The organism is Streptomyces sp. NPDC055140 (assembly GCF_053607285.1).
Window position 1 is genome coordinate 222,701 of record NZ_JBSGTG010000001.1, and the last position, 56,104, is coordinate 278,804.

Sequence of the window (56,104 nt, forward strand, 5' to 3'; positions counted from 1 at the left end):
TCGGTCTGGTCGTGCACGCGCTCCTCGTGCGGGGGCGTCGAGGTCCGGCCGGTCGCGGGGTGGCGCCGGCGCCGGTGAAACAACAACGGTGACGCTACAACGGCGAACGCAGTAAGGGGCGGAGCCCATTGGCTCCGCCCCTTACCTGAACTACGGCCTACCCGAACTACGGCCCGAACTACGGCCAGCCGCAGGCTAGTGCGCCGCGGACTCCCAGTCCGGGCCCACGCCCACCGACACGTCCAGCGGCGCCCGCAGATGCACGGCCCCGGCCATCTCGCGCCGGACCAGCTCCTCCGCCGCCGCGGCCTCGCCCGGGGCGATCTCCAGGACGATTTCGTCATGGACCTGGAGCAGCAGCCGGGACTTGAGCTTCGCGTCCTTGAGCGCCTTGTCCACGTTCAGCATGGCGATCTTGACGATGTCGGCGGCCGTGCCCTGGATGGGCGCGTTGAGCGCCATGCGCTCGGCCATCTCACGCCGCTGGCGGTTGTCGCTGTTGAGGTCCGGCAGATACCGGCGGCGGCCGAGCATCGTCTCGGTGTAGCCCGTGGCGCGGGCCTCGTCGACGACGCGGCGCAGATAGTCGCGCACGCCGCCGAACCGCTCGAAGTACGTGTCCATGAGGACCCGCGCCTCGCCCGGCTCGATGTTCAGCTGCCCGGACAGGCCGAACGCGGACAGGCCGTAGGCGAGCCCGTACGACATGGCCTTGATCTTGCGGCGCATCTCCGCGTCGACGGCGGACCGCTCGACGCCGAAGACCTGCGCGCCGACCGTGGTGTGCAGGTCCTCGCCGGAGGTGAACGCCTCGAGGAGGCCCTCGTCCTCGGAGAGGTGCGCCATGACGCGCAGCTCGATCTGGCTGTAGTCCGCGGTCATGAGCGACTCGAAGCCCTCGCCGAGGACGAAGCCGCGGCGGATGGCGCGGCCCTCGTCGGTGCGGACCGGGATGTTCTGCAGGTTCGGGTCGGTCGAGGAGAGCCGGCCCGTCGCGGCGACGGTCTGGTTGAACGTCGTGTGGATGCGGCCGTCCGCGGCGATCGTCTTGATGAGGCCCTCGACGGTGACCCGAAGCTTGGCCTGCTCGCGGTGGCGCAGCATGATCACGGGGAGTTCGTGGTCGGTCTGCGTGGCCAGCCAGGCGAGCGCGTCCGCGTCCGTCGTGTACCCGGTCTTCGTCTTCTTCGTCTTGGGCAGGTCTAGCTCGCCGAAGAAGACTTCCTGGAGCTGCTTGGGCGAGCCGAGGTTGAACTCGTGGCCCACGGAGGCGTGCGCCTCCTTCACGGCCTGCTGGACGGCGCCCGCGAACATCTGCTCCATGGCCTCCAGGTGGGCGCGGTCGGCGGCGATGCCGTGCCGCTCCATGCGCGCGAGGAGCGTGGACGTGGGCAGCTCGACGTCCTTGAGGAGGTCGGCCGCGCCGACTTCCCGGAGCTTCCCGCCGAAGGCCTCGCCGAGGTCGAGGATCGCGCGGGCGTGCACCATGAGCGCGTCGGCCTCGGCCTGGTCGTCGTCCTCCGCACCGAAGGCGAGCTGTCCGTCGGCCGCCGCCGGGGCGAGCTCACGGCCCAGGTACTCCAGGGTCAGCGCGTCGAGCGCGAAGGAGCGGCGGCCGGGCTTGACCAGGTACGCGGCGAGCGCCGTGTCCATCGTGACGCCGTCGACGGTCCAGCCGTGCTCGGCGAAGACCCGCATGACGTTCTTCGCGTTGTGCAGGACCTTGGGCTTCGCGGCGTCGGCGAGCCACGTCGCGAACGCGTTCTCGTCGGCCTCGTCGAGCTGGGTGGGGTCGAACCAGGCGGCGGCTCCCCCGGCGCCGGCGAGCGCCACCTCGGTGACGGATCCCGCACCGAGCGTCCAGGTGTCGACCGTGGCGAGGCCCAGGGCGGCGTCGCCGTGCTCGGCGAGCCATGGGGCCACCTCGCCCGCGCCGAGCACCGAGCCGTCGACGTCGACGCCGGGCTCGGCAGGCGTCTGCTCGGCCTCCTCGGCGCCCGGGTCGACGGCGAGGAGCCGCTCGCGCAGTGACGGGTTACGGATCTCCAGGGTGTCGAGGACCATCGCGACGGCCGTGCGGTCGTACGCGGCGCGCTCCAGGTCTTCGACCGTCTTGGGGAGCTCGACGTCACGCACCATCTCGGTGAGCCGGCGGTTCAGCTTGACGGCTTCGATGTGGTCGCGGAAATTCTGCCCGGCCTTGCCCTTGACCTCTTCGGCGCGCAGCACGAGCTCGGCGAACGAACCGAACTGGTTGATCCACTTCGCGGCGGTCTTCTCGCCGACGCCGGGGATGCCCGGCAGGTTGTCCGACGGGTCGCCACGCAGGGCCGCGAAGTCGGGGTACTGGGCCGGCGTGAGCCCGTACTTCTCCTCGACCTTCTCCGGCGTGAACCGCGTCAGCTCCGAGACGCCCTTCGTCGGGTAGAGCACCGTGACGTGGTCGCTGACGAGCTGGAAGGAGTCCCGGTCGCCGGTGACGACCAGGACGTCGAACCCGGCGGCCTCGGCCTGGGTCGCGAGCGTGGCGATGATGTCGTCCGCCTCGAACCCGTCGACCGCGAAGCGCGGGGTGTGCATCGCGTCGAGGAGCTCGCCGATCAGCTCGACCTGCCCCTTGAACTCGTCCGGGGTCTTCGAACGATTCGCCTTGTACTCCGTGAACTCCTCGGAGCGCCACGTCTTGCGCGAGACGTCGAACGCCACCGCGAAATGCGTGGGCGCCTCGTCGCGCAGCGTGTTCGCCAGCATCGAGGCGAAGCCGTAGATCGCGTTCGTCGGCTGTCCGGTCGCGGTCGTGAAATTCTCCGCGGGCAGCGCGAAGAACGCGCGGTACGCCAGCGAATGCCCGTCCATGAGCATCAGCCGCGGCCGGCTGCCTGAGGTCTTCTTCTCGGTCTTCTTCGCTGCTGTCTCTGCCACGCCCCCGATCCTGCCACGCCCCACTGACAGTCCGGTCCGTCACGGGCCTCCGACGAGGGCTGTCAGTCGTGCGTGCGAGGATCGGCGACGTACCTCACACGTGTGCTCGAAGGGGAACAGACGATGGCAACGAAGCCGCCCACGGGAGATCCGGTCCAGGACGCGCCGCAGGTGGACGCGCCGCTGCGCGCCGCCGCCGGACTGCCCGCCGTCGCCCATTCCCTCAAGATCGCCCAGCAGCAGATGGGCGTGCGCCGCACCGCGCTCACCCTTCTCCGCGTCAATCAGAAAGACGGCTTCGACTGCCCGGGCTGCGCCTGGCCCGAGCCCGACCACCGGCACAAGGCGGAGTTCTGCGAGAACGGCGCGAAGGCGGTCGCCGAGGAGGCCACCCTGCGCAGGGTCACGCCGGACTTCTTCACCGCGCACCCGGTCGCCGACCTCGCGACCCGCTCCGGGTACTGGCTGGGCCAGCAAGGCCGCCTCACGCACCCCATGTATCTCGCGGACGGCGCCGATCGCTACGAGCCGGTGTCCTGGGAGCGCGCCTTCGACATCATCGCCGAGGAGCTGGCCGCCCTGGCCTCCCCCGACGAGGCCGTGTTCTACACCTCGGGCCGCACGAGCAACGAGGCGGCGTTCCTCTACCAGCTGTTCGCCCGCGAGTTCGGCACGAACAACCTGCCCGACTGCTCGAACATGTGCCATGAGTCGTCCGGTTCCGCGCTCACGGAGACCATCGGCATCGGCAAGGGCAGCGTCTCCCTGGAGGACCTCTACAAGTCCGACCTGATCATCGTGGCCGGGCAGAACCCGGGCACGAACCACCCGCGCATGCTCTCCGCCCTGGAGAAGGCGAAGGCGAACGGCGCGAAGATCATCACGATCAACCCCCTGCCCGAGGCCGGACTCGAACGTTTCAAGAACCCGCAGACCCCGCAGGGCATGTTCAAGGGCGCCACCCTGACCGACCTGTTCCTCCAGATCCGCCTCGGCGGGGACCAGGCCCTCTTCCGCCTCCTGAACAAGCTGATCCTCGAGACGGAAGGCGCCGTCGACGACGCCTTCATAGAGGAACACACCCACGGCTACGAGGAGTTCACCGAGGCCGCCCGCGCCGCCGACTGGGACGCGACGCTGACGGCGACGGGCCTGGAGCGTGCCGAGATCGAGGAAGCCCTCGCCCTGGTACTCGCCTCCGAGCGCACCGTCGTGTGCTGGGCGATGGGCCTCACCCAGCACAAGCACTCGGTGCCCACGATCCGCGAGGTCGTCAACTTCCTGCTCCTGCGCGGGAACATCGGCCGCCCAGGCGCGGGCGTGTGCCCGGTGCGCGGCCACTCCAACGTGCAGGGCGACCGCACCATGGGCGTCTTCGAGCGCCCCGCGCCGGCCTTCCTGAACGCCCTGGAGAAGGAGTTCGGCTTCGCACCGCCCCGCGAGCACGGCTTCGACGTCGTACGGGCCATCGAGGCACTGCGCGACGGCGAGGCGAAGGTGTTCTTCGCGATGGGCGGCAACTTCGTGGCGGCCTCCCCCGACACCGACGTCACGGAGGCCGCGATGCGCCGCGCCGCCCTGACGGTGCACGTGTCGACGAAGCTCAACCGCTCCCACGCGGTCACCGGCGCGCGCGCCCTGATCCTGCCGACCCTCGGCCGCACCGAGCGGGACCTTCAGGGCAGCGGCGAACAGTTCGTGACCGTCGAGGACTCCATGAGCATGGTCCACGCCTCACGCGGCCGCCTCGCGCCCGCGAGCAAGCACCTCCTGTCGGAGCCGGCGATCGTGGCCCGCCTCGCGCGCCGCGTCCTCGGCGAGGCGTCACGCACGCCGTGGGAGGAGTTCGAGAAGGACTACGCCACGATCCGCGACCGCATCGCGAACGTCATCCCGGGCTTCGAGGACTTCAACGCGCGCGTGACCGGTTCCGCCGGCCGCCCTGGCGGCTTCACGCTGCCGCACGGCCCGCGCGACGAGCGGCGCTTCCCCACCACCACCGGCAAGGCGAACTTCACGGCCGCGCCCGTCGAGTACCCGAAGCTCCCCGAGGGCCGGCTGCTGCTGCAGACCCTGCGCTCGCACGACCAGTACAACACCACGATCTACGGCCTCGACGACCGCTACCGCGGCATCAGGAACGGCCGCCGGGTCGTCCTCGTCAGCCCCCACGACGCCCAGGCCCTGGGCCTCGCGGACGGCTCCTACGTCGACCTGGTCAGCGAGTGGACGGACAGCGTGGAGCGCCGCGCCCCCGGCTTCCGCGTCGTCCACTACCCGACGGCCCGGGGCTGCGCGGCCGCGTACTACCCGGAGACCAACGTCCTGATCCCGCTGGACGCCACCGCTGACACCAGCAACACCCCCACCAGCAAGTCCGTCGTCGTCCGCCTGGAACAATCGGCGACCGACTGAGCGTTTGCTCAGGCAGCCGACCAGGCAGAACAGCACCCCACAGCACGAACACCGACAGACGACGAACGGAGCCGGGCACCATGGGCGAGCACAGCAGCGTGAAGTTCCCGCAAGAGATCATCGACGAGTACGCGGCGCTCGGCGTCGACCTGCCCGCCCTGTTCTCCGCAGGTGACCTCGGCACCCGCATGGGCGTCCAGATCAAGGAAGCGTCCCCCGAGCGCGTCGTCGGCACCATGCCCGTCGAGGGCAACACCCAGCCCTACGGCCTCCTGCACGGCGGCGCCTCCGCGGTCCTCGCCGAGACCCTCGGCTCCGTCGGTTCGATGCTCCACGGCGGCAGCTCCAAGATCGCCGTCGGCGTCGACCTGAACTGCACGCACCACCGCGGCGCCCGCTCCGGCCTCGTCACCGGCGTCGCCACCCCCGTACACCGCGGCCGCTCCACGGCCACGTACGAGATCGTGATCACCGACGAGCAGGACCGGCGGGTCTGCTCGGCCCGCCTGACCTGCCTCCTCAAGGACATGCCCAAGAGCTGAGGCCTCTCGCCCGCCACAGGGCTCGTCCGTGACAGGGCTGGTCCGGTCCTGACCGGGCTGGTCCGTCACAGGGCGCCACAACGATCACCACGCTTCACGCCGCTGTTCCCGGCGCGGACCGCCACCGCCGCCGCGCCGGGCAGCGCAGACGCCCCCCACGGGACGGGAGCCGGCCGGCACGCCACCCGGCCGCCGCCGACGCGAGTTCGACCCACGCACAGACAGGCCTCACCGCCCCACCGGACGCCACAGCACAGACGTTCACCAAGACGCGACCCACCACTCAACTGCCCGATGCAGAAACGCATTTGGGCCCGCCGCCCACATTGGCGGACCCTCCCCCTGCGCACCGGCGTGGAGCATGGCCGACATCGGACCCGTCGAGCCCGAACCCCCTCCGGCGACGGCGCCCCGCACACCCACACCCGAGCCCACGCAGACACCCTGTGGACCGGCTCCCCCAACTCCCTCCGTTCCCAGGAGCATTGGGCCGCACTTCCGTCACGCCGGCGCCGCACCCCGCAAGCCCTGCTCGTCGCCGCAGCCGTCGCGGGCACCTACGCGTACACCGCCCTCACCACCACCCGGCCGCACCCTCCCCCACCCCCTGGCCCCCCAGGTCACCTTCCTGCACTACGAGGGAAGCGCCCCCCGGACCCGCACCACCCGCGCGCCGCCACCTTCCGCTTCACCGCCTCCGTACGCGACGCCCATCCCGTGATCATCCGTCAAGTAAGAACCGGAATCACGGAATTGAGTACCCACGCCACGCCCGCACTGCCACTGACAGTGAAGGGCGGCGCCGCGAAACCCCCCACTGTGCACATCTCCGTACACAAGTGCGCCACCCTCCCGCGCGGCTTCCCCCTGCCGCACCTCGCCCTCGGTCCACGGAACCGTCAGGCACAGCAGCAGCACAGCTACCTCTTCGGCGGCGCCTGCCCCCGCGATCTCGCCACCTCTCCGCACGCCACCCGTGGACCGCGCAAAGGGCTCTCCGGGCCGCCCCGCGGACCGGGAACGGATCTCACATGGAAGTAACACTCGGTTACCTCTGCCGCAACAGAGCAATGCGGAGCGCGAGCCACCGCCCCCGAAGCACCCGGCATCCGCCTCCCCGGCGGCACACTCCCACCCGTAAGAACCAAGATCACCCCAAGTTCCTTAGCGGAACAGCATGTTCTCTCCATGCGAGCGCCGGCGCCCTCTGACCAAAAGTCCCAATCGCCCCCACTGCACCCACCGACGAGCACCGCGTCATAACAAGAGCGTCACATCCTTCCCTCCTCAGCTCCCCACCCCACCCACCTGCGCTTATAGTCACGGCCAGTCACCGCGCCGCCGGGCGCGTCTGCTGCACGGCCCTGTACCACCCCAGTACGGCCCGGCGAGACACACGGCCCCCAACCACGGGAGCCGCGCCAGGGAGAGGATTGATCGTGCGACACCGTTCCTTGCTCATCATGACCACCGTGCTCACCACCGGAGCACTCACGCTCACCGCCTGCGGATCGCGCGACGACAACAAGGGCAGCGACAGCAGCAAGAAGACCACCGTCGTCATCGGCGTCGACGCCCCGCTCACCGGCCAGAACTCGGCCACCGGCCTCGGTATCCAGGGCGGCGTCCAGATCGCCGTGAACGACGCCAACAAGAACAACACCGTTCCCGGCGTGACCTTCAAGGTCCAGGCGCTCGACGACAAGGCGATCCCGGCCCAGGGCCAGTCCAACGCCACCCAGCTCGTCCAGAACGACAAGGTCCTCGGCGTCGTCGGCCCGCTGAACTCCGGTGTCGCCACCCAGATGCAGCAGGTCTTCGCCACCGCCAACCTGGTCGAGGTCTCTCCGTCCAACACGGCCCCCGAGCTCACCCAGGGCAAGAACTGGCAGACCTCCAAGTCCCGCCCGTTCAAGACCTACTTCCGCACCGCCACCACCGACGCCCTGCAGGGCGGCTTCGCGGCCGACTACGCCTACAACACGCTGAAGAAGCGCAAGGTGTTCGTGGTCGACGACAAGCAGACCTACGGTGCCGGCCTCGCCAAGCTCTTCAAGGCCGGCTTCGTCAAGTCCGGCGGCAAGGTCACGGGCGAGGACCACGTCAACACCGGCGACACGGACTTCTCCGCCCTCGTCACCAAGATCAAGAACTCCAAGGCCGACCTCGTCTACTACGGCGGCCAGTACGACGAGTCCGAGAAGCTCACCAAGCAGCTCAAGGACGGCGGAGCCAAGGTCCCGCTGTTCGGCGGTGACGGCATGTTCAGCGACACCTACATCCAGACCGCCGGCAAGACCTCCGAGGGCGACCTCTCCACCTCGGTCGGCCAGCCCGTCGACTCCCTGCCCTCCGCCGCCGACTTCATCAAGAAGTACAAGGCCTCCGGCCTCAAGGGCGACTACGGCACCTACGGCGGCTACTCCTACGACGCCGCCACCGCCATCATCAAGGCGATCGGCAACGTCGTGAAGGACGGCAAGGTCCCCTCCGACGCCCGCGCCAAGATCGTCGGCGAGGTCCAGAAGACCAAGTTCGACGGCATCGCCGGACCTGTCTCCTTCGACGAGTACGGCGACACCACCAACAAGCAGCTCACCGTCTACCAGGTCGTCGACGGCAAGTGGAAGGCCGTCAAGAGCGGCACGTTCAACGGCTGATCCGAACCACCCCGGGCCACCAGGCGGTTCGGTCACCGAGGGCCGCAGCCCGACCGAACCGCCGACCCCGGTGGAAACCACCGGGACAGGCCCTCAGCACCACCTCTGGGCCGCGCGGCCATGACCACCCGTCACCGCGCGGCCCGCTTCATACGCCCTGCTCAACCTCTCCCCACCACATGGAGGCCATGCGGTGAACACCCTGCCGCAGCAGCTGGCCAACGGGCTGTTCCTCGGCTCGATGTACGGGCTGATCGCCATCGGCTACACGATGGTGTACGGCATCGTCCAGCTCATCAACTTCGCCCATGGCGAGATCTTCATGACCGGCGGCTTCGGCGCACTCACGGTCTACCTCTACGTTCTGCCCAACGGCACATCCATGTGGATAGCCCTCCCCGCGATGCTGATAGGCGGCGGAATCGTCTCCGTCCTCATCGCCATCGGGGCCGAACGCTTCGCCTACCGACCACTGCGCGGAGCACCACGCCTCGCCCCGCTCATCACCGCCATCGGTCTGTCGCTCGCCCTCCAGCAGGTCGTCTTCAACTGGTACCCGAACGCCAAGAACGACCTCAAGTTCCCCCAACTGCCCTTCGAAACCGTCCACATCGGCTCCGTCAGCATCCAGAGCGGCAGCGTCTTCGTCATCATCGCCGCCCCCCTCTGCATGGCGGCCCTCGCCCTGTTCGTCAGCCTCTCCCGCACCGGCCGCGCCATGCAGGCCACCGCGCAGGACCCTGACACCGCGCAGCTCATGGGCATCGACACCAACCGCATCATCGTCATCGCCTTCGCCATCGGCGGCTTCTTCGCCGCCGTCGCAGCCGTCTCCTACGGACTGCGCTACGGCACCGTCAAGTACGACATGGGCTTCCAGATGGGCCTCAAGGCCTTCACCGCGGCCGTCCTCGGCGGCATCGGCAACATCTACGGCGCCATGATCGGCGGCCTCGTCCTCGGCCTCGCCGAGACCATGGCCACCAGCTACATCGACGGCATCCCCGGCATGCAGCAGCTCGGCGGCGGCGGCTGGTCCGCAGTCTGGGCCTTCGTACTCCTCATCCTCGTACTGCTGTTCAGGCCACAAGGCCTCATCGGCGAACGCGTCGCGGACAGGGCGTGAGCACCATGGCAACCACAGACACCAACACCCCCGCCCGCGGTCTCATCGCGCTCCCCCAGACCGCGGCCCGCCCGCTCATCGCCGTCGGCGCCGTCGCCACCATCGCCAGCGCCTTCATGTCCTGGACCTACACGTCCGACTTCCCCGGGGACCTCACCTACTACGGCTCCCCGGCCGGACTCCAGATCCTCGACCTCGTCGCCGGCGTCCTGACGCTGCTGTTCGCGCTCACCCTCTTCGGTGTCCGCGGCCTCGGCTGGCTCAACCCGGCGACGGCCATCCAGCCCGTCCTCCTCGCCGCCGCGTCCGCGTTCGCCGTCAGCTGGTTCAGCGCCATCGCCATCGCCATCGACCTCAAGGGCCTCGTCGCCCTCGACCCCGGCGCCTACATCGCCGCCGTCGGCTCCGCCATCGCCCTGGTCGGGGCCCTCGCGCTCCCCAAGCCCGGTGACACCTTCAAGGACTACGTCACCAAGCCCGACAACATCCCCCCGGCCGCGAAACTCCCCGCCTGGGGCCAACGCCTCGTCATCACCGCCGCCACCGCCCTCGCACTGATCGTCTTCGCCTACGGCGTCGGCGTCGACCCCGACGCGAGCGAAACGTTCCTGGGCTACATCCTCCTGGTCGTCTTCGGCACCTGGTCCCTGTTCGCCGCAGGACTCTTCGACCGCTTCGCCCAGCTCAACGCCGGCCACAAGGGATTCGCCACCTCCATGGCCTTCCTCGCGGCAGCGCTCTTCCCCTTCGTCGAGAACAACGAGCACAACTCCAACCTCGGCGTGAACATCCTCGTCGTCGCCACCGTCGCCCTCGGCCTCAACATCGTCGTCGGCCTCACCGGACTCCTCGACCTCGGATACGTCGCCTTCCTCGGCGTCGGCGCCTACGCGGCCGCCCTCGTCTCCGGCTCCGAGTTCTCCCGCTTCTCCGGCGTCCAGTTCCCCTTCTGGGCCGCCATGCTCACCGGCATGCTCGCGTCGCTGGTCTTCGGCGTCCTCATCGGCGCCCCCACCCTGCGCCTGCGCGGCGACTACCTCGCCATCGTGACCCTGGGCTTCGGAGAGATCTTCCGCATCACCGTCAACAACCTCGACGGCACCTCCGGCCCCAACCTCACCAACGGCCCCAACGGCATCTCCATGATCCCGGACCTCAACATCTTCGGGTTCAACTTCGGAAGCAACCACGACATCGCCGGATTCTCCCTCGGCCGCTTCGCGAACTACTTCCTGCTGATGCTGCTCATCACCGCGATCGTCGTCCTCGTCTTCACCCGCGCCGCGGACTCCCGCATCGGCCGCTCCTGGATCGCCATCCGCGAGGACGAGACCGCCGCCACCGCCATGGGCATCAACGGCTTCCGCGTCAAGCTCATCGCCTTCGCACTCGGCGCCTCCCTCGCCGGCCTCGCCGGCACCGTCAGCGCCCACGTCGGCTACAGCGTCAACCCGGCCCCGTACCAGTTCGCCGGCTCCGTGCCCCCGAACTCCGCGTTCCTCCTCGCCGCCGTAGTTCTCGGCGGCATGGGCACCGTCAACGGACCCATCCTCGGCGCCACCCTGCTCTACATGCTCCCCGAGAAGCTCAGCTTCCTGAAGGAGTACCAGCTCCTCGCCTTCGGCGTCGCACTCGTCCTCCTCATGCGGTTCCGCCCCGAAGGCATCATCGCCAACCGCCGCCGCCAACTCGAGTTCCACGAGAGCGACGACACCGTCCACATCCCCGAACAAGGCCTGCCCGACTCCACCGTCGGCGTCACCAAGGCAGGGGCGTAACCACCATGACCACCACCACAGCCCTCAGCCCCGTCCTCGAAGCCACCGGCGTCACCATGCGCTTCGGCGGCCTCACCGCCGTACGCAACGTCGACCTCACCGTCAACGCCGGAGAGATCGTCGGCCTCATCGGCCCCAACGGCGCGGGCAAGACCACCTTCTTCAACTGCCTCACCGGCCTCTACGTCCCCACCGAGGGCAAAGTCGCCTACAAAGGCACCGTCCTGCCCCCCAAGCCGCACCTGGTCACCAGCGCCGGCATCGCCCGCACCTTCCAGAACATCCGGCTCTTCGCCAACATGACCGTCCTGGAAAACGTCCTCGTCGGCCGCCACACCCGCACCAAGGAAGGCCTCTGGTCCGCCATCCTCCGCGGCCCCGGCTTCCGCAAGGCAGAAGCAGCCTCCCGCGAACACGCCATGGAACTGCTGGAGTTCATCGGCCTCGCCCACAAGGCCGACCACCTCTCCCGCAACCTCCCCTATGGCGAACAGCGCAAGCTCGAAATCGCCCGCGCCATGGCCAGCGAGCCCGGCCTGCTCCTCCTCGACGAGCCCACCGCCGGCATGAACCCGCAGGAGACCCGCGCCACCGAAGACCTCGTCTTCGCCATCCGCGACCGCGGCATCGCCGTCCTCGTCATCGAGCACGACATGCGCTTCATCTTCAACCTCAGCGACCGCGTCGCCTGCCTCGTCCAAGGCGAAAAGCTCGTCGAAGGCACCTCCCAAGTCGTCCAGGGCGACGAACGCGTCATCGCCGCCTACCTCGGCGAACCCTTCGAAGGCGCCCCCGAAGACACCGCCGCAGCCGCAGTCGAAGCCGCGGAAGCACACGCCACGGAAGGAGACGACCAGTGAGCGCACTCCTCGAAGTAGAAGACCTCAAGGTCGCCTACGGCAAGATCGAAGCCGTCAAGGGAATCTCCTTCAGCGTCCAGCAAGGCGAAGTCGTCACCCTCATCGGCACCAACGGCGCCGGCAAAACCACCACCCTGCGCACCCTGTCCGGGCTCCTCAAGCCCGTCAGCGGCAAAATCACCTTCGACGGGAAACCCCTCACCGGCGTCCCCGCACACAAGATCGTCGCCATGGGCCTCGCCCACTCCCCCGAAGGCCGACGCATCTTCCCCCGGCTCTCCATCGCCGAGAACCTCCAGCTCGGAGCGTTCCTCCGCTCCGACAAGGCAGGTATCGAGAAGGACATCCAGCGCGCCTACGACCTCTTCCCGATCCTCGGCGAACGCCGCAAGCAAGCCGCGGGAACCCTCTCGGGCGGCGAACAGCAAATGCTCGCCATGGGCCGCGCCCTCATGTCCCAGCCCAAACTGCTCATGCTCGACGAACCCTCCATGGGCCTCTCCCCGATCATGATGCAGAAGATCATGGCGACCATCACCGAACTCAAGTCCCAGGGCACGACCATCCTCCTGGTCGAGCAGAACGCCCAGGCCGCACTCTCCCTCGCCGACCACGGCCACGTCATGGAAGTCGGCACCGTCGTCCTCTCCGGAACCGGACAGGACCTCCTCCACGACGAATCCGTCCGCAAGGCGTACCTCGGCGAGGACTGAGTCCCGCGTATGGCTGAGGCCCGTACCCCCCAGGGGGTACGGGCCTCAGCCATACGACGTATGCGGGGGAACTCAGTCCTTCGCCGCCTTCTTCTCCTCGGCGTCCTGAATAACCGCCTCAGCAACCTGCTGCATCGACAGCCGACGATCCATCGACGTCTTCTGAATCCAACGGAACGCCGCCGGCTCCGTCAGGCCGTACTCCGTCTGCAACACCGACTTCGCCCGGTCCACCAGCTTCCGCGTCTCCAGCCGCTGCGTCAGATCCGCGACCTCGTTCTCCAGCGTCCGCAGCTCCTGGAAGCGCGACACCGCCATCTCGATGGCCGGAACGACATCACTCTTGCTGAACGGCTTCACCAGGTACGCCATCGCACCCGCGTCCCGCGCCCGCTCCACCAGATCGCGCTGCGAGAACGCCGTCAGCATCAGCACCGGAGCGATCGACTCCTCCGCGATCTTCTCCGCCGCCGAGATGCCGTCCATCTTCGGCATCTTCACGTCAAGGATCACCAGATCGGGCTTGTGCTCGCGAGCCAGCTCGACCGCCTGCTCGCCGTCACCGGCCTCACCGACGACGCTGTAGCCCTCTTCCTCGAGCATCTCTTTGAGGTCGAGGCGGATCAGAGCCTCGTCCTCGGCGATGACGACACGGGTCGTCAGCGGCGGGACGTGCGACTTGTCGTCGTCGGGCGCGTCTACGGGCTGGGGCGACTCGGGGGCGGTCACGGGGGCGCTCCTTGTTCCAGACAGGGGGTGCTACTCCCCTAGAGACTACCTAGCTGCAGCTCATCACAGTGAACCGGTACACTTCCCGGCAGGCCGAGCCGGGTTGGTGGAACGGTATACACGGAGGTCTCAAACACCTCTGCCTGAAAGGGCTTGCGGGTTCGAATCCCGCACCCGGCACCCCGAAAGCGGATGTTCACATTCTGGTGAGCATCCGCTTTTTGCTACGTGCTGAAGCTTGACGCTACGCAGAGTAGTCGCATGAACTTTCACGGTACTGAAGTACGACAGAGGGCACTGACCCTGCTCAGGGGCGGGGCGAGGAACGCAGACGTGGCCCGCACCTTGAACGTGCCGCTCGGCACGATCTCGTACTGGCTGCATATGGACCGGTCCAAACGCGGCGAGTGTCCCGGCTCGCACAACCCGTCGTGCCCTCGCTGCGATGACAGCCCTCTCGACAAGAGCGCGTACTCGTATCTGCTCGGCCAGTATCTGGGCGATGGCCACGTAAGCCACTACTCGGGCCACCGCGTACCGAACCTCATGATCACGTGCGCCGACTCATGGCCCGGCATCGCTGCGGAGACTCATGCTGCGATGCAGGCCGTCTTCCCTGAAAACGGAGTCTGCCGAGTTCAACGCATCGGATGCCACAACATCAAGGTCTACTCGAAGCACCTTCCGTGCCTCTTCCCTCAGCACGGCCCTGGCAAGAAGCACGAGCGCAGGATCGCCCTCGAACCATGGCAAAACGAGATCGTCGACGCTCACCCGTGGGAATTCATCCGGGGACTCATCCACTCCGACGGATGCCGGATCACCAACTGGACGACTCGGCTCGTCGGTGGCGAGCGAAAGCGCTACGAGTACCCCCGGTACTTCTTCGCCAACAAGTCCGACGACATCCGCAAGCTGTTCACTGACACCCTCGACAAGGTCCACATCCAATGGACGAGCCTGGCCAGGGGCAGCGACCCCTTCAACATCTCCATCGCCCGCAAAGCCTCCGTCGCCCTCATGGACGCCCACGTAGGCCCCAAATACTGATCTCGCGCCTACTTGGGCGAGTCGTCCTCGCCGATGTGGTGGACGCGGACCAGGTTGGTGGAGCCGGAGACTCCGGGCGGGGAGCCGGCCGTGATGACGACGATGTCGCCCTTGCGGCAGCGGCCGTACTGGAGGAGGAGTTCGTCGACCTGGTCGACCATCGCGTCGGTGGAGTCGACGTGAGGGCCGAGGAAGGTCTCCACTCCCCAGGTGAGGTTGAGCTGGGAGCGGGTGGACGGGGTCGGGGTGAAGGCCAGAAGCGGGATGGGTGAGCGGTAGCGGGAGAGGCGGCGGACCGTGTCGCCGGACTGGGTGAAGGCCACCAGGAACTTCGCTCCGAGGAAGTCGCCCATTTCGGCTGCGGCGCGGGCGACGGCTCCGCCTTGGGTGCGGGGTTTGTTGCGTTCGGTGAGGGGCGGGAGCCCCTTGGCGAGGATGTCTTCCTCTGCGGCTTCGATGATGCGGCCCATGGTGCGGACCGTTTCGACGGGGTATTTGCCGACGCTGGTCTCGCCGGAGAGCATGACGGCGTCGGTGCCGTCGATGACGGCGTTGGCGACGTCGCTCGCCTCGGCGCGGGTGGGGCGCGAGTTGTCGATCATCGAGTCGAGCATCTGGGTCGCGACGATGACGGGCTTGGCGTTGCGCTTGGCGAGTTTGATGGCGCGCTTTTGGACGATGGGGACTTGTTCGAGGGGCATTTCGACGCCGAGGTCTCCGCGGGCGACCATGATTCCGTCGAAGGCGGCGACGATGTCGTCGATGTTGTCGACGGCCTGGGGCTTTTCGACTTTGGCGATGACGGGGAGGCGGCGGTCTTCCTCGTCCATGATGCGGTGGACGTCTTCGATGTCGTGGCCGCTGCGGACGAAGGAGAGGGCGATGACGTCGGCGCCGGTGCGCAGGGCCCAGCGGAGGTCTTCCTGGTCCTTGTCGCTGAGTGCGGGGACGGAGACGGCTACGCCGGGGAGGTTGAGGCCTTTGTGGTCGGAGACCATGCCGCCTTCGATGACGAGGGTGTGGACGCGGGGGCCGTCGACGCCGGTGACTTCGAGGGTGACTTTGCCGTCGTCGACGAGGATGCGTTCGCCGGTGGTGACGTCGGTGGCGAGGCCGTCGTAGGTGGTTCCGCAGGTCTGGCGGTCGCCTTGGATGTCGGGTTCGACGGTGATGGTGAATTCGTCGCCGCGTTCAAGGAGTACGGGGCCTTCGCGGAAGCGTCCGAGTCTGATCTTCGGGCCTTGAAGGTCGGCGAGGATTCCGACGCTGCGGCCGGTTTCGTCGGAGGCCTTTCGGACGTGGTGGTAGCGCTCCTCGTGTTCGGCGTAGGTGCCGTGGCTGAGGTTGAAGCGGGCTACGTCCATTCCGGCTTCGACGAGGGCCTTGATCTGCTCGTACGAGTCGGTGGCGGGGCCCAGGGTGCAGACGATCTTTGCTCGGCGCATGGTCCGAGCCTAGGGCTTACCGGTGGGTAGCGAATTGGTTGTGCGTGACTACCCAACCACCTTTGGGTGAAGGGCTATTGACAAGTGTTGAATTGTGCATGGGGGTGCTCCGATGAGCATCTATTTCGGTGCGGTTGTTCGGAGGGCGGGGTTATCACAGCTCGGGCGGGTGCATGGTGAATCGGGCGTTGACGTTGGCGTAGACGGTTTGGCGCTGGGGTTCGAGGTCGAGGGGTGCGGGGGTGTCGTCGGGGGCGCCGGAGTAGGCGGCCATGCGCATGTGGGGTGCGCCGGGGACGGGTCCGTAGCGGTCGGGGGCCTCGGCTCCGGTGTCGGCGAGTTCGATGAGGGCCGCGAGGCGGGTGCCGAGGGCTTCGGCGTATTCGCGGGCGCGCTGGACGGCTTCGTGGACGGCTTGTTGGCGGGCGGTGCGGTGGACGGGTGAGTCGGGGCGCAGGGACCACCAGGGGCCGTCGATGCGGGTGAGGTCCTGGTCGGCGAGGCGGGTGGTGAGTTCGCCGAGTGCGGTGAAGTCGGTGAGTTCGGCGGTGATGAGGACGCGGCCGTGGTAGGCGCGGATGCGTTCGGTGCGGCCGTGGCGGGTGAGTTCGGGGGTGATGGAGAAGGCGCCGGTCTCGAGTTTTTCGATGGCTTCTCCGTAGCTTTTGATGAGGTCGAGGGTGGCGGTGTTGCGGCGGGTGAGGTCGGTGAGGGCTTCGCGGCGGTCGGTGCCGCGGGCGCTGAGGGTGATGCCGATGCGGGCGAGGTCGGGGTCGGTTTCGATGCGGGCTTCGCCGCGGACGGCGATGCGGGGGGCTTGGGGGGTGCCGTAGGGGGTGGGGGTGGGTTGTCCGTCGGGGGGCGTTTCGTCGGGGGTCATGGGGTCACTTTGGCAGCAGCGCATCGGACAGTCATCGGATTGAAACCTCGTGGGTCTGTTGCGTGTTGGGCTGAGGGGCCAGAATCTACGCGCGTCGCAACTGTCGATGAGTGGTGCCGGAGGGGATCTGAGATGCCGTTGAATCGCCGGAAGTTTCTGGGCAAGTCCGCTGCTACGGGTGCGGCCGTGGCGTTGACCGGGGCGGTGTCGGCTCCGGCCGCGCAGGCGCACGGGGGCCGGCCGAAGGGGCACAAGCGGTATTCGTTCACCGTCATGGGGACGACGGACCTGCATGGTCATGTCTTCAACTGGGACTACTACAAGGACGCCGATTACACGGACACGGCGGGCAACGCGCAGGGGCTGTCGCGGATCTCGACGCTGGTGAAGCAGGTGCGCGAGGAGAAGGGCCGTGGCAACACGCTCCTGATCGACGCGGGTGACACGATCCAGGGCACGCCGCTGACGTACTACTACGCGCGCGTGGAGCCGATCACCGCGGCGGACGGTCCGGTGCATCCGATGGCGCAGGCGATGAACGCGATCGGTTATGACGCGGCGGCGCTCGGCAATCACGAGTTCAACTACGGCATCGACACGCTGCGCAAGTTCGAGTCGCAGTTGAAGTTCCCGCTGCTCGGTGCGAACGCCGTGGACGCGAAGACGGAGAAGCCGGCGTTCAGGCCGTACGTCATCAAGAAGTTGCGTACGCCGCACGGCAAGGACGTGAAGGTGGCGATCCTGGGGCTGACGAATCCGGGGATCGCGATCTGGGACAAGGCGTATGTGCAGGGCGTGTTGAAGTTCCCCGGCATCGAGGAGCAGGCCGCGCTGTGGGTGCCGAAGCTGCGCTCGATGGGTGCGGACGTGGTGATCGTGTCGGCGCACACGGGCGCTTCGGGCTCGTCGTCGTGGGGCGATCAGCTGCCGTACGTGGAGAACGCGGCGGCGAATGTGGCGAGGACCGTGCCGGGGATCGACGCGATTCTCGTCGGGCACGCGCATGTGGAGATCGAGCAGCAGCTGGTGACGAACGAGGAGACCGGGAAGTCGGTCGTTCTGTCGGAGCCGCTGTGCTACGCGGAGCGGTTGGCGCTCTTCGACTTCGAGTTGGAGTGGGAGAGGGGCTGCTGGACGGTGGCGTCGGTGTCGTCGAAGCTGCTGAACTCGAATGCGGTGGCGGACGACCCGAAGATCACGAAGTTGCTCGAGGACGAGCACGCGCTGGTCGTGAAGTATGTGAACCAGGTCGTGGGTCAGGCGACGACGACGCTGACGACGGTGGACGCGCGGTACAAGGACGCGCCGATCATCGATCTGATCAACAAGGTGCAGGCCGATGTGGTGACGGAGGCCCTGAAGTCGACGGAGTACGCGTCGCTGCCGGTCCTTTCGCAGGCTTCGCCGTTCTCGCGTACGTCGTCGATTCCGGCGGGTGAGGTGACGATCCGGGATCTGTCGGGTCTGTATGTGTACGACAACACGCTGGTCGCGAAGTTGATGACGGGTGCGCAGGTGCGGGCGTACCTGGAGTTCTCGGCGGAGTATTTCGTGCAGACGGCGGCGGGTGCGGTCGTGGACGTGGACAAGCTGACGAACGCGAACAACCGGCCGGACTACAACTACGACTATGTGTCGGGGCTTTCGTACGACATCGACGTGGCGCAGGCGGCGGGTTCGCGGATCAGGAATCTGACGTATCAGGGTGCGGCGCTGGACGACGCGCAGAAGTTCGTGTTCGCGGTGAACAACTACCGGGCGAACGGTGGTGGGGCGTTCCCGCATGTGGCGTCGGCGCCGGAGCTGTGGTCGGAGTCGACGGAGATCCGTACGCGGATCGCCGAGTGGGTGACCGCGAAGGGCACCCTGAACCCGGCGGAGTTCGCTTCGGTGGACTGGCGGCTGACGCGGGACGGTACGCCCGTGTTCTAGGGCCTCTCGTTCGGAAACGAAAGAGCCTAGTTCTTGAGTTCGATCAGATGGGTGTTGCCGCGTTCTCCGGACTGGGTCCGGGGGGCGCGGTTTTCGTTGGGGGTGAGGCCGAAGGTGGTGAAGGCGGTGCGCTGCGGGAGGGGGTAGGGGGCTTTGTCCGTCAGGTTGTTGAGGATGGTGGCGCTGCGCCAGGCGGCGAGGCCGAGGTCGGGGGCGCCGACTCCGTGGGTGTGGCGTTCGGCGTTCTGTACGTAGATGTTGCTGCCGGTGTCGGTGACGGTGGGGTCGAGGACGAGGCGGAACTGTTCGTCGATGCGGGGGCGTTCGGCGTTGTCGCGGCGGAGGTGGGGGTCCAGGCCGGTGAGGATCTGGTCGAGGGGGCGTTCGCGGTAGCCGGTGGCGAGGACGACGGCGTCGGTGGTGAGGCGGGAGCGGGTGTTCTGCCGGCGGTGTTCGAGGTGGAGTTCGACTTTGGCGGCGGCGACGCGGCCGGCGGTGCGGACGGAGACGCCGGGGGTGAGGGTGGCGTCGGGCCAGCCGCCGTGGAGGGTGCGCTGGTAGAGCTCGTCGTGGATGGCGGCGATGGTTTCGGCGTCGATGCCTTTGTGGAGCTGCCATTGGGCGGGGACGAGTCCGTCGCGTACGTCTTCGGGGAGGTGGTGGAAGTAGCGGGTGTAGTCGGGGGTGAAGTGTTCGAGGCCGAGTTTGGAGTACTCCATGGGGGCGAAGGCTTCGCTGCGGGCGAGCCAGTGGAGTTTTTCGCGGCCTTGGGGGCGGTTCTTGAGGAGGTCGAGGAAGATCTCGGCGCCGGACTGGCCTGATCCGATGACGGTGATGTGGTCGGCGGTGAGGAGTTCGGTGCGGTGGGTGAGGTAGTCGGCGGAGTGGATGACGGGGACGGTGGGAGCTTCGGCGAGGGGGCGCAGCGGTTCGGGGATGTAGGGGGCGGTGCCGACGCCGAGTACGACGTTCTTGGTGTAGGTGCGGCCGAGTGCTTCGGCTTCGCCTTCGGTGTCGAGTTGGGTGAAGTCGACTTCGAAGAGGCGGCGTTCGGGGTTCCAGCGGACGGCGTCGACCTGGTGGCCGAAGTGGAGTCCGGGGAGGCTTTCGCTGACCCAGCGGCAGTAGGCGTCGTATTCGGCGCGCTGGATGTGGAAACGCTCGGCGAAGTAGAAGGGGAAGAGGCGTTCGCGGGTCTTGAGGTAGTTGAGGAAGGTCCAGTGGCTTGCGGGGTCGGCGAGGGTGACGAGGTCGGCGAGGAAGGGGACTTGGAGGGTGGCGCCGTCGATGAGGAGGCCGGGGTGCCAGTGGAAGGCGGGGCGTTGTTCGTAGAAGGCGGTGTCGAGTTCGGTGAGGGGGTGCGCGAGGGCGGCGAGGGAGAGGTTGAAGGGGCCGATGCCGATGCCGACGAGGTCGCGGGGTGCTTCGGGGTGCGGGGGCCTGGGGGTGGGCGCGGTGGTCATCGGGCTGTGTTTCCTTCCACCAGTTTCAGCAGCTGGGCCAGGTCGCCCGGCTGGGTGTGCGGGTTGAGCAGGGTGGCTTTGAGCCAGAGCCGGCCGTCCATGCGGGCGCGGCCGAGTACGGCGCGGCCTTGGGTGAGGAGGGTGCGGCGGATGTGGGCGATGCGCTCGTCGGGTGCGTCGTGGGGGCGGAAGAGGACGGTGCTGAGAGTGGGGGTGTCGTAGAGGTCGAAGCCGGGGTGGGCGTTCAGGGTGGCGGCGAACTCCTGTGCCTGGTCGCAGACTTGGTCGACGAGGGCGCCGAGTCCGGTGCGGCCGAGGGCTTTGAGGGTGACGGCGATCTTGAGGATGTCGGGGCGCCGGGTGGTACGCAGGGAACGGCCGAGGAGGTCGGGCAGGCCGGCTTCGGTGTCGTCGTCTGCGTTGAGGTAGTCGGCGTGGTGGGTGAGGGGCGCGAGGTCGGCGGGGTCGCGTACGGCGAGGAGGCCGGCGGCGACGGGCTGCCAGCCGAGTTTGTGCAGGTCAAGGGCGACGGTGGCGGCGCGGTCGAGGCCGGTGAGCTGGGTGCGGCGGGTGGGGCTGAAGAGGAGTCCGGCGCCGTACGCGGCGTCGACGTGGAGGCGGGCGCCGTGGGCTTCGCAGACGTCGGCGATCTCCGGGAGGGGGTCGATGAGTCCTGCGTCGGTGGTGCCGGCGGTGGCGACGACCAGTTTGGGTCCTGGCAGGTCGGTGAGGGCTTCGTCGAGGGCGGCCGGGTCGAGGGTGCCGGTGGGGGCGGGCACGGAGACGGGGTCGGGGAGGCCGAGGAGCCAGGCGGCGCGGGGCAGGGAGTGGTGCGCGTTGGCGCCGGTGATGAGCTGGAGGGGGCCCTCTGAGGCATGGGCTTCGCGGGCGAGGAGGACGGCGAGCTGGTTGGCCTCGGTGCCGCCGGTGGTGACCAGGGCCTGCGGGTGACCGGGCCGAACAGGCCGGCCTGACTGACCTGACTGACCTGACTGACCTGACTGACCTGACTGACCTGACTGACCTGACTGACCAGGGTGGCCAGGCTGGCCGGCGTGGCCCGTGTCGCCGTAGACCTCATGGGCGAGTGCGTCGGTGACGAGGGTTTCGAGGGCGGAGGCCGCGGGGGCCTGGTCCCAGGAGTCCATGGAGGGGTTGAGGGCCGAAGCGGCGAGGTCGGCTGCCGTGGCGAGGGCGAGGGGTGGGCAGTGGAGGTGGGCCGCGCACAGGGGGTCGGCGGGGTCGGCGGCGCCTTCGGCGAGGGCCTGTACGAGGGTGCGCAGCGCGGTGGCGGCGTCGATGCCGTGGTGGGGCAGGGGGTCGCCGGCGAGTTCGCGCAGCCGGGCGGTGACGGTGTGGGGGCCGCCGGCGGGGAGGGGGCCGCCTCGGGCGGTGGCTCCGTCGTGGAGTGCGTCGAGGACGGTGTCGAGCAACGGCCGCAGGGCTTGGGGGCCTAGGGGGCCTCCGGCGAGGGGCGGCGGGTTGCTCATGGCGGCGTCCTTCGGGTGCGCGGGTGGGGCCTCCAGCCTGTCTGCGGTGGCGGTGGCGTGCCCGGTGATCACAACGATCGGAACCCGAAAGTGGTACTGCCGTACGGGGATTGGGTGGGGGCGGGGTGGTTGGTGGTACGGGGTCCGGTGCGGCCGGACCCCGTACCTGCCGGACCCTAGTTGGCTGCGGTGGCTGTCCTGATCTTCAAGGCGCGGGCGAGGTCGTCGAGTTGGTCGGCGAGTCGGCGGCGCAGGGCGGGGATGGGGTCGTCTTTCTCGATGCAGCTTTCGCCGAGGGTGAGGGTGTGGGCGTCGATGGCGTGGGCGGGGAAGGCGTGGCGTCCTGCGGCGTCGGCGATGGCGGGGCCGCGGCGATGGGCGACGGCCACGGCGTCGGGGAAGTAGCGGGCGACGTAGGGGTGCAGGAGGTCGTTCTGTTCCGGCTGCCAGAAGCCCTGGGCGGTGGCGGTGAAGAGGTAGTTGGAGAGCTCGTCGGTGGTGAACATGGCGTCCCAGGCGGCGCGTTTGGCCTCGGGGTCGGGCAGGGCGGCCCGGCAGTGGGCGGCGCCCTGCCGGCCGGTGGCGCTGGGGTCCTGGGTGAGTTCGGCCTCGATCACCGCGTCGTCGACGGCGCCGAGTACGCAGAGGCGGCCGAGGATGCGCCAGCGCAGTTCGGGGTCGAGTTCGGGGCCGCCGGGGACGCTGCCGCTGTCGTACCAGTCGCGGATGGTGTCGGCGTGTGCGGCGCTGTCGATGAGGGTGCGCACGGCGGTGAGGCGCAGGCCCGGGTTGCTGCCGTCCTCGGTGCGGCGGATGAGGTCGGCGCACAGGTCGGTGAGGAGGGCGAGGGCGTCGGGGCGTTCGGTGGGGGTGGTGTAGCGGTCGGCGATCTGGGTGCGGGCGAAGGCGAGGACGCCCTGGACGTTGGCGAGTTCGCGTTCGCCGGGGAGGTGGGCGCGGGCGGCTTCGAGGTAGGTGAGGGGTTCGAGTTCGCCGTCGCGGACCATGTCGCGCAGGCAGTTCCACAGGACGGCGCGGGTGAGGGGGTCGGGGACGCGGGAGAGGCCGCGCAGGGCGGTTTCCTCGGAGTGGGGGTCGAGGCGGATCTTGGCGTAGGTGAGGTCCTGGTCGTTGGGGACGACGAGGGCGGGGCGAGGGCCGGGGAGGCTGTGTGCGCCGTCGGCGGGGATGTCGGAAGTGTCTGGAATATCGAGGGAGGTCAGTTCGCGGCGGACAAGGGTGGCGCCGTCGATGAGGTCACGGTCGTAGATGCCGACGGTGATGCGGTGGGGGCGGCTGCCGTCGCGGGTGAGGGTGAGCGCCGTCCGTCCGGGGTGTTCGGTGACGGTGGCGGTGAGGGTGTCGACGCCGGTGGTGCGCAGCCAGGTGTCGGCCCAGGCGTGGACGTCGCGGTCGGTGTGGTGGGCGAGGGAGGCGATGAAGTCGGCGAGGGTGGCGTTGGCGAACTTGTGGCGCTGGAAGTGGGTGTTGATGCCGGCGAGGAAGTCCTTCTCTCCGAGCCAGGCGACGAGTTGGCGCAGTGCGGAGGCGCCCTTGGCGTAGGAGATGCCGTCGAAGTTGAGCAGGGCGGACGCGGTGTCGGGGACGGCGTCGGCGTCGGGGGCGACGGGGTGGGTGGAGGGGCGCTGGTCGGCGTCGTATCCCCAGGCTTTGCGGGCCACTCCGAAGTCGACCCAGGTGCCGGTGAAGCGGGTTGCTTCGGTGAGGGTCTGGTAGCCCATGTATTCGGCGAAGGACTCGTTGAGCCAGATGTCGTCCCACCATTGGAGGGTGACGAGGTCGCCGAACCACATGTGGGCCATTTCGTGGGCGATGACCATGGCGCGGGTCTGGCGTTCGGTGTCGGTGACGGCGGAGCGGTGGATGAACTCGTCGCGGAAGGTGACGAGTCCGGGGTTCTCCATGGCGCCGGCGTTGAATTCGGGGACGAACGCCTGATCGTAGGAGTCGAAGGGGTAGGGCTCCTCGAACTTCTCGTGGTAGCGGTCGTAGCAGGCGCGGGTGATGTCGAGGATTTCTTCGGCGTCGGCGTCGAGGTAGGGGGCCAGGGAGCGGCGGCAGTGGATACCGAAGGGCAGTCCGGCGTGTTCGGTGCGGACGGAGTGCCAGGGGCCCGCTGCGACGGCGACGAGGTAGGTGGACAGGAGGGGGGTGGTGGCCGCCCGCCATGTTCCGTCGCCGAGGTGTTCGGTGACGCCGTTGGCGAGGACGGTCCAGCCGTCGGGGGCGGTGACGGTGAGGTCGAAGACGGCCTTGAGGTCGGGCTGGTCGAAGGCGGCGAAGACGCGCTGGACGTCATCCATGAACACCTGCGTGTACGTGTACGTCTCGCCGTCGGTGGGGTCGGTGAAGCGGTGCATGCCTTCGCCGGTGTGCGAGTAGGCCATGGCGGCTTCGACGCGCAGTTCGTGGGGGCCGGGGGTGAGGCCGGTGAGGAGGAGCCGGTTGTCGTCGAGTTCGGCGGGGTCCAGGGGGTGTCCGTCGAGGGTGACGGATCGCAGGGCGGCGGGCCTGACCTCGACGAAGGTGTCTCCGGCCGTGCGGGTGGTGAAGCCGATGACGGTCGTGGAGTCGAAGGTGGCGGCTCCGCGGGTGAGATCGAGGTCGATCGTGTACCGCTGGACGTCGATGAGCTGGGCTCGGGTCTGCGCTTCGTCGCGCGTCAGTACGGACATGGGGACATGCTGCCTGATGGGCGCGGGGCGGGACAGGGGCCGCCCGCCGCGCCGGGTGGTGGGGCTGTGGGCCTCGTATCAGGTGGTGGCTGTCCTCGTGACGCCGGCCTCGTCGGCGATCTGTTCGTGGTGGCGGATCACTTCGCTGATGATGAAGTTGAGGAGCTTCTCGGCGAAGGCGGGGTCGAGTTTGGCGCTCTCGGCGAGCTGGCGCAGGCGGGTGATCTGGCTGGCCTCGCGGGCGGGGTCGGCCGGGGGCAGGGCGTGTTCGGCCTTGAGGTGGCCGACCTGCTGGGTGCATTTGAAGCGTTCGGCGAGCATGTGGACGACGGCGGCGTCGATGTTGTCGATGCTGTCGCGCAGGCGGGCGAGTTCGGCGCGGACGGCGGGGTCCACGGCGTCGCGGGCGTTGCTGTTGGTCATGGGAGGAAACCCTACGTGGCGCGGGGGCGCTCGATCGTGGCGCCCGGGGAGCGCAGCATCGGGGGGTCGTCGGGGTCGGGGACGGTGTTCGACCAGCCGCCGGGGACGGTGCGGCCCTGTTGTTCGCGGAAGCGGACGGGTGCGGTGCCGACGCGGCGGGTGAACAGGCGGGAGAAGTAGGCGGGGTCGTCGTAGCCGACGCGGCGGGCGACGGCGGCGACGGGGAGTTCGGTGGCGGCGAGGAGTTCCTTGGCGCGGCCGAGGCGGATGCCGAGGAGGTAGTCCTTGGGACTGCAGCCCGCGCCGCGGCGGACGGCGGTGCGCAGTTCGGCGGGGGTCATGCCGTGGCGGGCGGCGTGTTCGGCGACGGACAGGGGCTGGAAGGCGTCGCGGGCGAGGGACTGGAGGACGGGGTCGCCGTCGGGGGCCATGTCGGCGCGGGCGCGGCGCAGGGCTACGAGGAGTTCGTGGACGGCAGCGGCGGTCTCGACCTCGAGTAGGGGGTTGCCGCGGCGGGCGGCGCGGGCGATGCGGCCGACGGCGGTGCGGGCGTGGGCGGCGTCGGAGAGGGGGACGACGGGGCGCTCGGGTTCTATGTAGCCGAGTTCGGTGTAGGTGGTGGCGGCGGGGCCGGTGAAGTCGACGAAGCATTCGTCCCAGCCGGTGTCGGGGTCGGGCCCGTAGTGGTGGGGGATGCCGGGGGTGACCCAGATGAGGGCGGGTGCGGTGACGGTGGTGCGGCGGCCGTCGGGGGCCTGGTACCAGCCGCGTCCGGCGGTGATGACGACGGCGACGTGGTGGTCGAGGGTGCGGGGGCCGACGGTGGGCAGGGCGCCGTACTGGAGGCCGACGCCGAGGCAGACGAGGCCGAGTCGGTGGTGGGCCGGGCTGGGGGTGAAATACCGCATCCAGGTGTGGTACATCCGCTTGTGTCCCTTCCTGGGCGGGTGTGGTGCCGGTGGTGCGCGCGTTGCGTCCAAACAGGGCTGATCTTTGTCCATGGACCCTGCCGCCCGCCAGAGGTGATCGTGGCGGGCAGTAAGAGCCTGTCTTTGCACTGCGTGCCAGACGCCCCGCGCCCGCCCGGAGTGCAAAGACAGGCTCTCGGTGAACGAGAGGGACATGATGGCCGGGTTCAGAGTGGGCGAGGACGACTTCGAGGTCGACGGGCGGCCGGTGCGGCTCCTGTCGGGGGCGCTGCACTACTTCCGGGTGCACGAGGAGCAGTGGGGGCACCGTCTCGCGACGCTGCGGGCGATGGGCCTGAACTGTGTGGAGACGTATGTCCCGTGGAATCTGCACGAGCCGCGCCCCGGCGAGCTGCGTGATGTGGGGGCTCTGGGCCGGTTCCTGGACGCGGTGCGCGAGGCGGGTCTGTGGGCGATCGTGCGTCCGGGGCCTTATATCTGTGCCGAGTGGGAGAACGGCGGGCTGCCGCACTGGCTGACGGGTCCGCTGGGCTCGCGGGTGCGGACCAGGGACGGGGAGTTCCTGGCGGCGGTGGACCGCTGGTTCGCGGCGCTGCTCCCCCAGGTCGTGGAGCGGCAGTACGACCGGGGTGGCCCGGTGATCATGGTGCAGGTGGAGAACGAGTACGGCTCGTACGGATCGGACCAGGTGTATCTGGCCCATCTCGCGGACGGTCTGCGCGGGCTCGGGGTGACGGCGGCGCTGTTCACGTCCGACGGTCCGGACGACCACATGCTGACGGGTGGCTCGGTGCCGGGTGTCCTCGCGACGGCGAACTTCGGGTCGAACGCGCGGAAGGGTTTCGAGACGCTGCGCCGGCACCGGCCCAAGGGTCCGCTGATGTGCATGGAGTTCTGGTGCGGCTGGTTCGACCACTGGGGTGCGGACCATGTCGTGCGGGACGCCGAGGAGGCGGCGGCGGCTTTGCGGGAGATCCTGGAGTGCGGGGCGTCGGTCAATCTGTACATGGCGCACGGCGGGACGAGTTTCGGGGGCTGGGCGGGGGCGAACCGGGCGGGGCAGTTGCACGAGGGGCGGCTCCAGCCCGATGTGACGTCGTACGACTACGACGCGCCCGTCGACGAGCACGGGCGGCCGACGGAGAAGTTCTGGCGCTTCCGTGAGGTGTTCGCCGAGTACGCGGACGGGCCGCTGCCGGACGTTCCCGAGCAGCCGGCGGCGCTGGCCGGCGCGGTGACGGCGGAGCTGACGTCGTACGTGCCGCTGGACGCGGTCCTGGACGGGCTCGGTTCGACGGAGGGCGAGTACGCGGTGCCGCCGACTTTCGAGGAGCTCGATGTGGACCGGGGGCTGGTCCGCTACAGCGTGGACGTGCCGGGGCCGCGCAGGGCGTATCCGCTGCGGGCGGCGGGGCTGCGGGACCGTGCCGTGGTGTACGTGGACGGGGTGCGGGCCGGGGTGCTCACGGAGGACGAGCCGGTCCTGGCGGAGCCTGTCGCGGGGCCCGCCCGCGTCGAGCTGTGGGTGGAGTCGCTCGGCCGGGTCAACTACGGGCCGCGCACGGGTGAGTCGAAGGGCGTCACGGGCGGGGTGCTGCACGAGCGGCAGTATCTGCACGGGGTGCGGGCGCGGGCGCTGCGCCTGGACGCGTTCGACGACGCGGACGCGGTGCGGGGCCTTGCGCCGGTGGACGGTTCCGCGGGGGCCGCGGGCCTGTACCGCGGCACGTTCGAGGTGAGCGGCGCGGGGGACGCGGAGCTCGAACTGCCGGGCTGGACACGGGGGTTCGTGTGGGTGAACGGCTTCAACCTGGGCCGTTACTGGTCGGTGGGGCCGCAGCACTCGCTGTACGTTCCGGGTCCCGTGCTGCGCGAGGGGCGTAACGAGGTGTGGGTGCTCGAGACGGAGGCGGCGGGCGAGCCGCGTGTGACGTTGTCGTAGGCGCCGCCGGGCAGACGTACGGGGCCGGTTCCGGATCACGGAACCGGCCCCTCTTTACGCGCGACTGGGTGCCGGCCGCTCTCCGTGGGAGCCGGCGGGCACGGTCCTCGCTGCGCTCATGGTGGGGCGCGGTGATCACGATGCTGCGGGCGGGGCCTGCGGGCCCATGGACAAAGGAGGGGAAGGTCTTGGACTAATCGCGCCCGGTAGGCCTGTCCCATCCCGCCGTACAGTGGAGTTCCGGTGTCCGGGCGGTGGTGCCCGGCGGCCCCAGGGGGTGCGGGCGTGGCGAACGGCGGACCGGTGGAGCACGGCTTTCCGCATCTGGAGACGGTGCGCGCGGCGGTGACCGCGCTGTACAAGCGGCTCTCGTACGACACCGTGCACGCCTTCGAGACGAGCGTCGCCCCGGTCGACGTGGCGTTCTGCGACCAGGACGACCTGTATCTGGGGGCGCAGCGGGTGGCGCGTGAGCTGGTGCGGCACTACCGGCTGCCGGAGGCGCGGATGATCGTCAGCTTCCGCGAGATGACGCATGCGGCGAGTGTCGAGCTGGCGGCGGGTCCGGAGTACTTCATCGAGCTGAACGACCGGTTCCGTACGCACCGGCGGGACATCGGGGCCGCTCTCGCCCACGAGGTCATGCACGTCTATCTGCACCGGCTCGGTCTCGCGTTCCCGGGGACACGGGACAACGAGATCCTCACGGACACGGCCACCACCTATCTGGGGGCGGGCTGGCTGCTGCTCGACGCGTACCGGGAGGACGCGGCGTCGTCGCAGAAGCTCGGCTATCTCACGCCGGAGGAGTTCGGCTACGTGCTGGCCAAGCGGTCGCTCGCGTTCGGTGAGGCGCCGGAGACGTGGTTCACCAGTGCGCAGGCCTACACCGCGTACACGAAGGGGCTGGCGCGGGCGCGGGCCGACGAGCAGCAGCCGCCGCTGACGGCGGCCGGGTGGGCGGGGCGGCGGCGGTACGCGAAGGACCGGCGTGAGGCGCGGGAGAGCGGGGCGGGCGGGGTGGCGCCGGGCGGTGCGTACGCGTTCTCGACGGAGGGGTCCGCGCTGCGGGTGACGTTTTCGTGTCCGACGTGCCATCAGCGGATCAGGGTGCCGGTGCGGGGCCGGGTGCGGGCGCGGTGCGCACTGTGCCACACCGTGATGGACTGCGACACATAGCCTCAAAGCGCTTTGCGTTCACCACGGGTGAGGGGCGATGGTCGGCCTATGGACGAAGAGCAGAAGGCAGGCGCGAGTGGCCTGTTCGACGCGGTGTACGGCGGTGACGAAGACGCGGTGGTGCGGGCCCTGCGCGCGGGCGCCGCGGCGGACGAGCCGGACGACGAGGGCCGTACGGCGCTCTATCTGGCGTCGGTGAGCGACGAGCCGGGCATCGTACGGCTGCTGTTGTCGGCCGGGGCGGACCCGGACCGGCTGAGCAGTGGCACGGATCTGCCGTTGTGCGGGGCGGCGTGCGGTGGGCACACGGAGGTCGTGCGGGCGCTGCTCGCGGCGGACGCGCGGGTCGATCTGCGCGAGGAGTTCGGGTTCACGGCGATGGCGTGGGCGCTGCAGCGCGGGCACGAGCGGGTGGTGCGGGCGCTGCTCGACGGCGGCGCGGATCCGCAGCTGCCGGGTCCCGGCGGCGGTCTTCCGCTGGTCGCGGCGGCCCGGCGCGGGTCCACGGGGTGTGTACGTGCGCTGCTCGAACACGGCGCGCAGGGGCGGACCGAGGCGCTTGCGGAGGCGCTGGCCTGGTGCGGTGTGGATGTGGCGGCGGTGCTGCGTAAGGGACTTGAGCAGCCCGAGAGCGAGGCGGTGACGCAGCGGTTCGTGGAGGACGGCGGGGTGACCGTGGTCGTGGAGCTGCTCGACGAGGAGGGGCGGCCGCGGTCGGGCAACGACATGCAGACCGGGCACGGGGCGATCGCCACGCTCCTGGAGGCTGACCTGGGTGTCATGACACCGGCCGCCGAGCTGGCGGAGCGTGCGCTGCGCCGCGGTGACCCGGACGACGAAGACTGGACCGAGGCGGTGGCCGTGTTCCGGGCACGTGGCGACGAGGAGACGTTCCTCGCGGCGGCCGCGTGGTGCGCGAGCGGTGAGGCGCCGCGGCGGGCCTTCGGGGCGGATGTGCTCGGGCAGTTGGGGCCGCGGGGCCGGTACACGGCCAGGTCGCTCCCGGTGCTGCGCGCCCTGGCCCGCACGGCCCGCGACACCGCCGGTCTGCGCTCGGCCGTCGTCGCGCTCGGGAATCTCGGGGATTTGGCGGCGCTGCCGGAGATCCTGCTCCACGCCGGGCATCCGGAGCCCCGGGTGCGCCGCGCGGTGGCGCTCGCCCTGACGGGTCTGGTGCCGGCCGGTCACGGCGAGGGCGTCGCGGCGCTGGTCGCGCTGACCCGCGACGCGGACGGCGATGTGCGCAACTGGGCCGCGGCGGCGCTCGCCGCGGCCCCTGCGGACACGGCGGACGTGCGCGACGCGCTGGCCACGCTCCTCGAAGACCCGGTCCCGGACGCCGCGGCGGAGGCGGCCCGCGGTCTGGCGCTGCGCCACGATCCGCGGGCCGTCGAGGCGCTCGCGCGGATCCTCGCCTGCGAGGCGCCCGGTGGGTACGCGCACGACACGGCGCGGGACGCGATCCGCCATGTCCCCGACGCGCGGGTCAGGGCCCGTCTGGAGTGGACGGTCCCGCGATGTCGTTGACGGCGGCCCAGCTGAACGCCATGGCGGGCCCGATCGTGGCGCCGGGCCCCGGGTACGTCTCCCCCATGACGGCCGCCGAGCAGTTCCCGGAGGCGTAGAGCCCGGCGACGGGTGTGCCGTCCTCGCGCAGGACGCGTGCGTCACCGTCCGTGACGAGGCCGCCCTTGGTGCCGATGTCGCCGGGGTGGACGGGGACGGCGTAGAAGGGGCCCTTGTCGAGGGGGGCGAGGTTGGGGTTCTGGAGGGTCGGGTCGCCGTAGTAGCGGTCGTAGACGCTGTCGCCGCGTGCGAAGTCCTCGTCCTTTCCGGTGGCGGCGAAGCCGTTGAACCTCCTTATGGCAGAAACGAGTTGGGGCGCCTTGATGATCCGGGCCAGCTCCTCCACGGTGCCGGCCTCCGTCAGGAAGCCGCTCTCGCGCCACCGCTTCGGGAAGGCCCGGCCGGGGAAGAGGCCCGCGAAGATGTAGCGGGCCTTGGAGCGGGCGTCGAGGATCAGCCAGGACGGGACGGTCGTCGCGTCGGGGCGGTCGGCGGCGTACATGCGGTCCACGAACTCGTGGTAGGGCGCCGCCTCGTTGGCGTACCGCTCCCCCGCCGCGTTCACGATCATCATGCCGGGGATGCCCCGGTCGGCGACGAGGAAGAACGGCTTCTCGCCCGGCGGGCACAGGGAGGGGGCGCCCCACACCTTGTCGAGGAGGTCGGTGGCGGCGCCGAGTTCCTCGCCCAGACGCAGGGCGTCGCCGACCTGGCCCTCGGAGGCGTGGGTCCAGGCGGTGGACGTGGGTTGCGGCAGGTACTTGTCGCGCAGGGCCTGGTCGTGGGAGAAACCGCCGGAGGCGAGGACGACGCCGCCGCGGGCCCGTACGACGTGTTCCGTCCCGTCGCGCAGGACGCGGACGCCGGTGACGCGGTCGCCCTCCACGACAAGGCCGGTCAGCGGCGTGGACAGCCACAGGTCGCCGCCGAGCCGCTCCAGGGAGAGCCGCATCCTGGCGATGAGCGCCTCACCGAGTGAGAGCAGCTTGCGCCCGCGCAGCGCCGCGCCCACGGCCCGCGCCCCCACCCGCAGCGACCTGCGCTTGCCGGCCCAGGTGCGGGCGACCATGTTGAGGAAGCGGAAGTCGTACGACGTCATGGTCAGCCCGTACGTGGGCAGCCCCGCCCGGCGCAGGTCCCGGGCGAGCGGGCCGAGTTCCCTGAGGTCGACGACGCACGGCTCGGCCGAGCGGCCCTGCGCCATGCCGCCGAGCTCCTCCGGGAAGTAGTCGGAGTAGCCGGGCGTGTACATGAAGCGGACGGCGGTGCGGTCGTGGAACTCGCGCACCATGCGCGGCCCGTGCCGCAGATAGGCGTCCTTGCGGTCACCCGGCACGCGGTCGCCGACGGTCGCGTCGAGATAGGCGCGGGCCTTCTCGTACGTGTCGCCGAGGCCGGCCGCGTCGAGGTGGAAGTTGCCCGGTACCCAGATCGCGCCGCCGGACAGGGCGGTGGAGCCGCCGTAGTGGTCGGTCTTCTCGACGATCAGGGCTGTCAGGCCGCGCAGGCGGGCGGTGATCGCGGCGGCGAACCCGGCGGCGCCGGACCCGACGACCACCACGTCGTAACCGATCTCGGCGTCACTCATGCGAACTCCCCGGTGGCGTAGGCGCTGCGGAAGTAGAGGAGGGGTCTGCCGCCGTCGCGTGCGGTCAGGCCGAGGACGCGGGCGGTGACGATCCAGTGGTCACCGGCCTCGTGGACGGCGTACAGCTCGCAGTCGACGGTGGCGAGGGCGCCGGCCACGCGGACCGCGCCGCCTCCGGCCGGCTCCCACTGCACGTCGCGGAACTTGTCGGGCCCCCTGCGCCCGACGGCGGCGCAGACGGCGCGCTGGTCGTCGGCGAGGATCGAGACGCCGAACCGGCCCGCGCGCCGTACCTTGGGCCAGCTCGTCGACGACTTGGCGACGCACAGCAGCACGAGCGGCGGTTCGAGGGAGAGCGAGGCGAAGGACTGGCAGGCGAGGCCCACCGGTTCGCCGGTGTCCTCGTCGAGGGCGGCGACGACCGTGACGCCCGACGCGAAGTGGCCCAGGACGTCGCGGAACGCGTCCGGGGTCAGCCGTTCCACCGGTGGCCCCAGAAGCTGTCGGAGGTGATCTCCTTCGTCACCCAGGTCGCTTTGTCGACGATGAGGCCGTCCCAGCCGTACTCGACCTGGAAGCCGCCGGGGGCCTGCGCGTAGAACGACACCATGTGGTCGTTGGAGTGCCGGCCGAGGGTGGAGGCGATCGGGATGCCCGCCGCGTTCATGCGGTCCAGACAGAAGCCGACGTCGTCGAGGCGCTCCAGCTCGACCATGAAGTGCACGATGCCGGGCGGGAGTTCCCCCGGGTACAGGCCGAGGCTGTGGTGGCGGGCGTTGGGGCTCAGGAAGTTCATCCAGTAGAAGTCCTGGCCCGGCTTCCCCGTGGGCACGGCGGCGGGCGGCAGCTTCATGCGGTCGCGGAGCTGGAAGCCGAGGAGGTTCTCGTAGAAGTCGAGGGTGGCTTCCATGTCGGGGGCCGGCATGACGACGTGGCCGAGGCCGAGGTGGTCGCCGGTGACGAAGCGGTTGCCGTAGGGCGCGGCGAGCGGCGTGTGGTCCTGGGCCTGGCCCCAGTAGATCTCCAGGGGGTTGCCGGCCGGGTCCTCGCAGTGGATGAGGCCCTGTACGCGGCGGTCGGCGAGGGTGGCGTCGTCGGCGTGCTTGACGGCGACTCCGGCCGCTTCGAGTTCGGCGGTGGCCTCGGCGAGCGCGCGTGCGTTCGCGACCTCGAAGCCGGCGGACAGAAGGCGGTCGTGTTCGCCCGCCACGAAGGACAGGCGGCGGATGCGGTCGTCGATCCGGGCGTGCAGGATGGTGTCCGTCGAGTCGGCACCCTCGGTCATCCCGAGGATGTCGATGACGTAGGTGCGCCACTCGGCGAGCTTCACGGTCTCGATGCGGAGGAAGCCCAGAGAGCGGATGTCCATGGCTGCGGGCCTTTCGGTGGCTGGTGACCAGTGGCTGGTGATTGGTGACTGGTGGCTGGTGACTAGTGACGGAAGAAGTCGATGGCGAGGCGGTTGAACTCGTCGAACCGCTCGGTCTGTGCCCAGTGGCCGCAGTGCGGGAAGACGTGCAGGCGCGCGTCCGGGATGGTCTTGAGGGCGACCAGGGCGCCGTCGAGCGGGTTGACGCGGTCCTCGCGGCCCCAGGTGAGGAGCGTGGGGGCGGTGATGCGGTGGGCCTCGCGCCACAGCATCGTGTCGGCGGGCCACTTGGCGAAGGACGCGGCCATGCGGTCGTTGCCGAGCTTGGCCTCGGGGTCGACGGCCTGCGCGTAGCGCTCCTCGACGAACGCGTCGGTGACGATCGAGGCGTCGTACGCGAGGGTGGTCAGGAAGTCCCGCATCATGGCGCGGGTCGGCTCGCCCGAGCCGTTGAACGCGAAGAGCTTCTTGATGCCTTCGGTCGGGTCGGGCGCGAACAGGTTGACGGAGATGCCGCCCGGTCCCATCAGGAGGAGCTTTCCGACCTTGTCCGGGTGGTCGAGGGCCATCCGGGTCGCGGTGCCGCCACCGAGGGAGTTGCCGACGAAGTGCGCCTGAGAGATGGCCAGTTCATCCATGAGGGCGGCGACGGAGTCGGCGGCACAGGAGAAGAAGTCCTTGGTGAGCTCGGGCTTGTCGGAGGCGCCGTAGCAGGGCTGGTCGATCAGGAGGGTACGGAAGTGCCCTGCGAACACGGGCAGATTGCGGCCGAAGTTGGACCAGCCGGAGGCGCCGGGGCCGCCGCCGTGCAGCATGATCACGACGGGGGCGTCCGGGGCGTCGGGGCCCGCCTCGTGGTAGTGGAGGGTGAGACCCGCGGCCTTTCCGGTCCGCGAAGTCCCCTCGTAGGTAAGGGAGTTCACCGCATCGGTAGAGGTGCTCACAGCATCGTGTCCTGGATGTCGAGGCCGAGGGCGCTCTGGCCGGAGAGGAGGAGGGCGCGCTCGGGGTCGTTGGCGGCGTGGCCACGGCCGGTGTGGACGTCGCGCCAGGCGCGCTGCACCGCGTTGGGGCCGGTGCGCATGGCGCCGCCACCCGCGTTCTCCATGAGCAGGTCGACTGCGGCGACGGCGCGCTCGGTGGCGAGGACCTGGTCGCGGCGGGCGCGGGCGCGCAACGGCATCGGGAGTTCCTCGCCGCGCTCCGCGCAGGCGTACAACTCGGCGATGTTGCGCTGGAGTTGAAGGCCCGCGGCGTCGATGTCGGAGGCGGCCCGGGCGATGCGGACCTGCGCGAACGGGTCCTCGGCGACCTGCTGGCCGTAGGAGACGCGGAAGCGCTTGCGGGTGGCTTCGACGTACGCGTCGAGGGCGCCCTCGGCGATGCCGACGATGGGGGTGGAGATGGTGGTGGTGAAGACGGCGGCGTACGGGAGGCGGTAGAGCGGCTCCGGGTTGACCGCGTGGCCCGGCACGTTCAGGGCCGTGACGGGGCCGAAGCTGAGGGCGCGGTGCTCAGGCACGAACACGTCGTCGCACACGACGTTGTTGGAGCCGGTGCCGCGCAGGCCGACGGTGTCCCACACGTCGTCGATGCGGTACTCGGCACGCGGCACGAGGAACGTCCGCATGTCGACGGGCCGGCCGTCCGCGTCCATGACGAGGCCGCCGAGCAGCGCCCAGTCCGCGTGGTCGCAGCCGGAGGAGAAGCTCCAGGAGCCGCTGATGCGGAAGCCGCCGTCGACGGGCGTGACCTTGCCCGTCGGGGCGTACGAGGAGCAGATCCGGGTCGACGGGTCGGTGCCCCACACCTCTTCCTGGGCGCGCGGGTCGTAGAGCGCGACGTGCCAGGGGTGGACGCCGACGACGGACGCGACCCAGCCGGTGGAGCCGCAGGCTCGGGCGATCTCGCGGACGGCGGCGTAGAAGACGGCCGGGTCGGCGGCGAATCCGCCGTAGGCCCGGGGCTGGAGGAGCCGGAAGAAGCCGCTCTGCTCCAAGTCCTTGATCGACGTGTCGGGCACCTTGCGCAGCGCCTCCGCCTCGGCGGCGCGTTCGCGCAGCGCCGGCGCGAGGGCGCGGACCGCTTCGAGTACGGCGGCTGCGGTGGCCGGGGATTCGCTCATGCGGGGCCCTCTCCTGGGTGCGGGTTCGAGTGGCTGGACCGTACGCCCGCCTCCCGCGGGCCGAGAACGGGTGGTTCCCGCTGAGCGGGAACCACGGCGGGTTCCCCGGCTGTCGCCTGTGGGCTGGGTCGATGGCGCGCGCCGTTCACCGGCCTGTCATGCCGGGCGACCGTAATGAGAGGGTCGGCCTGTCCCTTCGGCTTCTGGAGCACTGTGAACACCCCTCGCGCCCACGCCGGCGCGCCCACCCGCGCGCTGCCCGTCGAACCCTCCGCCCTCCAGGCGGTGCTCTTCGACATGGACGGCACGCTCGTCGACACCGAGGACATGTGGCTCGAGGTCGTCGAGGCCGTGTCCGAGCGGCACGGCCGCCCCCTGGACGAGGAGGGCCGCGCCGCGGCGCTCGGACGCTCGGTCGAGGACACGGCGGACCTCCTGTACGAGTCCCTGGGCGCGCCCCGCGAGGACCTCGCGGACGAACTGGGCCGGGGCTTCACCGCCCGGATCGCCGAGGGCGCGCCGCCGCGGCCGGGCGCCCTCGGGCTGCTGGCCGCACTGCGCGCGGCCGGGGTGCCGACAGCCCTGGTGTCGGCGTCGCCGCGCGCGGTGGTGCGCCGGATCGCCGGGTCCCTCGACGGGCACGTCTTCGACGCGGTGTACGGGGCCGAGGACACGCCGCGCACCAAGCCGGCGCCGGACCCGTATCTCGCGGCGGCGGCGACCCTCGGCGTGGAGCCCGCGCGGTGCGTCGCGGTGGAGGACACCCCGACGGGAGTGGCGTCGGCGGAGGCGGCGGGGTGCGCGGTCCTCGCGGTCCCGTCGGTGCGGCCGATCGCTCCGGCCCCGGGCCGCACGGTCGTCGCCGATCTCACGGGGGCGGATGTGGGGCTGCTGCGGTCCCTCGTGGCGGGGGCGGCGTGACGACGACGGGCGTGCGGCATGACGACGACAGGCGCGCCGAAGCGACCGACGTGACGGCGAAAGGTATACCGAACCGAAATACCTAGCTCCCGACTCTTCCCCTGGGCCGAGGGCGCATGGCAAGGTCGGCGCGAGGTCGTCAACGCGCCCGCAATGTCGCGGATGCGCCCTGTTGTCCTGGGGGTTCAGCCATGCCCGAGCAGACCGGGATCGTCGGGGGCGCCGCGCCCTCGCTCCTGGAGAAGGCCGCGAAGGTGCTCGGCGCCTTCGACGGCGCACAGCCGCGTCTCTCCCTCACCGAGGTGATCCGGCGCTCCGGGATCCCCCGGTCCTCCGCCCACCGCATCCTCGACCAGCTGGTACGGCTCGGCTGGCTCGACCGCGAGGGCCGGGACTACCGGATGGGCATGGGAATGCTCGAACTGGGCGCGCTCGCCGCCCACCACAACCGGCTGCGCCGGACGGCGCTCCCCCGGCTGCACGCGCTGCACGAGTCGACCGGGCACCTGGTGCACCTGTACGTGCTCGACGGCGCCGACATGGTCTGCCTGGAACGGATCGGCGGCTTGCACGACACGTCGGTGCCCTCCCGCGTCGGGGGCCGCATGCCCGCGTACTGCACGGCAGCCGGCAAGGCGGTCCTCGCGTTCAGCGACCCGGCCACCGTCGAGGGCGTCCTCGCGCACGGGCTGCGCCCCCGCACGCCGCGCACCCTCACGCATCCGACCGCGCTGCGCGCCGCGCTCGCCGCGGCCCGCGACCGGGGCGTCGCCTTCGACCACGAGGAGAGCCACCGCGATGTCGTCTGTGTCGCGGCCCCGTTGCGCGGCGCGGGCCGGGCCGTCGCCGCGATCTCCCTGTCCGGCAAGGGGCTGACGGCCCAGCGCGACCTGGAACGCCTCGCGCCCGCCGTGCTCGCCTGCGCCCGCACGGTCTGGCGCGACCTGTACGGGCCCGGTCGCGCGACCCGCTCGGCGCCGCCCCCGAGCTGCGCGCCGGGCGTCTCCGAGCAGGCGATGGACAACATGATGGGGTGGCTGCGGACGAGTGAGTGGATGTAGCGGGCGGGTCTGCTCCTGAGGCGCCGGCCCGCCTCACCCGGACAGGCCGGGCGCCTCAGGGGCAGACACGGCCCGCGCGCCTCAGGAGTACGTGACCCCCACCGCGTCCGACACCGGCAGCGCCTGGCACGCGAGGACGTACCCCTCGTCGAGGTCCCGCTGGTCGAGGATCTCGTTGCGCGCCATCGTGACCTCCCCCTTGGTGACCCGGCAGCAGCACGCGCTGCACGCGCCCTCGCGGCACGAGAAGGGGGCGTCGACGCCGGCGGCGAGCAGGGCGTCGAGCAGCGGTGTCCCGGCGGGCCACGCCACTTCCCGCTCCTCGCCGTCGAGTTCTACGTGGAGCCGGTGGTCGTCGGCGTCCGGCTCGGCCCGTACCTGCTGCTCGGCCCGGTCCTCCCGCTCGGCGAACACATCGTCGCCGAGCGAGAAGTACCGCTCCCTGCGCACGGAACGTCCGCCCACCGCCCGCAGCGCCTGCTCGGCCGCGTCCATCAGGGGCGTGGGCCCGCACAGATAGGCGTCGCGGCCCGCGTACGGGGCGAGGGGTGCGCGCAGGGCGGCGGCCGTGGGCAGGCCCTGGAGGGTTTCCAGCCAGTGCACGACGGCGAGCCGGCCCGCGAACTCGACTCCCAGGAGCCGGAGTTCCTCGCGAAAAATGACCGACTCCTCGTCGCGGTTCGCATACAGGAGGGCGACCCGGCCGCGGCCCGCAGCGAGGGCCGACTTGGCGATGGAGACGACGGGCGTGATGCCGCTGCCGCCCGCCACGAGCAGCACGTCCCCGTCGAGGCCGGGCGGCGTGAACGTCCCCGCGGGCGGCAGGACCTCCAGCTCGTCGCCGGGCGCGACCCGTTCACAGATCCAGCCCGACCCGACTCCCCCGGCGACTCTCTTCACGGTGACCTTCATGGGCTCACCGGTGTGCGGGGAGCTGGCCAGCGAGTAGCAGCGGGCCCCGCCACCAGGTAGCCGTACGGTCATGAACTGACCTGGCTTGTACGGGAGTTGTGTGTCCAGAACGAGGGAGACCGCGTCGGCCGTCTCCCGTATCACCTCGGCGACCCGGACCCTCACGCTAGGCATCCGCGACCTCCAGGAGCCCGCTCGCGACCGCCACGTCGATGCTCGCCCGCAGCGGCGCACAGCCCCGTACCCGCGCGCTCAGTTCGCCGGCCGCGACGCGCTCCGCGATGATCGGGCAGACCGCGGCCGCCTCCTCGGTCCACTGGATCTGCGTGTGGGCGGCGCTGAACTTCTCGCACAGGACCTGGTTTCCGCAGACCCCGCACCCCACGGGCCGCATCAGTCGGCCTCCCGCCGGGCGAGGTTCTCCTCGACCTCCGCGCGCCAGGCCGTGGTCGCGCGCTCGGTGTCGATCTCGAACTCGAAGCGCCGCACCATCTCGTCCTTGACGTCGCCGGCATCCACATAGAACTGCTCGTACCAGCGGCGCAGTTGATAGACGGGGCCGTCCTCCTCGGTGAGGAGCGGGTTGTCGATGCGGGTCTTGTTCCGCCAGATCTCGACGTCCTGCTCGAAGCCGACCGCGAGGCCCTCGGAGGTGAGCCGGGCGACGTCGGCGGCCTGCTCGTCACTCATGCCGGGCAGCTTCCTGACGATCGCGCCGTACATGAGCATGAAGCTGTTCTCGTCGATCGGGTAATGGCAGTTGATGAGGACGGACTCCATCTCGACACCGTCCCCGACATCGCTCCACAGCTTGTCGATCATGTACGAGGGGCCGAAGTACGAGGCGTCGGAGCGCAGGCCGCCGCCGGTGGACAGCGTGCCGAGCTCGACGTCGCCGCGCGGCGTGGACTCCATGTACTGGGTGGCGACATGACCGTCGAAGATGTTCTTGAAGTAGTTCGGGAACGCGTAGTGGACGTAGAAGAAGTGCGCCATGTCGACGACGTTGTCCACGATCTCGCGGCAGTTGGAGTTCTCGACGCGCAGCGCGCTCCAGGACCAGTCGGACCACTCGGGGCTGCCGAAGCCCTCGATCTCCGGGATGGTGACGCCGGGCGGGGGCTCATTGCCCTCGGGGTCGTGCCACACGTAGAGCTGTCCGTTGCGTTCGAGGGTGGTCCAGGCGCGGGTCCTGGCGCGCGGCGGGACGCGGCGCGCGTACGGGATGCCGGCGCAGCGCCCGTCGCCCGCCCAGCGCCAGTCGTGGAACGGGCAGGCGACGGCGTCGCCCTTGACGGTTCCGTGGGCGAGATTGCCGCCCATGTGGGGGCAGTACGCGTTGAGGACGTGCAGGCTGCCGGCACCGCCCGCCGCGGGCTCTCCCCGGAAGACGACGAGCTTCGTGCCGAACGCCTCGACCTCGTGCGGGCCGCCGTCACGGAAGGCGGTGGCCAGGCCCAGGCAGTGCCAGCCGCGGGCGTAACGGGCCGGAGGCGCGGCGGCCTCGATGACGCGGACCTCTTGCTGCTGTGCGGTCATGTCGCGTGTCCTGCCCTTCAGTCGCGTGCCGCGAGTTCGACGGCGATGTCGATGAGCTGGTCCTCCTGGCCGCCGACGAGGCGGCGCTCCCCGGCGCGCAGCAGGATCTCGGCGCCGGAGACGCCGTAGCGCTCCGCCTGCCGGTAGGCGTGCTTGAGGAAGCTGGAGTAGACGCCGGCGTGCCCCATCAGGAGGGACATCCGGTCGAGCAGGCACTCGTCGTCCATGACGGGCCGCACGACGTCCTCGGCCGCGTCGATGATCTTCAGTACGTCGATGCCGGTGCGGATGCCCATCTTGTGGCAGACGGCGGCGAACGCCTCGACGGGCGTGTTGCCCGCGCCCGCGCCGAGCCGCCGCGTCGAACCGTCGATCTGCAGCGCTCCGGCGCGCACGGCGGCCACGGAATTGCCGACGCCCAGGCCGAGGTTCTCGTGGCCGTGGAAGCCGACGTGTGCGTCGTCGCCCAGCTCGGCGACGAGCGCGGACACCCGGTCCGTGACGTCGTCCATCACCAGGGCGCCGGCCGAGTCGACGACGTACACGCACTGGCAGCCGGCGTCGGCCATGATCCTGGCCTGGGCGGCGAGCCGCTCCGGTGTCGTGGAGTGCGCCATCATCAGGAATCCGACGGTCTCCAGACCCATCTCCCGTGCCAGGCCGAAGTGCTGGACGGAGATGTCGGCCTCCGTGCAGTGCGTCGCGATGCGGCACACGCTCGCGCCGTTCGCGTGCGCGGCCCTGATGTCGTCCTTCACACCGAGGCCGGGCAGCATCAGGAACGCGATGCGCGCCTGCCGCGCCGTGTCGACGGCGGCCTTGATGAGCTCCTGCTCGGGCGTCTTCGAGAACCCGTAGTTGAAGGACGAGCCGCCGAGTCCGTCGCCGTGCGCGACCTCGATGACGGGGACGCCCGCGCCGTCGAGGGCGCCGACGACGCGGCGTACGTCGTCGGCGGTGAACTGGTGCCGCTTCGCGTGCGAACCGTCGCGCAGCGAGGAGTCGGTGACGCGGATGTCGAGTGTCTCGGAGTACGGCTTCACTTGCGGATCCCCTTCGCGAGCTCCTCGCCGACCTTCGTCGCGGCGGCGGTCATGATGTCGAGGTTTCCTGCGTACGGCGGCAGGAAGTCGCCCGCGCCCTCCACCTCCAGGAAGATCGCGACGCGCGCCATCCCGCCGTTCATGGGATTGGGGTATCCCCTGCTCGAGCGAAACCGAGAGCTTGGGGAAAGGTCGTCGAACTGCGGTTCCGTGCGCAGCCGGTAGCCCGGCACGTACGTCGCCACGCTTTCGGCGATCTCCTTCACGGAGAGGGTGATCGCGTCCCGGTCGGCGTCCTCGGGGATGGCGCAGAAGACGGTGTCGCGCATGATGACGGGTGGGTCGGCCGGGTTGAGGATGATGACCGCCTTGCCGCGCGCGGCGCCGCCGATCTCCTCGATGCCGCGGGACGTCGTGCGGGTGAACTCGTCGATGTTCGCGCGGGTGCCGGGCCCCGCGGACACCGAGGCGACGGACGCCACGATCTCCGCGTACGCGACGGGCACGACGCGTGAGACCGCGTACACCATGGGGATGGTGGCCTGGCCACCGCAGGTGATCATGTTGATGTTGGGCGCGTCGAGATGCGCGGTGAGGTTCGCGGGCGGGACCACGGCGGGGCCGACGGCGGCCGGGGTCAGGTCGATGGCCCTGATGCCGAGTTCGGCGTAGCGCGGGGCGTTGGCGCGGTGGACGTAGGCGCTCGTAGCCTCGAAGACGAGGTCGGGCAGCTCGTCCTGGGCGAGGAGGGACTCGACGCCCTCGTGGCTCGCCTCGACCCCCAGCTTCCGCGCCCGCGCGAGGCCCGCGCTGTCGGGGTCCACGCCGATCATCCAGCGCGGCTCGATGTACCGGGATCGGTGGAGTTTGTGGAGGAGGTCGGTGCCGATGTTCCCGGAGCCGACGATCGCGGCGGTGACCTTTTTCGCAGTCATGTGTACCTCAGCAGAGTCAGCGGACCCGTCGGGGTCATCGGAACGAGAGCGATACGGCGCCGAGTCCGGTGAACTCGGCGGTGTAGGTGCGGCCCGCCTCGATGTCGACGGCGCGGGTGCAGGAGCCGGGCAGGATGACGTGCCCCTTGCGCAGGGGCACGCCGAAGCGGGCGACGGTGCGGGCCAGCCAGGCGACGGAGACCGCGGGGTCGCCGAGCACGGCGTCACCGCGGCCCCGCGCGATCTCGTCGCCGTCGCAGGTGAGCCGGGCCTCGACGGCCTTCAGGTCGAGGCCGCGCGGGTCGCGGCCCGCGCCGATGACGTAACCGGCGGACGAGGCGTTGTCGGCGATCGTGTCGGCGATGGTGATGCGCCAGTCGGCGATCCGGCTGTCGATCAACTCCAGTGCGGGCACGACGCGTTCGGTCGCGGCGAGGACGTCGGCCGGGGTGCAGCCCTCGCCCGGCAGGTCGTCACCGAGTACGAATCCGATCTCGGCCTCGACGCGGGGCGCGCAGTAGCGGACGGTGTCCACGGGCCGGTCCTCGCGCAGCTCCATGTCGTCGAGGAGATGGCCGTAGTCGGGCTCGTCGACGCCCATCATGCGCTGCATCACCGGCGACGAGAGGCCCACCTTGTGCCCGGTGACCTGGGCACCCAGGGCGGTCCTGTGCCGGATGTTGATCAACTGGATCTCGTACGCGTCCTCGGCGCCGATGCCCTCGAACGCGCCGGCCAGGGGCGCCACGGGACTGCGGCCGAGCTCGGCGCGACGCAGCAGCGCGGCGGCCTCCTGCCGACTCCGGACGTCAAGCATCTCGGCTCCTTGGGGTGACGGTCTGACCCGCGGTGCGGTGCGGTGCACCGCGGTGGGCCAGACGGTAGGTCGGAGCCGGGACGTGGAGGGAGGCCGGATTCCCGCTCAGCGGGAAGGTGACGGGGCCGAGCGGGAAGGTGACGGGGTGGCCCGTGGGGGCAGCCGGGGCACACCCCTACGAGAGGCGTCACCCGCTCCCGTACACCGCCCCCGGCACCTCCGCCCTGCCGAGGAGTTCCCTCGCCGCCTCTCCCGCCTCGGCCGGGGTCCAGCGTGCCGCCTTGTCGGCGGTGGGGCCCGGGCGCCAGCCCTCCATGACCGTGATGCGACCGGCTTCGGCCTCGAAGACACGGCCGGTCACGCCGTCGCTCGCGGCGGAGCCGAGCCACACCACCACCGGCGACACGTTCTCCGGGGCCATCGCGTCGAAGCCGTCCTCGGGAGCGGCCATGGTGTCGGCGAACGTGCGCTCCGTCATGCGGGTGCGGGCCGCCGGCGCGACCGCGTTCACCTGCACCCCGTACCGCCCCATCTCCGCCGCGGCGACCAGGGTCAGGCCCACGATGCCGGCCTTCGCCGCGCTGTAGTTGCCCTGGCCCACCGAGCCGAGCAGACCCGCCCCCGAAGACGTGTTCACGACCCGGGCCGAGGGTGTCCTGCCCGCTTTCGCCTCCGCGCGCCAGTGCGCCGCCGCGTGCTTCAAGGGCAGGAAGTGGCCCTTGAGATGCACCCGCATGACCGCGTCCCAGTCGTCGTCGTCGAGGTTGACCAGCATCCGGTCGCGCAGGAAGCCCGCGTTGTTGACCAGCGTGTCCAGGCGTCCGAAGTTGTCGAGGGCCGTGGCGACGAGGGACGCGGCGCCGTCCGCGGTCGCGATGTCCCCGCCGTGGGCGACCGCCTCGCCGCCCAGGGCCCGTATCTCCTCCACCACTTGGGCCGCCGGGCTGTCCGGCGCCGGGGCCCCGTCCAGGCCCACCCCCAGGTCGTTGACCACGACCCGCGCGCCCTCGGCGGCGAACGCCAGCGCGTGCGCGCGCCCCAGTCCGCGCCCTGCCCCCGTCACGATGACGACGCGCCCCGCGCACAGCCCAGAACCAGTACCGGTACCCGCAGCCACATCCGCTCCCTTGTCGTTCGTCATGTCACGCCTCCTTGTTGACAGTTGCCGCGTCCAGGAACGCCGGACGCTCCCCGCCTCCGTGCACCAGGAGGCTCGCCCCCGTGATGTACGACGCGGCCTCCGAGGCGAGGAACACCGCCGCGCCCCCGATCTCCGACGGCTCGGCGAGGCGTCCGATCGGCACCGTGCGCCCCACCGCCGCCACACCTTCCTCGTCCCCGTAGTGCAGATGGGACAGCTCGGTGCGCACCATCCCGAGGACCAGCGTGTTCACCCGTATCTCGGGCGCCCACTCCACCGCCATCGAGCGCGCCAGGTTCTCCAGACCCGCCTTGGCCGCCCCGTACGCCGCCGTCCCCGGCGAGGGCCTCGCGCCGCTCACGCTGCCGATCATCACGACGGAGCCGCGCGTGCGCCGCAGTTGCTCGCGCGCGGCCAGCGACGCGGTCATCGGCGCCGTCAGATTGAGCTCGACCACGCGCGCGTGCCGCTCCGCGTCGGACTCCCCGAGCAGCCGGTACGGCGTACCTCCCGCGTTGTTCACCAGCACGTCCACCCGGTCGAGGCCCGCGAAGAAGCGCCGTACGGCCGGACCGTCCCGCAGGTCGACGGGTATGAACTCGCAGCCGGGCAGCGGCTCTTCGGGTGGTCTGCGCGCGCACACCACCACGTCCGCCCCCGCCCGCACGAACGCCGCCGCGATCCCGGCCCCCACACCCCGGGTGCCCCCGGTGACGACCGCGACCTTCCCCCTCAGGGGCCTTGAGCTCAGATCCATGCCATCCACCCCTGGTCCATTCCGCTCGTCCCCATCGCCTGCTACCTTCCTACCAAACAAACGTTAGGTGGAAAGGTAGCTGAACGCCATGGGTGTCTCCACCTCCTCACCCGAAAAGGGGATCGCCGTCGTCACGGTGGACTTCCCTCCGGTCAACGCGCTTCCGGTGCGGGGCTGGTACGACCTGGCCGACGCCCTGCGCGCGGCGGGCCGCGACCCGGACGTGCGCTGCGTCGTCCTCGCCTCCGAGGGCCGGGGGTTCAACGCGGGCGTCGACATCAAGGAGATGCAGCGCGACACGGCGTCCGGCGGCCACGGCGCCCTCATCGGCGCGAACCGCGGCTGCTACGAGGCCTTCGCGGCCGTCTACGAGTGCGAGGTGCCGGTCGTCGCCGCGGTCAACGGCTTCTGCCTGGGCGGCGGCATCGGCCTCGTGGGCAACGCGGACGCGATCGTCGCGTCGGACGACGCCACGTTCGGCCTCCCCGAGCTCGACCGCGGAGCGCTCGGCGCCGCGACCCATCTCGCCAGACTCGTGCCGCAGCACCTGATGCGCGCCCTCTACTACACCTCGCGCACGGCGACGGCGCAGGAGCTGCACGCGCACGGTTCCGTCTGGAAGGTCGTGCCACGCGCCGAACTCCGGGCCGCCGCACTGGACCTGGCCCGCGAGATCGCCCGCAAGGACGGCTCGCTCATCCGCCTCGCCAAGGCCGCGATCAACGGCATCGACCCCGTCGACGTACGCCGGAGCTACCGCTTCGAGCAGGGCTTCACCTTCGAGGCGAACCTCAGCGGCGTCGCGGACCGCGTCCGCGACACGTTCGGCACGGACACAGGCACGGACACAGGCACGGCAACCAAGGGGGAAGCCACATGACGGACAAGACCATGACGCCCGAGGACGTCGTCGCCCGCCTCCGCAGCGGCATGACCATCGGCATCGGCGGCTGGGGCTCGCGCCGCAAGCCCATGGCACTCGTACGGGCCCTGCTGCGCAGCGATGTCACGGACCTGACCGTCATCGCGTACGGCGGCCCGGACATCGGTCTGCTCGCCGCCGCCGGGAAGATCCGCAAGCTGGTCACCGCCTTCGTGACCCTCGACTCGATCCCGCTCGAACCCCACTTCCGCGAGGCCCGCCAGCGCGGCGCGTTCGAGCTGACGGAGGTCGACGAGGCGATGTTCATGTGGGGCCTGCACGCCGCGGCGAACCGGCTCCCCTTCATCCCCGTGCGGGCCGGCATCGGCTCGGACGTCATGCGCGTCAACCCCGGGCTCAGGACGGTCGGTTCGCCGTACGAGGACGGGGAGACCCTGGTCGCGATGCCGGCGCTGCGGATGGACGCGGCGCTCGTCCACATGAACCGCGCGGACCGGCACGGCAACGGCCAGTACCTGGGCCCCGACCCGTACTTCGACGACCTGTTCTGCGAGGCGGCCGACACGGCGTACGTGTCCTGCGAGGAGCTGGTGGAGGGATTCGGCGACGTCGGGGACGCCGTTCCGCAGACCCTCCTCATCAAGCGGCACGCGGTCACCGGCGTGGTCGAGACGCCGAACGGCGCGCACTTCACGTCGTGCGCCCCCGACTACGGCCGGGACGAGGCCTTCCAGAAGCTGTACGCGACCACGCCCTGGCCCGAGTTCGCCGAGCGCTTCCTGCCCGCGCGCGGCGACGAGAAGAGCTACCAGGAAGCCGTACGGAGCTGGCACGCGGAGCAGGAGAAGCACGCGGGGCCGGCCACAAGCGCGGCCGCACCGGCACCGGCGACGACCACCACCCCGGGAACGACCACCACCCCCACCCGCGCCGAATACTGCGTCATCGCCTGCGCCGACGCCTGGCGCGACAGCGGCGAGATCCTGGCCAGTCCGATGGGGCTGATCCCGTCCGTCGGCGCCCGCCTCGCCAAGCGCACGTTCTCCCCCGATCTGCTCCTCACCGACGGCGAGGCAATGACCGTGGGTCTCGGCGGAGAGCCGGAGGGCTGGCTTCCGTACCGTCAGCACCTCACCATGGTCACCGGCGGCAGGCGTCACGTGATGATGGGCGCGAGCCAGATCGACCGGCACGGCAACCAGAACATCTCGTGCATCGGCGACTGGGACCGCCCCGACCGCCAGCTCCTCGGCGTACGCGGGGCGCCCGTGAACACCCTCAACAATCCGGTGAGTTACTGGGTCCCGAAGCACTCCGCGCGCGTGTTCGTCGAGAAGGTCGACATGATCAGCGGGGTCGGGTACGACAGCGCCGCCGCGGCGGGGCCGTCGGCGACGCGCTACCACCGCATCCCACGCGTCGTGTCGAACCTCGGCGTCTTCGACTTCGAGACGCCGGACCGCTCGATGCGACTCGCGTCCGTGCACCCCGGGGTCACCGTCGACGAGGTGATCGAGGCGACAGGCTTCCCGCTGGCCCTGCCGGACGGGGGCGAGGTGCCGAAGACGCGTGAGCCCACCCCCGAGGAGCTGCGACTGATCCGCGAGGTCATCGACCCGAAGGGCCTGCGCGACCGGGAGGTCAGGCCCGTATGAGCGACACGACCGTCGAGACGGCGTTCACCAAGCTGGTCGGTGTCCGCCACCCGCTCGTGCAGACCGGCATGGGCTGGGTCGCGGGCCCGCGCCTCGTGTCGGCGTCGGCGAACGCCGGGGCGCTCGGCATCCTCGCCTCCGCCACCATGCCCCTCGACCAGCTCAGGTCGGCGGTGCGCGAGGTGAAGTCCCGTACGGACGAACCCTTCGGGGTCAATCTGCGCGCGGACGCCGGTGACGCGCGGGACCGGGTGCGGGTGATCATCGAGGAGGGGGTGCGGGTCGCCTCGTTCGCGCTCGCGCCGTCCCGTGACCTGATCGCCGAGCTGAAGGACGCCGGCGTCGTCGTCATCCCGTCCATCGGTGCCCGGCGGCACGCGGAGAAGGTCGCCGCGTGGGGCGCGGACGCCGTCATCGTGCAGGGCGGCGAGGGCGGCGGGCACACGGGCGACGTCGCGACGACGGTGCTGCTGCCGCAGGTCGTGGACGCCGTGGACATCCCCGTGATCGGCGCGGGCGGCTTCCACGACGGGCGCGGCCTGGTCGCCGCCCTCGCGTTCGGGGCGGCCGGCGTCGCCATGGGCACCCGTTTCCTGCTCACCTCCGACTCGACCGTCCCGGACGCGGTGAAGGCGAGATATCTGGCGGCCACGGTCAAGGACGTCACGGTGACGACCGCCGTGGACGGTCTGCCGCACCGCATGCTGCGGACGGATCTCGTCGACTCGCTGGAGCGGGCGGGGCGCACCCGCGCGCTCGTGCAGGCCGTGCGACGGGCCGCCGGGTTCAGGAAGCTGTCGGGCCTGAGCTGGCCGCAGATGGTCCGCGACGGACTGGCGATGAAGCACGGCAAGGAACTGTCGTGGAGCCAGGTCCTGCTCGCCGCGAACACCCCCATGCTCCTCAAGGCGTCCATGGTCGAGGGCCGCACCGACCTCGGCGTCATGGCATCGGGCCAGGTCGCGGGGGTGATCGAGGACCTCCCGAGCTGCGAGGAGCTCGTCGCCCGCGTGATGTCGGAGGCCCGGCACGTGCTCGGCGCCCTGCCTACCCCAGGGTGATCCCGCTTTCCCGCAAGGGAGTTCAGCGATGCCACGTACGCCACGCACCGTTTCGAGACGCGCCCTCGTCGGCGCCGCGCTCACCACCCTGACGGCCGCGGCCGTCGCGCCCGGTGCCGCCGCGGCCGGACGGCGTCCGTACCAGGACCCGCCGATCCGTCACATCCCGCTCCAGGGCGCGGTCAACGTCCGCGACGTGGGCGGCTACCGGGCCCTCGGCGGCGGTCGCGTCCGTCACGGGCTCGTCTACCGCTCCGACGCCCTGGCCAAGCTCACCGACGCCGACGTCACCACGCTCGCGGGCCTCGGTCTGCGCCGGGTGGTCGACCACCGGGTGCCGGTGGAGATCCAGTACGACGGCGCGGACCGCCTCCCCGCCGGCCTCACCCCGGAGTCGCGGCCCGTCTCCGACAACGGGCTGTACGCCCAGATGATGGCCGCGATCGGTTCCAAGGACCCCGTGCGGCAGGAGGAGATGCTCGGCGGCGGCCGGGCGGCCGCGTTCATGCGGAGCGTGTATCCGCGGTTCGTGTCGGACGCGGACAACCGCGCGCGGTTCGCGGCCACACTGCGCGACGCCGCATACGGCACCGGGGGCCGGGGCGCGCTCCTGTACCACTGCACATCCGGGAAGGACCGCACGGGCTGGACGACCTACGTCCTCCTGCTGCTGCTCGGCGTCCCCGAACGGACCGCCGTGGACGACTACTTGGCGTCGAACGCATTCCGTGCCGCGTACGACGCGAAGGTGCGCGACGGGCTGAAGCAGTCCGGCATGATGCTCGACCCGGACCTGCTGATCCCGCTCCAGGAGGTCCGTACGGAGTATCTGTCGGCGGCCGTCGACCAGGCGCGGGCGGACTACGGAAGCCTGGGCCGGTACGTCTCGCGGGGGCTCGGCCTCGACGGGCACACGGTCACGGCCCTGCGTCACCGGCTCCTCGACTGACGCGAACGCGAAGCGGGGCGGTGGGACGAGGCTGTTCACCTCGTCCCACCGCCCCGCCGCTCAGCTGGAGTGCCGGTTACGCGGCCGCGCCGCGCCCGGCGTCACGCGGACCGCGTCGCGCCCGGCCGCCGCGCCCGCCGGCGCTCTGGCCTGCGCCGCCCTGCCCGGGACCGCCCTGGGAGCGGCCACCCTGGCCCCGGCCACCGGCGCCCTGGGGACGGCCGCCCTGGACTGCCTGGCCGCGCCCGCCGCCCTGGCCGCCGCCTTCGCCGCGCCCGGCCTGCGCGCGCCCGCCCTCGGCACGCCCTGCCTGGCCGGCGCCCTGGCCGCGTCCGCTGCCGCCACGGCTGCGCCGCGGCTTGCGGGCACCGGAGGCCGCCGGAGCGGTCGGCTCCGGGACCTCGATGACGGCGGGGACGCCGGAGGGCTCGCGCGCGCCGGTGATGCGGACGAGCTCTTCGTCGGTTGACTTGACCTGGGTGGTCTCCGGGCGGATGCCCGCGTCCCGCATGAGGCGCGTGACGTCACGCTTCTGCTCGGGCAGGACCAGCGTGACGACGCTGCCGGACTCACCGGCGCGGGCGGTGCGGCCGCCGCGGTGCAGGTAGTCCTTGTGCTCGGTCGGCGGGTCTACGTTCACGACGAGGCCGAGGTCGTCGACGTGTATGCCGCGGGCGGCGACGTTCGTGGCGACGAGGGCCGTGACCCGGCCGTCCTTGAACTGCTCCAAGGTGCGGTTGCGCTGCGGCTGCGAGCGTCCGCCGTGCAGCGGCGCCGCGAGGACACCGCTGGCCAGGAGCCGCTTGGCGAGCCGGTCGGCGGACCGCTTGGTGTCGACGAAGAGGATCACGCGGCCTTCGCGGGCGGCGATGCGCGCGGTGACGGCCTTCTTGTCGGTCTCGTCGAGCACGTGGAGGACGTGGTGCTCCATCGTGGTGACGGCGCCCGCCGACGGGTCCACGGAGTGGACGACCGGGTCGGTGAGGAACTGCCGGACGAGCCGGTCGACGTTCCGGTCGAGCGTCGCCGAGAACAGCATGGTCTGGCCGCCCGGGGCGACCTGCTTGAGGAGCGCCGTGACCTGCGGCATGAAGCCCATGTCGGCCATCTGGTCGGCCTCGTCGAGGACGGTGATCCGCACCTCGGACAGGTCGCAGTCGCCGCGCTCGATGAGGTCCTTGAGGCGGCCGGGCGTCGCCACGACGACGTCCGCGCCGCGGCGCAGGGAGGACGCCTGACGGGAGATCGACATGCCGCCGACGACGGTGGTCAGGCGGAGCCTGACGGCGCCCGCGTACGGCGTGAGGGCGTCGGTGACCTGCTGGGCGAGCTCGCGGGTCGGCACGAGGACGAGGGCCAGCGGCATGCGCGGCTCCGCCTTGAGGCCGGCGGTGCGGGCGAGCATCGGCAGGCCGAACGCGAGGGTCTTGCCGGAGCCGGTGCGGCCGCGGCCGAGGAGGTCGCGTCCCGCTAGGGAGTTGGGGAGGGTGGCGCCCTGAATGGGGAACGGCTCGGTGACGCCCTGCTCGGTGAGCGTCTTCAGCAGGCCCGCCGGCATGTCGAGCTCGGCGAACGTCGCGGCCGCGGGCAGCGCGGGCGTCGTGTTCTCCGGCATCGTGAATTCCTGCGGCGGCGTGGGCCTGCGCTCGGGAACGCGGCCCTTTCCGCCGGACCTTCCGCCCCGGGAATTCCTTCCGGCGTTTCCGGCGCCCGCGTTTCCTGAAGCGGATGCGGACCGGTTGCGGGTCGGGCGGGGCGGACGTGCGGGGTTAGCCATGCGGGCATGCCTTCCTGGGCCTGGGCGGCCGGGAGCCGGTGGCCATCGACGCGTCTGCGGGCCGCCGGCCTGGGGACAGCACGGGCCGGGGCCCGCACCTTCGCGGTGCGGACCCCGGCCGTGGGGTGCGTGATCCTTGGGATCAAGCGGTGTTTCAGGCGGGGAGGATGTTCTCCGCCTGGGGGCCCTTCTGGCCCTGCGTGACGTCGAACGTCACCTTCTGGCCCTCCTGGAGCTCACGGAAGCCCTGGGTGGCGATGTTCGAGTAGTGGGCGAAGACGTCGGCGCCGCCGCCGTCCTGCTCAATGAAGCCGAAGCCCTTTTCCGAGTTGAACCACTTCACGGTTCCGGTGGCCATAACAATCTCCTTTACTGGGGCGGTACGGAAATCCGAGTCCTTCGAATCTCCAGTCGCACCATTGAGCCCCATCCGGAGTTGGCCCGGAGGACCGGCCGGAAAACAATAATGCGCCTGAGGAACATTCCCGTCAGGCGCACATAAAGTCTATGGGTACCAAAACTGCAACGTCATCGACCTTAGCACGACCGTCACGGGACTAGAGACGCTCGATGATCGTGACGTTCGCCTGGCCCCCTCCCTCGCACATCGTCTGCAGTCCGTAGCGACCGCCCGTGCGCTCCAGCTCGTGCAGCAGCGTCGTCATCAGCTTCGCGCCGGTCGCGCCGAGGGGGTGCCCGAGGGCGATCGCTCCCCCGTTCACGTTCACCCTCTCCGGGTCCGTGCCCGTCTCCTTGAGCCAGGCGAGGACCACGGGGGCGAAGGCCTCGTTGATCTCGACGAGGTCGATGTCGTCCATGGACAGGCCGGTCTTCTTCAACGCGTACGCCGTCGCGGGGATCGGCGCGGAGAGCATGCGGATGGGGTCCTCGCCGCGTACGGAGAGGTGGTGGACGCGGGCGCGCGGGGTGAGACCGTGCTCGCGTACGGCGCGCTCCGAGGCGAGGAGCATCGCGGCGGCGCCGTCGGAGACCTGCGAGGAGCAGGCCGCGGTGATCGTGCCGCCCTCGACGACGGGCTTGAGGCCCGCCATCTTCTCCAGGGTGGTGTCGCGGCGGGGGCCCTCGTCCACGGTGACGTCTCCGTAGGCGGTGGTCTCGCGGGCGAAGCGGCCCTCGTCGATGGCGCGGATCGCCCGCTCGTGGGAGCGCAGGGCCCACTCCTCCTGGTCACGGCGGGTGATACCCCACTTGCGGGCGATGAGCTCGGCGCCGTGGAACTGGTTCACCGGCTGGTCGCCGTAGCGGGCGCGCCAGCCCTCGCTGCCCGCGTACGGGCCGTCCGTGAGGCCGAGGGGCTCGGCGGCCTGACGGGAGGCGAAGGCGATGGGGATCTGCGTCATGTTCTGGGTGCCGCCGGCGACGACGAGGTCCTGGGTGCCGGACAGGACGCCCTGCGCCGCGAAGTGCACGGCCTGCTGTGACGAACCGCACTGGCGGTCGATGGTCACGCCGGGGACCTCCTCGGGGAGGCCGGCGGCGAGCCAGGCCGTCCGCGCGATGTCACCGGCCTGCGGGCCCACCGTGTCGAGGCAGCCGAAGACGACGTCCTCGACGGCGGCGGGGTCGATCCCGGAGCGGGCGACGAGCTCCTTGAGGACGTGCGCGCCGAGGTCGGCGGGGTGGGCGGCGGAGAGGCCTCCCTTGCGCCGTCCGACGGGCGTGCGGACCGCTTCGACTATGTAGGCCTCGGCCATGACGGTTTCCCTTCAGGGTTGGGTGACGCGTACGGCGATGCCGTCCAGGACCATCGAGAGGTACTGGCGGGCGATCTCCTCGGGGCTGTGCTGTCCGCCGGGGCGGTACCAGGACGCGGCGACCCAGACGGTGTCGCGGACGAACCGGTAGGTGAGCCGGATGTCGAGGTCGGCGCGGAACACCTCGGCGGCGACGCCGCGCTCCAGAGTGGAGAGCCAGGCCTTCTCGAACTTGCGCTGGGAGGCTGCGAGGAACTCGAAGCGCTCCTGGACGGCGAGGTGCTTGGACTCCTTCTGGTAGATGGCGACGGCGGCGCGGTGCCGGTCGATCTCGCGGAAGGACTCGGTGACGAGGGCCTCCAGGGTTTCCCTGGGGCCGAGCCGGGAGTCGAGGACGGAGTCGTATCCGTGCCACAGCTCGTCGAGGAAGGTCCGCAGGATCTCTTCGAGCATCGACTCCTTGGAGTCGAAGTGGTAGTAGAGGCTGCCCGCGAGCATGCCCGCGTGGTCGGCGATCTTGCGGACGGTGGTGGCGTTGTACCCCTGGGCGGCGAAGACCTCGGCCGCGGTGTCGAGGAGTTCGCGGCGGCGCTGGGGCGAGGCGGTCACCTGGGGCTTCTTCTTGGTAGGCACGGGTCCATTGTCGTCCTCGCCGGCGCGGCGGCGGCGCTACGCATGCCGGCTGCTGACGGAGACGACCTCGCCCGTCATGTACGAGGAGTAGCCGGACGCCAGGAACACGATCACGTTGGCGATCTCCCAGGGCTCGGCGTACCGGCCGAAGGTTTCCTTCTCGGTGAGTTCGGCGAGGAGTTCGGCGGAGGTGACCTTCACGAGGTGGGGGTGCATGGCGAGGCTGGGCGAGACCGCGTTGACCCGGACTCCGTACTCGGCGGCCTCGATCGCGGCGCACCGGGTGAGGGCCATGACGCCGGCCTTGGCGGCGGCGTAGTGGGCCTGTCCGGCCTGGGCGCGCCAGCCGACGACGGACGCGTTGTTCACGACGACGCCGTGGCGGCCGGTGTCGCGGAAGGCGCGCAGGGCGGCCCTGGTGCACCGGAACGTGCCGTTCAGGGTGACGTCGAGGACGCGGGACCACTGGTCGTCCGTCATGTCGACGAGGTCCGAAGTGCCGCCGAGACCGGCGTTGTTGACCACGATGTCGAGGCCGCCGTGCGCCTCGGCGGCCAGCGCGAACAGGGCCGCGACCTGTTCCTCGTCGGTGACGTCGCAGGGCAGTGAGGCAACGTTCGCCGCGCCGAACTCGTCGGCGAGCGCCTGTTCGCTCTCCTTGAGCCTGCGGGCGTGCGCGTCACTGATGAGGACGCGGGCGCCCTCCTCGAGGAACTTGCGTGCCGTCGCGCCGCCGATCCCGGCTCCGGCGGCCGCGGTGATGACGGCCGTTCGCCCCTTCAGCAGGCCGTGGCCGGGCACGTACTCGGGCTTCGCGCTCATACCCGCGCCTCCTTGGGCAGGCCGAGCAGGCGCTCGGCGACGATGTTCTTCTGGATCTCGTCGGATCCGGCGTAGATGGTGTCGGCGCGGGAGAAGAGGAACAGCCGCTGCCAGTCGTCGAGTTCGTAGGGTTCGCCGGCGGCGACCGTGGACGCGGCGCCGCACACGTCCATGGCGAGCTCGCCGAGACCGCGGTGCCAGGCCGCCCAGTGGAGCTTGCCGACGGAGGGGTCGACGCCGCGCCGGGCGGAGGCCGCCATGGCCTCCAGGTCGATCCAGGCCTGGACGAGGCGGTCACGGATCAGGGGGTCGGCGATCGCGCCGTTCTTCCTGGCCAGCTCCGCGAGTCCGTCCCATTCGCGGCGGAATCCGACCTGCTGGCCGAGGGTGGAGACGCCGCGCTCGAAGCCGAGGGTGGCCATCGCGATCCGCCAGCCGTCGCCGGGCTCGCCGACGACGTGGGACGCGTCGGTGCGGGCGCCGTCGAAGAACACCTCGTTGAACTCGCTGGTGCCGGTGAGCTGCACGATGGGCCGCACCTCGACGCCCGGCCGGTCCAGGGGCACGAGGAGGTAGGACAGGCCCGCGTGCCGCCGCGAGCCGGGTTCGGTGCGGGCGACGACGAAGCACCACTGCGCCTCATGGGCGAGCGAGGTCCAGATCTTCTGACCGTCGACGACCCACTGCGAACCGTCGGGTGACAGGGCACCTCTCGTGCGCACGTTCGCCAGGTCGGAGCCCGCGTCCGGCTCGCTGTAGCCCTGGCACCACAGCTCCTCGACGGCGACGATCGGCGGCAGGAAGCGCTTCTTCTGCTCCTCCGTACCGAAGGCGATGAGCGTCGGCCCGAGGAGCTGCTCCCCTATGTGGTTGACCCGGGCGGGCGCGTCCGCGAGCGCGTACTCCTCATGGAACGCGATCTGCTCCTCGAGGCTCGCGCCGCGGCCGCCGTGCTCGACGGGCCAGCCGACGCAGGTCCACCCGTGCGCCGCCATGTGCCGCTCCCAGGCGAGCCGCCCTTCGAACGCCTCGTGCTCACGGCCCGGCCCGCCGCGGCCCCTCAACTCGGCGAACTCCCCTACGAGATGGTCCGCGAGCCAGGCCCGGATCTCGGCGCGAAACTCCTCGACGCTGCTCATGGGCGTACGTTAACCTACCAAACACTTGTTAGGGAAGGATGTTTCCGATGCCCGCAGCCCACGACAGTCCTGAACCCGCCCCGCACGAGGGTTCCGAGCCCGTCCTGTACGAGCGCCGCGGCCCGGTCGCGTACGTGACGATGAACCGTCCGCGGTACCGCAACGCGCAGAACTCGGCGATGACCTACGCCCTGGACGCCGCCTTCTACCGCGCGGCCGACGACCCCGGCGTCAAGGTCGTCGTCCTGGCCGGCGCGGGTGACCACTTCTCCGCGGGACACGACATCGGCACCCCGGAGCGGGACGCGCATCTGCCCTTCGAGCGGCGGGCCGGGCTCTGGTGGGACCACTCGGACAAGCAGGGCGCCGAGTCGCGGTTCGCCCGTGAGTCGGAGGTGTATCTCGGCATGTGCCGGCGCTGGCGCGAGCTGCCGAAGCCGGTGATCGCCTCGGTCCACGGGGCGTGTGTGGCGGGCGGGCTGATGCTCGCGTGGGTCTGCGACCTGATCGTGGCCTCCGACG

The 56,104-nt window shown here is 70.6% G+C and carries 48 protein-coding genes, 1 tRNA gene and 1 pseudogene (2 of these 50 cut by a window edge); 22 read left to right on the forward strand and 28 right to left on the reverse strand.

Features of this window, described 5'->3' with window-relative positions; all coding sequences use genetic code 11:
* Positions 1-92: the final stretch of a DUF4184 family protein gene (locus ACWFR4_RS01085; protein WP_453650125.1), read on the forward strand. The gene continues 784 nt to the left of window position 1, outside the view; the window shows 92 of its 876 coding nt (coding positions 785-876); its start codon lies beyond the left edge, outside the window; its stop codon occupies positions 90-92.
* Positions 93-195: 103 nt separating this feature from the next.
* Here the strand turns inward: ACWFR4_RS01085 and polA are convergent, their stop codons facing one another.
* Positions 196-2,922: a DNA polymerase I gene (gene polA / locus ACWFR4_RS01090; protein WP_453650127.1), complete on the reverse strand. Its 2,727-nt coding sequence runs from the start codon at positions 2,920-2,922 to the stop codon at positions 196-198.
* 123 nt (positions 2,923-3,045) lie between these two features.
* On the opposite strand from polA, the gene ACWFR4_RS01095 reads away from it, so the two are divergent.
* The 7 genes from ACWFR4_RS01095 to ACWFR4_RS01125 all read left to right on the forward strand — a co-directional run bounded on the left by ACWFR4_RS01095 (position 3,046) and on the right by ACWFR4_RS01125 (position 13,016).
* A complete protein-coding gene (locus ACWFR4_RS01095; RefSeq protein WP_453467033.1) occupies positions 3,046-5,337 on the forward strand; it encodes an FdhF/YdeP family oxidoreductase in 2,292 nt (763 codons plus the stop codon).
* A gap of 80 nt (positions 5,338-5,417) precedes the next feature.
* Positions 5,418-5,879 carry a PaaI family thioesterase gene (locus ACWFR4_RS01100; RefSeq protein ID WP_266669429.1) on the forward strand — a complete coding sequence of 154 codons (462 nt, stop codon included), beginning with the start codon at positions 5,418-5,420 and terminating at the stop codon, positions 5,877-5,879.
* A 1,463-nt stretch (positions 5,880-7,342) separates the two neighbouring features.
* Positions 7,343-8,539, forward strand: coding sequence for a branched-chain amino acid ABC transporter substrate-binding protein (locus tag ACWFR4_RS01105; protein ID WP_453467035.1), 1,197 nt, complete (start codon positions 7,343-7,345; stop codon positions 8,537-8,539).
* Between the two features lie 193 nt (positions 8,540-8,732).
* Positions 8,733-9,665, forward strand: a complete 933-nt coding sequence (locus tag ACWFR4_RS01110; RefSeq protein ID WP_453467037.1) for a branched-chain amino acid ABC transporter permease — start codon at positions 8,733-8,735, stop codon at positions 9,663-9,665.
* A 5-nt stretch (positions 9,666-9,670) separates the two neighbouring features.
* Positions 9,671-11,443, forward strand: a complete 1,773-nt coding sequence (locus tag ACWFR4_RS01115; RefSeq protein ID WP_453650129.1) for a branched-chain amino acid ABC transporter permease — start codon at positions 9,671-9,673, stop codon at positions 11,441-11,443.
* A gap of 5 nt (positions 11,444-11,448) precedes the next feature.
* Entirely contained in the window at positions 11,449-12,303 is an 855-nt protein-coding gene (locus ACWFR4_RS01120; RefSeq protein WP_453467041.1) for an ABC transporter ATP-binding protein, read from the forward strand.
* Positions 12,300-13,016 carry an ABC transporter ATP-binding protein gene (locus tag ACWFR4_RS01125; protein WP_453650131.1) on the forward strand — a complete coding sequence of 239 codons (717 nt, stop codon included), beginning with the start codon at positions 12,300-12,302 and terminating at the stop codon, positions 13,014-13,016. The genes ACWFR4_RS01120 and ACWFR4_RS01125 overlap by 4 nt, the downstream gene beginning before the upstream one ends.
* Before the next feature lie 72 nt (positions 13,017-13,088).
* Here the strand turns inward: ACWFR4_RS01125 and ACWFR4_RS01130 are convergent, their stop codons facing one another.
* Positions 13,089-13,745, reverse strand: coding sequence for an ANTAR domain-containing response regulator (locus tag ACWFR4_RS01130; protein ID WP_453466465.1), 657 nt, complete (start codon positions 13,743-13,745; stop codon positions 13,089-13,091).
* A gap of 97 nt (positions 13,746-13,842) precedes the next feature.
* Between ACWFR4_RS01130 and ACWFR4_RS01135 the strand changes: the two genes are divergently transcribed.
* Positions 13,843-13,925: transfer RNA gene (locus ACWFR4_RS01135), tRNA-Leu, on the forward strand.
* 81 nt (positions 13,926-14,006) lie between these two features.
* A complete protein-coding gene (locus ACWFR4_RS01140) occupies positions 14,007-14,795 on the forward strand; it encodes a helix-turn-helix domain-containing protein (RefSeq protein WP_453466463.1) in 789 nt (262 codons plus the stop codon).
* 8 nt (positions 14,796-14,803) lie between these two features.
* Here ACWFR4_RS01140 and pyk read toward each other — a convergent pair whose 3' ends face one another.
* Both pyk and ACWFR4_RS01150 read right to left on the reverse strand, forming a co-directional pair.
* On the reverse strand, positions 14,804-16,240 hold the full coding sequence (gene pyk, locus ACWFR4_RS01145) for a pyruvate kinase (protein WP_453466461.1): 1,437 nt from the start codon (positions 16,238-16,240) through the stop codon (positions 14,804-14,806).
* A 154-nt stretch (positions 16,241-16,394) separates the two neighbouring features.
* Positions 16,395-17,120 (reverse strand): SIMPL domain-containing protein, encoded by a 726-nt coding sequence (locus ACWFR4_RS01150; protein ID WP_453466459.1) that lies wholly within the window; start codon positions 17,118-17,120, stop codon positions 16,395-16,397.
* A gap of 132 nt (positions 17,121-17,252) precedes the next feature.
* Here ACWFR4_RS01150 and ACWFR4_RS01155 point away from each other — a divergent pair, with 132 nt between their 5' ends.
* Positions 17,253-19,052: a 5'-nucleotidase C-terminal domain-containing protein gene (locus ACWFR4_RS01155; RefSeq protein WP_453650133.1), complete on the forward strand. Its 1,800-nt coding sequence runs from the start codon at positions 17,253-17,255 to the stop codon at positions 19,050-19,052.
* 26 nt (positions 19,053-19,078) lie between these two features.
* On the opposite strand, the gene ACWFR4_RS01160 is transcribed toward ACWFR4_RS01155, so the two are convergent.
* The 5 genes from ACWFR4_RS01160 to ACWFR4_RS01180 form a co-directional block, all read right to left on the reverse strand.
* A complete protein-coding gene (locus tag ACWFR4_RS01160; protein WP_453650135.1) occupies positions 19,079-20,515 on the reverse strand; it encodes a lysine N(6)-hydroxylase/L-ornithine N(5)-oxygenase family protein in 1,437 nt (478 codons plus the stop codon).
* The gene (locus ACWFR4_RS01165; protein ID WP_453650136.1) at positions 20,512-22,005 is read right to left on the reverse strand and encodes a pyridoxal phosphate-dependent decarboxylase family protein; all 1,494 of its coding nucleotides are present in this window, start codon (positions 22,003-22,005) and stop codon (positions 20,512-20,514) included. Before ACWFR4_RS01165 ends, ACWFR4_RS01160 begins: the two co-directional genes overlap by 4 nt.
* Before the next feature lie 176 nt (positions 22,006-22,181).
* The gene (pepN, locus tag ACWFR4_RS01170; protein ID WP_453466452.1) at positions 22,182-24,701 is read right to left on the reverse strand and encodes an aminopeptidase N; all 2,520 of its coding nucleotides are present in this window, start codon (positions 24,699-24,701) and stop codon (positions 22,182-22,184) included.
* 78 nt (positions 24,702-24,779) lie between these two features.
* Positions 24,780-25,124 (reverse strand): chorismate mutase, encoded by a 345-nt coding sequence (locus ACWFR4_RS01175; RefSeq protein ID WP_227294149.1) that lies wholly within the window; start codon positions 25,122-25,124, stop codon positions 24,780-24,782.
* Positions 25,125-25,135: 11 nt separating this feature from the next.
* Positions 25,136-26,047, reverse strand: a complete 912-nt coding sequence (locus ACWFR4_RS01180; RefSeq protein WP_453466450.1) for a helix-turn-helix domain-containing protein — start codon at positions 26,045-26,047, stop codon at positions 25,136-25,138.
* Positions 26,048-26,249: 202 nt separating this feature from the next.
* On the opposite strand from ACWFR4_RS01180, the gene ACWFR4_RS01185 reads away from it, so the two are divergent.
* From ACWFR4_RS01185 to ACWFR4_RS01195, 3 genes are all read left to right on the forward strand, one after another.
* Positions 26,250-27,995, forward strand: coding sequence for a glycoside hydrolase family 35 protein (locus tag ACWFR4_RS01185; protein WP_453466467.1), 1,746 nt, complete (start codon positions 26,250-26,252; stop codon positions 27,993-27,995).
* A 285-nt stretch (positions 27,996-28,280) separates the two neighbouring features.
* Positions 28,281-29,174 (forward strand): hypothetical protein, encoded by an 894-nt coding sequence (locus tag ACWFR4_RS01190; protein WP_453466449.1) that lies wholly within the window; start codon positions 28,281-28,283, stop codon positions 29,172-29,174.
* A gap of 48 nt (positions 29,175-29,222) precedes the next feature.
* A complete protein-coding gene (locus tag ACWFR4_RS01195; protein ID WP_453650138.1) occupies positions 29,223-30,701 on the forward strand; it encodes an ankyrin repeat domain-containing protein in 1,479 nt (492 codons plus the stop codon).
* Here ACWFR4_RS01195 and ACWFR4_RS01200 read toward each other — a convergent pair.
* The 5 genes from ACWFR4_RS01200 to hsaA form a co-directional block, all read right to left on the reverse strand.
* A complete protein-coding gene (locus ACWFR4_RS01200; RefSeq protein ID WP_453650140.1) occupies positions 30,661-32,328 on the reverse strand; it encodes an FAD-dependent oxidoreductase in 1,668 nt (555 codons plus the stop codon). The genes ACWFR4_RS01195 and ACWFR4_RS01200 overlap by 41 nt on opposite strands.
* Positions 32,325-32,813, reverse strand: a complete 489-nt coding sequence (locus ACWFR4_RS01205; RefSeq protein WP_382708981.1) for a flavin reductase family protein — start codon at positions 32,811-32,813, stop codon at positions 32,325-32,327. Before ACWFR4_RS01205 ends, ACWFR4_RS01200 begins: the two co-directional genes overlap by 4 nt.
* Entirely contained in the window at positions 32,801-33,697 is an 897-nt protein-coding gene (locus ACWFR4_RS01210) for a VOC family protein (RefSeq protein WP_453650142.1), read from the reverse strand. The genes ACWFR4_RS01205 and ACWFR4_RS01210 overlap by 13 nt, the downstream gene beginning before the upstream one ends.
* A 62-nt stretch (positions 33,698-33,759) precedes the next feature.
* Positions 33,760-34,641 carry a 4,5:9,10-diseco-3-hydroxy-5,9,17-trioxoandrosta-1(10),2-diene-4-oate hydrolase gene (gene hsaD / locus ACWFR4_RS01215; protein WP_453650144.1) on the reverse strand — a complete coding sequence of 294 codons (882 nt, stop codon included), beginning with the start codon at positions 34,639-34,641 and terminating at the stop codon, positions 33,760-33,762.
* Positions 34,638-35,822, reverse strand: a complete 1,185-nt coding sequence (hsaA, locus tag ACWFR4_RS01220) for a 3-hydroxy-9,10-secoandrosta-1,3,5(10)-triene-9,17-dione monooxygenase oxygenase subunit (RefSeq protein WP_453650146.1) — start codon at positions 35,820-35,822, stop codon at positions 34,638-34,640. Before hsaA ends, hsaD begins: the two co-directional genes overlap by 4 nt.
* Positions 35,823-36,035: 213 nt before the next feature.
* Here hsaA and ACWFR4_RS01225 point away from each other — a divergent pair, with 213 nt between their 5' ends.
* Positions 36,036-36,743: an HAD family hydrolase gene (locus tag ACWFR4_RS01225; RefSeq protein WP_453465750.1), complete on the forward strand. Its 708-nt coding sequence runs from the start codon at positions 36,036-36,038 to the stop codon at positions 36,741-36,743.
* A 191-nt stretch (positions 36,744-36,934) separates the two neighbouring features.
* Complete coding sequence (locus ACWFR4_RS01230; protein WP_453650148.1) at positions 36,935-37,804, forward strand: IclR family transcriptional regulator; 870 nt, start codon at positions 36,935-36,937, stop codon at positions 37,802-37,804.
* Positions 37,805-37,885: 81 nt separating this feature from the next.
* Here the strand turns inward: ACWFR4_RS01230 and ACWFR4_RS01235 are convergent, their stop codons facing one another.
* The 8 genes from ACWFR4_RS01235 to ACWFR4_RS01270 form a co-directional block, all read right to left on the reverse strand.
* Positions 37,886-38,890 carry a 2Fe-2S iron-sulfur cluster-binding protein gene (locus ACWFR4_RS01235; RefSeq protein WP_453650150.1) on the reverse strand — a complete coding sequence of 335 codons (1,005 nt, stop codon included), beginning with the start codon at positions 38,888-38,890 and terminating at the stop codon, positions 37,886-37,888.
* Positions 38,883-39,110: a hypothetical protein gene (locus ACWFR4_RS01240; protein ID WP_453650152.1), complete on the reverse strand. Its 228-nt coding sequence runs from the start codon at positions 39,108-39,110 to the stop codon at positions 38,883-38,885. The genes ACWFR4_RS01235 and ACWFR4_RS01240 overlap by 8 nt, the downstream gene beginning before the upstream one ends.
* Positions 39,110-40,255, reverse strand: coding sequence for a Rieske 2Fe-2S domain-containing protein (locus ACWFR4_RS01245; RefSeq protein WP_453650154.1), 1,146 nt, complete (start codon positions 40,253-40,255; stop codon positions 39,110-39,112). The genes ACWFR4_RS01240 and ACWFR4_RS01245 overlap by 1 nt, the downstream gene beginning before the upstream one ends.
* Positions 40,256-40,272: 17 nt before the next feature.
* The gene (gene dmpG / locus ACWFR4_RS01250; RefSeq protein WP_453650156.1) at positions 40,273-41,298 is read right to left on the reverse strand and encodes a 4-hydroxy-2-oxovalerate aldolase; all 1,026 of its coding nucleotides are present in this window, start codon (positions 41,296-41,298) and stop codon (positions 40,273-40,275) included.
* A complete protein-coding gene (locus ACWFR4_RS01255) occupies positions 41,295-42,233 on the reverse strand; it encodes an acetaldehyde dehydrogenase (acetylating) (protein ID WP_453650158.1) in 939 nt (312 codons plus the stop codon). The genes dmpG and ACWFR4_RS01255 overlap by 4 nt, the downstream gene beginning before the upstream one ends.
* Before the next feature lie 34 nt (positions 42,234-42,267).
* Entirely contained in the window at positions 42,268-43,050 is a 783-nt protein-coding gene (locus ACWFR4_RS01260; RefSeq protein ID WP_453650160.1) for a 2-keto-4-pentenoate hydratase, read from the reverse strand.
* A gap of 187 nt (positions 43,051-43,237) precedes the next feature.
* Positions 43,238-44,191 (reverse strand): SDR family oxidoreductase, encoded by a 954-nt coding sequence (locus ACWFR4_RS01265; RefSeq protein ID WP_453650162.1) that lies wholly within the window; start codon positions 44,189-44,191, stop codon positions 43,238-43,240.
* 1 nt (position 44,192) lies between these two features.
* On the reverse strand, positions 44,193-44,948 hold the full coding sequence (locus tag ACWFR4_RS01270) for an SDR family oxidoreductase (RefSeq protein WP_453650164.1): 756 nt from the start codon (positions 44,946-44,948) through the stop codon (positions 44,193-44,195).
* 88 nt (positions 44,949-45,036) lie between these two features.
* Between ACWFR4_RS01270 and ACWFR4_RS01275 the strand changes: the two genes are divergently transcribed.
* The 5 genes and pseudogenes from ACWFR4_RS01275 (at position 45,037) to ACWFR4_RS01295 (ending at position 49,496) form a co-directional block, all read left to right on the forward strand.
* Positions 45,037-45,828: an enoyl-CoA hydratase family protein gene (locus tag ACWFR4_RS01275; protein WP_453465769.1), complete on the forward strand. Its 792-nt coding sequence runs from the start codon at positions 45,037-45,039 to the stop codon at positions 45,826-45,828.
* A pseudogene (locus ACWFR4_RS01280) lies at positions 45,825-46,676 on the forward strand (CoA transferase subunit A); the annotation flags it as partial. The gene ACWFR4_RS01275 and the pseudogene ACWFR4_RS01280, both read left to right, overlap by 4 nt.
* 99 nt (positions 46,677-46,775) lie before the next feature.
* On the forward strand, positions 46,776-47,486 hold the full coding sequence (locus ACWFR4_RS01285) for a CoA-transferase subunit beta (RefSeq protein WP_453650630.1): 711 nt from the start codon (positions 46,776-46,778) through the stop codon (positions 47,484-47,486).
* Entirely contained in the window at positions 47,483-48,547 is a 1,065-nt protein-coding gene (locus ACWFR4_RS01290; protein WP_453650166.1) for an NAD(P)H-dependent flavin oxidoreductase, read from the forward strand. The genes ACWFR4_RS01285 and ACWFR4_RS01290 overlap by 4 nt, the downstream gene beginning before the upstream one ends.
* 28 nt (positions 48,548-48,575) lie before the next feature.
* Positions 48,576-49,496: a tyrosine-protein phosphatase gene (locus tag ACWFR4_RS01295; RefSeq protein ID WP_453650168.1), complete on the forward strand. Its 921-nt coding sequence runs from the start codon at positions 48,576-48,578 to the stop codon at positions 49,494-49,496.
* A 76-nt stretch (positions 49,497-49,572) separates the two neighbouring features.
* On the opposite strand, the gene ACWFR4_RS01300 is transcribed toward ACWFR4_RS01295, so the two are convergent.
* The 6 genes from ACWFR4_RS01300 to ACWFR4_RS01325 form a co-directional block, all read right to left on the reverse strand.
* On the reverse strand, positions 49,573-51,273 hold the full coding sequence (locus ACWFR4_RS01300) for a DEAD/DEAH box helicase (RefSeq protein ID WP_453650170.1): 1,701 nt from the start codon (positions 51,271-51,273) through the stop codon (positions 49,573-49,575).
* A 154-nt stretch (positions 51,274-51,427) separates the two neighbouring features.
* Positions 51,428-51,631 (reverse strand): cold-shock protein, encoded by a 204-nt coding sequence (locus ACWFR4_RS01305; RefSeq protein WP_042152846.1) that lies wholly within the window; start codon positions 51,629-51,631, stop codon positions 51,428-51,430.
* 199 nt (positions 51,632-51,830) lie between these two features.
* Positions 51,831-52,988, reverse strand: a complete 1,158-nt coding sequence (locus ACWFR4_RS01310; protein ID WP_453461564.1) for an acetyl-CoA C-acetyltransferase — start codon at positions 52,986-52,988, stop codon at positions 51,831-51,833.
* A 12-nt stretch (positions 52,989-53,000) separates the two neighbouring features.
* A complete protein-coding gene (locus ACWFR4_RS01315; protein WP_453461561.1) occupies positions 53,001-53,621 on the reverse strand; it encodes a TetR/AcrR family transcriptional regulator in 621 nt (206 codons plus the stop codon).
* A 36-nt stretch (positions 53,622-53,657) separates the two neighbouring features.
* On the reverse strand, positions 53,658-54,443 hold the full coding sequence (locus ACWFR4_RS01320; RefSeq protein WP_453650172.1) for an SDR family oxidoreductase: 786 nt from the start codon (positions 54,441-54,443) through the stop codon (positions 53,658-53,660).
* Positions 54,440-55,582 carry an acyl-CoA dehydrogenase family protein gene (locus ACWFR4_RS01325; protein ID WP_453461558.1) on the reverse strand — a complete coding sequence of 381 codons (1,143 nt, stop codon included), beginning with the start codon at positions 55,580-55,582 and terminating at the stop codon, positions 54,440-54,442. Before ACWFR4_RS01325 ends, ACWFR4_RS01320 begins: the two co-directional genes overlap by 4 nt.
* 47 nt (positions 55,583-55,629) lie before the next feature.
* On the opposite strand from ACWFR4_RS01325, the gene ACWFR4_RS01330 reads away from it, so the two are divergent.
* A protein-coding gene (locus tag ACWFR4_RS01330) for an enoyl-CoA hydratase (protein ID WP_453461555.1) crosses the window boundary here: on the forward strand, positions 55,630-56,104 show its 5' portion. Its footprint extends 404 nt past the window's final position; the window shows 475 of its 879 coding nt (coding positions 1-475); the start codon lies at positions 55,630-55,632; its stop codon lies beyond the right edge, outside the window.

Excerpts from the sequence above, each read along its gene's own strand:
- ACWFR4_RS01095 (WP_453467033.1), top strand. The coding sequence starts at position 3,046 with ATGGCAACGAAGCCGCCCACGGGAGATCCGGTCCAGGACGCGCCGCAG.
- ACWFR4_RS01100 (WP_266669429.1), top strand. The coding sequence starts at position 5,418 with ATGGGCGAGCACAGCAGCGTGAAGTTCCCGCAAGAGATCATCGACGAG.
- ACWFR4_RS01105 (WP_453467035.1), top strand. The coding sequence starts at position 7,343 with ATGACCACCGTGCTCACCACCGGAGCACTCACGCTCACCGCCTGCGGA.
- ACWFR4_RS01115 (WP_453650129.1), top strand. The coding sequence starts at position 9,671 with ATGGCAACCACAGACACCAACACCCCCGCCCGCGGTCTCATCGCGCTC.
- ACWFR4_RS01120 (WP_453467041.1), top strand. The coding sequence starts at position 11,449 with ATGACCACCACCACAGCCCTCAGCCCCGTCCTCGAAGCCACCGGCGTC.
- ACWFR4_RS01140 (WP_453466463.1), top strand. The coding sequence starts at position 14,007 with ATGAACTTTCACGGTACTGAAGTACGACAGAGGGCACTGACCCTGCTC.
- pyk (WP_453466461.1), bottom strand. The coding sequence starts at position 16,240 with ATGCGCCGAGCAAAGATCGTCTGCACCCTGGGCCCCGCCACCGACTCG.
- ACWFR4_RS01150 (WP_453466459.1), bottom strand. The coding sequence starts at position 17,120 with ATGACCCCCGACGAAACGCCCCCCGACGGACAACCCACCCCCACCCCC.
- ACWFR4_RS01155 (WP_453650133.1), top strand. The coding sequence starts at position 17,253 with ATGCCGTTGAATCGCCGGAAGTTTCTGGGCAAGTCCGCTGCTACGGGT.
- ACWFR4_RS01160 (WP_453650135.1), bottom strand. The coding sequence starts at position 20,515 with ATGACCACCGCGCCCACCCCCAGGCCCCCGCACCCCGAAGCACCCCGC.
- ACWFR4_RS01165 (WP_453650136.1), bottom strand. The coding sequence starts at position 22,005 with ATGAGCAACCCGCCGCCCCTCGCCGGAGGCCCCCTAGGCCCCCAAGCC.
- pepN (WP_453466452.1), bottom strand. The coding sequence starts at position 24,701 with ATGTCCGTACTGACGCGCGACGAAGCGCAGACCCGAGCCCAGCTCATC.
- ACWFR4_RS01175 (WP_227294149.1), bottom strand. The coding sequence starts at position 25,124 with ATGACCAACAGCAACGCCCGCGACGCCGTGGACCCCGCCGTCCGCGCC.
- ACWFR4_RS01180 (WP_453466450.1), bottom strand. The coding sequence starts at position 26,047 with ATGTACCACACCTGGATGCGGTATTTCACCCCCAGCCCGGCCCACCAC.
- ACWFR4_RS01185 (WP_453466467.1), top strand. The coding sequence starts at position 26,250 with ATGGCCGGGTTCAGAGTGGGCGAGGACGACTTCGAGGTCGACGGGCGG.
- ACWFR4_RS01195 (WP_453650138.1), top strand. The coding sequence starts at position 29,223 with ATGGACGAAGAGCAGAAGGCAGGCGCGAGTGGCCTGTTCGACGCGGTG.
- ACWFR4_RS01200 (WP_453650140.1), bottom strand. The coding sequence starts at position 32,328 with ATGAGTGACGCCGAGATCGGTTACGACGTGGTGGTCGTCGGGTCCGGC.
- ACWFR4_RS01210 (WP_453650142.1), bottom strand. The coding sequence starts at position 33,697 with ATGGACATCCGCTCTCTGGGCTTCCTCCGCATCGAGACCGTGAAGCTC.
- hsaA (WP_453650146.1), bottom strand. The coding sequence starts at position 35,822 with ATGAGCGAATCCCCGGCCACCGCAGCCGCCGTACTCGAAGCGGTCCGC.
- ACWFR4_RS01230 (WP_453650148.1), top strand. The coding sequence starts at position 36,935 with ATGCCCGAGCAGACCGGGATCGTCGGGGGCGCCGCGCCCTCGCTCCTG.
- ACWFR4_RS01235 (WP_453650150.1), bottom strand. The coding sequence starts at position 38,890 with ATGCCTAGCGTGAGGGTCCGGGTCGCCGAGGTGATACGGGAGACGGCC.
- ACWFR4_RS01240 (WP_453650152.1), bottom strand. The coding sequence starts at position 39,110 with ATGCGGCCCGTGGGGTGCGGGGTCTGCGGAAACCAGGTCCTGTGCGAG.
- ACWFR4_RS01245 (WP_453650154.1), bottom strand. The coding sequence starts at position 40,255 with ATGACCGCACAGCAGCAAGAGGTCCGCGTCATCGAGGCCGCCGCGCCT.
- ACWFR4_RS01255 (WP_453650158.1), bottom strand. The coding sequence starts at position 42,233 with ATGACTGCGAAAAAGGTCACCGCCGCGATCGTCGGCTCCGGGAACATC.
- ACWFR4_RS01260 (WP_453650160.1), bottom strand. The coding sequence starts at position 43,050 with ATGCTTGACGTCCGGAGTCGGCAGGAGGCCGCCGCGCTGCTGCGTCGC.
- ACWFR4_RS01265 (WP_453650162.1), bottom strand. The coding sequence starts at position 44,191 with ATGACGAACGACAAGGGAGCGGATGTGGCTGCGGGTACCGGTACTGGT.
- ACWFR4_RS01270 (WP_453650164.1), bottom strand. The coding sequence starts at position 44,948 with ATGGATCTGAGCTCAAGGCCCCTGAGGGGGAAGGTCGCGGTCGTCACC.
- ACWFR4_RS01275 (WP_453465769.1), top strand. The coding sequence starts at position 45,037 with ATGGGTGTCTCCACCTCCTCACCCGAAAAGGGGATCGCCGTCGTCACG.
- ACWFR4_RS01290 (WP_453650166.1), top strand. The coding sequence starts at position 47,483 with ATGAGCGACACGACCGTCGAGACGGCGTTCACCAAGCTGGTCGGTGTC.
- ACWFR4_RS01295 (WP_453650168.1), top strand. The coding sequence starts at position 48,576 with ATGCCACGTACGCCACGCACCGTTTCGAGACGCGCCCTCGTCGGCGCC.
- ACWFR4_RS01300 (WP_453650170.1), bottom strand. The coding sequence starts at position 51,273 with ATGGCTAACCCCGCACGTCCGCCCCGCCCGACCCGCAACCGGTCCGCA.
- ACWFR4_RS01305 (WP_042152846.1), bottom strand. The coding sequence starts at position 51,631 with ATGGCCACCGGAACCGTGAAGTGGTTCAACTCGGAAAAGGGCTTCGGC.
- ACWFR4_RS01310 (WP_453461564.1), bottom strand. The coding sequence starts at position 52,988 with ATGGCCGAGGCCTACATAGTCGAAGCGGTCCGCACGCCCGTCGGACGG.
- ACWFR4_RS01320 (WP_453650172.1), bottom strand. The coding sequence starts at position 54,443 with ATGAGCGCGAAGCCCGAGTACGTGCCCGGCCACGGCCTGCTGAAGGGG.
- ACWFR4_RS01325 (WP_453461558.1), bottom strand. The coding sequence starts at position 55,582 with ATGAGCAGCGTCGAGGAGTTTCGCGCCGAGATCCGGGCCTGGCTCGCG.